Origin of the sequence: Pseudomonas putida, from assembly GCF_001976065.1 — a bacterium.
In the GTDB taxonomy this organism is placed as follows: domain Bacteria; phylum Pseudomonadota; class Gammaproteobacteria; order Pseudomonadales; family Pseudomonadaceae; genus Aquipseudomonas; species Aquipseudomonas serbica.
Genome location: NZ_MNAH01000006.1, coordinates 171703 through 228720, shown reverse-complemented (window position 1 = coordinate 228720; position 57018 = coordinate 171703). Strand labels below are relative to the sequence as shown.

The following is a 57018-nucleotide window of genomic DNA, read 5'->3' as shown; positions in this document are numbered from 1 at the left end:
TCTCAAGGACTTGCAGCTGTTGATGGCCGTGCCATTGCTGATCATCCTGATCGCGGCGTGGCAAGGCCTGGGCTCTTTCCTCGGCAACTATTACCTGGCGAAGGTTTCGCTGGGGCTGGTGCACGACCTGCGGGTCGAGTTGTTCAACAAATTGCTGGTTCTGCCAAACCGCTATTTCGATACCCATAATTCCGGGCATCTGATCTCGCGCATCACGTTCAACGTGACCATGGTGACCGGTGCCGCTACCGATGCTATCAAGGTGGTGATCCGCGAAGGCCTGACCGTGGTCTTCCTGTTTGCCTACCTGCTGTGGATGAACTGGAAACTGACCATCGTGATGCTGGCCATCCTTCCGCTGATTGCGCTCATGGTGGGTAATACCAGCAAGAAATTCCGCAAGCAGAGCAAGAAGATCCAGGTGGCCATGGGCGACGTGACCCATGTGGCGTCCGAAACCATCCAGGGGTATCGCGTAGTGCGCAGCTTCGGTGGCGAGAGCTACGAAGAACGGCGTTTCGCCGAGGCCAGCCAGGGCAATACCGACAAGCAACTGCGCATGACCAAGACCGGTGCGGTCTACACGCCGATGTTGCAGCTGGTGATCTACACCGCCATGGCCGTGTTGATGTTCCTGGTGCTGTTCCTGCGCGGCGATGCAACCGCCGGTGACCTGGTGGCCTACATCACTGCGGCGGGTCTGCTGCCCAAGCCGATCCGTCAGCTGTCGGAAGTCAGTTCGACCATTCAGAAAGGTGTCGCCGGTGCCGAAAGCATTTTCGAGCAACTGGACGTTGAGCCGGAAGTCGACCACGGTACCGTTGAGCGCGACCGCGTCAAAGGCTACCTGGAAGTGCGTAATCTGAGCTTTACCTATCCAGGCACAGAGCGTGAGGTGCTGAAGAACATCAGCTTCACCGCGGCGCCAGGCCAGATGATCGCGTTGGTTGGTCGCTCTGGCAGCGGCAAATCGACACTCGCCAGCCTGATACCGCGCTTCTACCATCATGAAGTCGGCGAAATCCTGCTCGATGATGTCGAAATCGAAGACTACCGTTTGCGCAATCTGCGTCGGCACGTAGCGCAAGTCACACAGCATGTGACCCTGTTCAACGACACCATTGCCAACAATATCGCCTACGGTGACCTGGCTGGCGCACCTCGCGCCGACATTGAGAAGGCTGCCGCGGACGCGTACGCAATGGACTTCATCGCGCAGATGCCGCAAGGCCTGGATACCCAGGTCGGGGAAAACGGCGTACTGCTGTCCGGCGGTCAGCGCCAGCGCCTGGCGATTGCCCGTGCCTTGCTGAAAAATGCTCCGTTGTTGATTCTCGACGAAGCCACCTCGGCGCTCGATACCGAGTCCGAGCGTCACATTCAAGCAGCGCTGGATCAGGTCATGAAGGGGCGTACCACGCTGGTCATCGCTCACCGGTTGTCGACCATCGAAAAGGCCGACCTGATTCTGGTAATGGATCAGGGCGAAATCGTCGAGCGTGGCACGCACACGCAATTGCTGGCACAAAATGGCTACTATTCGCGCCTGCATGCGATGGGGCTCGATACCCCGGCGGAAGACATCGCCTGATACCGACATCAGGGTGAGCCTGGCTCACCCTGATGCCCTGCCGGCGTGCAATGCGCCACGTGAGTGTATCCACGGTTTTTGCTCAATAATTGATCAAAAAGCCTTGCCGCAAGATCCCGTTGCAGCCGTCTCACAAGCCTGTGCCCACCCTGTGTTAATATCGCGCCCCTGTTCATTTTGTATGTGGGTTGCTCCATGAAGTTGTCCATGCCGCGATTCGATCAAGCCCCTGTCTTGGTGGTCGGCGATGTCATGCTCGACCGTTACTGGCATGGTGGTACCTCACGGATTTCCCCTGAGGCGCCAGTACCGGTAGTCAAGGTCGAACACATCGAGGACCGCCCGGGCGGTGCCGCCAACGTTGCGTTGAACATTGCCGCCCTCGGCGCCCCGGCCTCTCTGGTGGGTGTGACTGGCGACGATGAAGCCGCCGACAGCCTGGTCAATAGCCTCAAGGGTGCCGGTGTGCGTGCGTTGTTCCAGCGCATTGCCCACCAGCCGACCATCGTCAAGCTGCGGGTCATGAGTCGTCACCAGCAACTGCTGCGGATCGATTTCGAAGAACCGTTCGCCACTGATTCCCTGGCGTTGTCCGTGCAGGTCGACGAGCTGCTCGAAGGCATCAAGGTGCTGGTGCTGTCCGACTACGGCAAAGGCGCGCTGAAAAACCATCAGGTGTTGATCCAGGCCGCCCGTGCCCGTGGCATTCCGGTGCTTGCCGATCCCAAGGGCAAGGACTTCTCCATTTATCGCGGTGCGAGCCTGATCACGCCGAACCTCAGCGAATTCGAAACCATCGTCGGTGGTTGCGCCGATGAGCACGAATTGGTGAGCAAGGGCGCGCAGCTGATGCACGACCTGGACCTTGGCGCCTTGCTGGTGACCCGTGGTGAGCACGGCATGACCCTGCTGCGCCCGGATCATCCGGCATTGCACCTGCCGGCACGCGCCCGTGAAGTGTTCGACGTGACCGGTGCTGGCGATACGGTTATTTCCACCTTGGCAGCGGCGATTGCCGCGGGTGAGGAACTGCCGCATGCGGTGGGCCTGGCCAACCTGGCGGCCGGCATCGTGGTTGGCAAGCTTGGTACGGCGGCTATCAGTGCGCCGGAACTGCGTCGGGCTATCCAGCGTGAAGAAGGTTCCGAGCGCGGTGTGCTGGGCCTGGAACAGCTGTTGCTGGCAGTCGACGATGCGCGTGCGCATAACGAGAAAATCGTCTTCACCAACGGCTGCTTCGACATCCTGCATGCCGGGCATGTGACGTACCTGGAGCAGGCGCGGGCGCAAGGCGATCGCCTGATCGTTGCGGTCAACGACGATGCGTCGGTCAGCCGCCTGAAAGGGCCTGGCCGGCCGATCAACAGTGTCGACCGGCGAATGGCGGTGCTCGCAGGTCTGGGCGCAGTCGATTGGGTGATCAGCTTCGCTGAGGGCACACCGGAGAACCTGCTGCGTGAGGTCAAGCCGGACGTGCTGGTCAAAGGTGGAGACTACGGGATAGACCAAGTGGTTGGTGCCGACATCGTGACCGCCTACGGCGGGACCGTGAAAGTGCTGGGGTTGGTGGAAAACAGCTCCACGACCGCCATTGTCGAGAAGATCCGCAAGTCAGAATAAAGCCCTTGTAGGAGCGAGCTCGCTCGCGATGGACGTTAACGATAACGCGGGCTACCTGATTCAACGCGGTGCCCCTACTTCCATCGCGAGCAAGCTCGCTCCTACAGGGTACGCGGGACGATCTTCTTCAGCAGTTGCCGGGCCTTCCCTCGCAATCGCGCCAATCCAGAAGCCTTATCCGGTGGCGTCAAACCTTGCTGGCGCACCCAGTCCTTCCAGCGAATTCGCTCATCTTTCACCAGCCAGCCTTCCTGCCGGGCAAAGCTTTCCGCCAGGTACAATCCGCGCGTGCTTGCCGGGTGCAACTGATCCTTTTTCAAGGTGTAGAGCTCGGCCAAGGGGTGGCCGTCCTGTAATGGCATCAGGTACAGGTCGGGACGCTTGCGATCCAGGCGGGCCACCAGTTGATCGCCTTCCAGGCGTTCGTCGACGTGAAACAGGCTCAGGGACTTCGCTTCCTTGGGCACCTCCAGGCGCAAGTCATAGATCAATTGCAGCGAGGCGGTCGGCAAGTGCACGTAGGCCCGTGGCCGTTCGATCAATGGCAGGTTGGCGCAGCGCACCGGACGTGCCGAGCCGGACAGCGGCGACAGGCGAAATGGCAGGGCTTCGCGATAGTGCAGGGCGCTCGAGTAGGGCGCGGGTAGCCAGGTGTCGTTGAAGCGTCCGCCGAGCCAGCCTTCCGGGGTTTCCAGCAGGCATTCCTCGGCAATTTCCTGGATGGCCGTGTGCAGCGGCAGGTTCAGCTCATGGGCTGGCACGTAGCCGGAAATCAGCTTGAGCACCACGTCGCCGCGGTCCTGCCGCCGTTGGCGCACCAGCACCCAGTAATCGCGATTCTGCCAATGCAGTGTCAGGCGTACCGAAACCCCGAGATTGGCCAGTTCAACGGAAAACCGATCCTTGTCGGCGACGGTCACCGGACGCCGACGTTGGAGGATCTGGGAAAAATTCAACGGCCTCCCGACGCTCTGATAACTCAGGCCTTCGGGAGTCGCTTCGACGAATAACGGCAGGGTCTTGAAGTTGCTCGGGTTCTTTCTAATGAGCGTACGCGGCATGTCGGCTCCTGCTTTAGGCCGCGTGGGGCGGCATCAGTTGCTACGTAGGACCTGGGCAACGGTCGCCACGTTATGGGCGAGGTGCAGCGGATTGATCGTTCCGACAATAGCACTGGCCACGCCGGGATGTTCGAACAACAACTCGAAACTGGCGCGCACCGGGTCCACGCCTGGACTCAGGCACACATGACCGCTGGCGAGGGCTTTTTTGACCAGAATGGCTTTGCCGTGAGCAGCAGCATAGTCAATGACGGCCTTTTCGGTTTGCTCGTTCAGATTGTAGGTGACCATCGCGCAATCACCTTGCTCCAGCGCCTTCAAGCCGCCTTCAACGGTTTTACCGGAAAACCCGAAGCCGCGAATCTTGCCTTCGGCCTTGAGCGCGGCAAGCGTTGCATAGACTTCGCAGTCGTTGAGGATGGCCAGGTCGTTGCCGTCGGAGTGCACCAGCACCAGGTCGATAAAATCGGTTTCAAGACGTTGCAGGCTGCGTTCCACCGAGAGGCGGGTGTGCCCGGCACTGAAATCGTGCCGGGACAACCCGTCGGCAAACTCTTCGCCGACCTTGCTGACGATTACCCAATCCTGACGCTGACCCCGCAGCAGCGGGCCGAGGCGCTCTTCGCTGCGACCATAGGCCGGAGCGGTGTCGATCAGGTTGATGCCCATATCACGCGCGAGTTTGAGCAGCATGCGCGCTTCGTCATCATCGGGGATCTGGAAACCGTTAGGGTATTTCACCCCTTGATCGCGGCCGAGTTTTACCGTGCCCAGGCCCAGGGGCGACACCAGCAAGCCGGTGCTGCCCAGGGGCCGATGCAGGTCGTGCAAAGTGGGTTGGCTCATGGCAGCAGTTGCTCCCAGGCTGGCACGCCCATTGGCGGTTTTGGCAGCGCCGGCAACGCGCTGGCCGGACCCGGTTGAATACCATCGCGGGCGAGGCTGGCGAACACCCGGTCGGCGAAGTCCGGCGCCAGTGCCAGTTTGGTTGGCCAGCCCACCAACAGGCGACCTTCCTCGGCAACAAAGGCGTTGTCGGGACGGGTCAGCCCCGATTGCAATGGCTCCGCGCGGTCCACGCGCAAGGTTGCCCACTGCACGGTGCTGAGGTCGATCCATGGCAATAACTGACCCAGTTCTTTCTGTGCGGTGGCGATCTGTTCGGCGGGCTCGCGGGCCACGCCTTCGGCTTCGGCGATGTCGCCGCCCAGGTACCACACCCACTGGCCATCGGCCGCCGGGTGCGTGGTCACGGTAATCCGCGGTTTGGTTCCGCCACCCAGGCAATGGGCGTACAGCGGCTTGAGGCTCGGGCCCTTGGCGATGATCATGTGCAGCGGGCGGCGTTGCATGGCGGGCTGGGTCAACCCCAGCGCTTCGAGCAGCGCCGCGGTTCCGCCGCCAGCGCTCAAGACGATGCGTTGGGCGCGGATCTCGCGTTCGTCCACCTTCAGGCCAACCAGCACGCCGCCCTCCAGCAGCGGCTCGATCTTCTGTCCGGCGAGCAGACCGTCACCCGCGAGATCAGCCAGGCGCTGGATCAGGCTTGGCACATCGATCACCAGTTCCGCCAGGCGATAGACTTTGCCCTTGAAACGTTTGTCTTGCAGGGCCGGTGGCAATTGGTCGCCCTTGACCTGATCGACGCGACCGCGCACGGCTTTGCTGGCGAAGAAGCTGGTGAGGTTGCCGGCAATCGTCCCGGGGGACCAGAGGTAGTGGGCTTCGGAGAGTAGGCGCACACCCGACAGGTCCAGTTCGCCGTTCCCGGCCAGGGCTTCGCGCCAGCGACGGGGCATGTCGGCGATGGCTTCGGAGGCGCCGGTCAGGGCGCCATGCAGTGCGTACTTGGCGCCGCCATGGATGATGCCCTGGGACTTCACACTCTGCCCGCCGCCGAGGCTGGCGCTTTCCACCAGCACGGTCGAGAAACCCTGGCGGCGCAGGCGCGCGTTCAGCCAGAGGCCGGCGACACCAGCGCCGACAATGAGAACGTCGGTGGAAATAACGGATGGCATGCAGCGACCTCAGTGTTCAAGACGAAGGCGCAGTATACAGACTCGAAGAAGCGTGGATTTGTTGGTGATCAATTGTGGGAGCGGGCTTGCTCGCTCCCACAAAAGATTGTGCGCGTGTTTTAGTGCCCGGCAGTCTTGGAGAACAACTGGATGACCACAACCCCCAGCACGATCAGCGCCATCCCCAGCATCGCCGGTACGTCCAGCTTCTGCCCGTAGATAAACAGCGCCGCGACGCTGACCATCACGATGCCCATGCCGGCCCATACCGCGTAAGCCACGCCCACCGGCACGCTGCGCACCACCAGGGTCAGCATCCAGAAGGCGATGCCGTAGCCGACGATCACCAGCAACAGCGGCAACGGGGTGCTGAAGCCCTTGACCGCTTTCATCGAAACAGTGGCAATCACTTCGGCGCAGATGGCAATGGCCAGGTAGTAGTAAGCGGTCATGGGTCAATCCTCGTATGAAGTGTTGCTTGCTGAGTTCGGCATTCTAGAGGTTCTCCAGATGCGGTAAAGTCATTACCTATCTGTCCTGAAGATGGGTTTGCCAATGCAATGGGATCTGGAACAACTGCGCTTGTTTGTCGGTGTGGCGGAGCAGCGTTCGTTTTCTGCCGTGGCGCGGGACCAGCGCAAGGCCCAGTCGGCGGTCAGCAGTGCGATTGCCCTGCTGGAGGAAGATCTCGGCGTGAGCCTGTTCGACCGCAGCAGCGGCCGCCAGCCGAAACTCACCGAAGCTGGCAACGCCTTGTTGGAAGAGGCACGGGAAGTGCTGCGCCAATGCGAGCGCCTCAACGGCAGGGCGCTGGCAATGATGCGCGGCCAGGAGGCTCGCCTGCGTCTGGCCCAGGACGAGGCGATGCCTTACCAACCCGTCATTGAAAGCTTTGAAGCCCTGGCGGAAAAATTCCCCAGCCTTGAAGTGCAACTGACCAGCGCTGCCCAGGGCGATGTGGCGCGCAAGCTGGTGGAGCGTCGAGCCGATCTGGGCTTGCTGTTTTACCACGATCAAATTCCCGAAGCCCTTGAGCGGCGGGTGCTGGGCAGCGTCGAGATGGTCACGGTGTGCGGTGTCGGGCATCCGTTGGCGGTAAAGGCTGAAGTGAACTGCCAGGAACTGGCGCAGCATCGCCAGTTGCTGATGTCCACGCAGTCCAGCGTCTACCCCGGCAGCGAGCCGGCCAGCCCGCAAGTCTGGCGGGCCGACAGTTTTTACGTGATGGCCGAATGGCTGGTCCGTGGCCTCGGCTGGGCGTGGCTGCCGCGGCACGTCGTGCAGTACTCGGCGTACCAGGGTTTGATGGTCGAACTGGCCAGCGAATGGACTCCGCCAGCGCTGGTGGTGGAATTGGTCTGGCGCCGCGACGAACCCCTGGGCCCGGCCGCTCGCTGGCTGGCGGAACGTTTTGCCGTGCACTTGCAGGCGATCGGCGAAAAACCCGATAAACTCCGCCGCCATGAATAGAACTCTCTACACCGCGCTGTTTTACCTGGGGCTGCCATTGGTGGCGATTCGGCTGTGGCTGCGTTCGCGCAAGGCCCCGGCCTATGCCAAGCGCATCGGTGAGCGTTTTTCCTACGCGATGCCGACAATGAAGCCCGGTGGAATTTGGGTGCACGCGGTGTCTGTGGGCGAAAGCATTGCCGCCGCGCCGATGATTCGCGCCTTGCTGCAACGTTATCCACAGCTGCCGATCACCGTGACCTGCATGACTCCCACCGGTTCGGAGCGCATCCAGGCGTTGTTCGCCAATGAGCCGCGCATCCAGCACTGCTATTTGCCGTACGATTTGCCGTGCGCCGCCAAGCGTTTTCTTGATCGGGTCCAGCCGAGACTGGCGGTGATCATGGAAACCGAACTCTGGCCCAACCATATCCATCAATGTGCCAAGCGCGGGATTCCCGTGGCCCTGGCCAATGCGCGACTGTCCGAGCGTTCGGCCAGGGGCTACGGCCGCTTCGGTAAACTGACCGGGCCGATGCTCGCCGAGATGAGCCTGTTTGCGGTGCAGACCGAAGCCGAGGCCCAGCGTTTTCGTCAGTTGGGCGCGCGAACGGATACCGTCGAAGTCACCGGCTCGATCAAGTTCGACCTGACCATCGACCCGCAACTGTTGCAACGTGCCGCCGATTTGCGCGGGCAATGGCAGGCGCACGAACGCCCGGTGTGGATTGCCGCCAGCACCCATGATGGCGAAGACGAGGTGGTACTGGCAGCCCATCGCCAGCTGCTCGCGAGCCATCCAGATGCCTTGCTGATACTGGTGCCGCGCCACCCTGAGCGTTTCAATTCGGTATTCGAGTTGTGTCGCCAGCAGGGCTTTGCCACGGTTCGGCGCTCCAGCGCCGAAGCGGTCACCGCCGGCACGTCGGTGTTGTTGGGTGACACCATGGGCGAGTTGCTGTTTCTCTACGCCTTGGCCGATACCGCATTCGTCGGCGGCAGCCTGGTGCCAAATGGCGGGCATAACCTGCTTGAGCCGGCAGCGTTGGCCAAGCCGGTGCTCAGTGGCCCGCACCTGTTCAACTTCCTTGAAATCGCCGCGCAGTTGCGCAGCGCCGGGGCGTTGCAGGAAGTGGAAGATGCCCAAGGGCTGGCGTTGGCGGTGCAGCGCCTGTTCGAATTGCCGCGCGATGCGCAGCGGATGGCCGAGGCGGGGTTGAAGGTGATGCGGGCCAATCAGGGGGCGCTGCAGCGCTTGCTGGATGGGCTGGGGCGGTTGATCGACCGCTGACCTGTAGGAGCCGGCTTGCTGCGGGCGGCTCCTACAGGAACTGTGTCAAGGCCTGGCTTTGAGTTGTTCAGCCGCAGCCTTCGCCAGGTCCGGCGGCAGGAAGTCCTTGTCCGGGTTGTAGTTGGGATTGAGCCAACGCGCCAGGTCCTGCAAATCCCCCGGGTTCAACGTACCGGCCTGCTGCTTCAAGCGCAGGTTGTCGAGGATGTAGTCGTAGCGGGTGTTGTTGTAGTCGCGTACCGAGGTGTAGAGCGAGCGCTGCGCATCCAGCACGTCGACGATGTTTCGCGTACCCACCTGATAACCGATTTCGGTCGCTTCCACCGCACTCTGGTTGGAGATGATCGACTGCTTGCGCGCCTGTACCTGCTCGACATCGGTATTCACCGCACGGTGCAGGTCGCGGGTGTTTTCGACGATCTGCCGGCGCAGGGATTCGCGTTGCTGCTCGGTCTGGTCCAGTTGCGCATAGGATTGGCGCACCTGGGAGTTGATCAGGCCGCCGCTGTAGATCGGGATGTTGAGTTGCAGGCCCACAGTCGTTTGCTCGACGTTACCGCCATACGCCTGGGGAAAGCCGTTCGGGTTGCTGAAGCCCAACGCATCGTTGTCGCCTTTTTCGTATTGCGCCACGGCGTCGAGGGTCGGTGCATGGCCGGCCTTGCGCTGCTTGAGGGTTTGCTCGGCAGCGCTGACGGCGTAGTTGCTGGCCAGCAGGTTGAGGTTCTGCTTGGCCGCCGTTTCCACCCAGGCCTTGGCGTCGTTCGGCGCGGGGGGCAGGATCGGCAGGTTGTGGCTGATGCCCTGGATCGACTTGTACTGACGGTTGGTCAGGGTGATCAGGGCTTCGAAGGCATCGTCCACCTGGCGCTGGGCAACGATGCGATTGGCGCGTGCCGTGTCGTAGCTGGCTTGCGAGTTCAGCACGTCAGTCTTGTCCGAAAGGCCGACATCGAAGCGCTCGTTGGACTGATCCAGTTGACGCTTGAACGCGGCTTCCTCGGCCTTGGTCGAGGCCAGGTTATCCTGGCTGCGCAGTACGTTGAAGTAACTGTCGGCCGTCTGCAGGATCAGGTTTTGCTGGGTCGCGGAGAGCTGCAGCGCAGCCTGTTCGTTGACGTCCTTGGCGGCCTGGAACTGGAACCAGCGGTCGGCGCGGAACAGCGGTTGCGCCAGGGTCGCCTGGTACGAATGGGCATTGCGGTTGGTCGTGGCCGAAGGCTGGTCGATTGCCGTGCGCACGTTGGCAACATTGGCACCGCCCGACAGGTTGGGCAGCAACCCGGCGCGGGCCTGGGGTACGACTTCTTTCTGGGCGCCATATTGGGCGATGGCGGCGGCGAGGTCGGCGTTGTTGTTCACCGCTTCCTGATAAACGCTGACCAGGTCGGTCCTGGTCGATAAGGGCGCTTCTGCTGCCCAGGCCATTCCATTGGACGCACAAGACACGGCAAGGGCCAGTGAGAGTTTGCGCAGCATAGGCGTTCCCTAGTAAAAATATTACACAAGTAATTTGAGCGCCAAGGCTAAGGCGCTGCCTGTGCAACGTCAATGCGCAGCTTGGCGTAGCGAGTGTAGTTGTGCATTGGAGCGGCAACAATCCTGCCGCTCCCGGTAATTGCGCCATTCATCATGGTGTTTGCAACGGGGTTGGCGTTCTTTGCCAGTTGTGTCTAGACTGGCCGGGTTCTTGTCGGGGTGCCTTGCTATGAGGCTGAGATCGAATAATTTCGGATCCCGTTGAACCTGATCAGGTTAGCGCCTGCGTAGGGAACAAGATTTCTCGTCACCCGGCGAGTCCTCTTGTGCTTCGTCCGGGATGTTGTTCGACAATCGAACACCCCTCGAGCACTGAGCACAGCACCAACAGCGTTGTCATGGCTGATTGGTCGCGTCCATTCGTTACAGGTTCGCTCCGACAAAATTCCACTGCCTGGATGCTGTCTGGAGAGCCCGTGATGACTACAAAAGCAAAAATCGCCACCAACCTGAGTGACTCGGCCAAGGTCGATCAACAATCGGTGCAGCCGTTTACCCGCTCGCAAAAAATCTATGTCCAGGGCACTCGCCCGGACATCCTCGTGCCAATGCGTGAAATCAGCCTCGACGTGACGCCGACCGACTTCGGTGGTGAGGTCAACGCGCCGGTTGTGGTGTACGACACCTCGGGCCCGTACACCGACCCCAACGTCATCATCGACGTGCGCAAAGGCCTGGCCGATGTGCGTTCGCCATGGATCGAATCCCGTGGCGACACCGAGCGCCTGAGCGGCCTGAGCTCCAACTTCGGCCAGGAACGCCTTGCCGATCCGGAGCTGACCAAGCTGCGTTTTGCCCACGTGAACAACCCGCGTCGCGCCAAGCCGGGCGCCAACGTCAGCCAGATGCACTACGCGCGCAAAGGCATCATCACCGCCGAGATGGAATACGTCGCCATCCGCGAAAACATGAAGCTGGAAGTGGCCCGCGCCGCCGGCCTGCTGGACCAGCAACACGCCGGTCACAGCTTCGGCGCCAGCGTACCGAAAATCATCACCCCTGAATTTGTCCGTGACGAAATCGCCCGCGGTCGCGCGATCATTCCGGCCAACATCAACCACACCGAACTGGAACCGATGATCATCGGCCGTAACTTCCTGGTGAAGATCAACGGCAATATCGGCAACAGCGCCCTGGGTTCGTCCATCGAAGAAGAAGTGGCGAAATTGACCTGGGGCATTCGCTGGGGTTCGGACACGGTCATGGACCTGTCCACCGGTAAACACATTCACGAAACCCGCGAGTGGATCATCCGTAACTCGCCGGTACCGATCGGTACGGTGCCGATCTACCAGGCCCTGGAAAAAGTCGGCGGCGTGGCCGAAGACCTGACCTGGGAGCTGTTCCGTGACACGCTGATCGAGCAAGCTGAGCAGGGCGTCGACTACTTCACCATCCACGCCGGCGTATTGCTGCGCTACGTGCCGATGACCGCCAAGCGCGTGACCGGCATCGTTTCCCGTGGCGGTTCGATCATGGCCAAGTGGTGCCTGGCGCACCACAAGGAAAACTTCCTCTACACCCACTTCGAAGACATCTGCGAAATCATGAAGGCCTACGACGTCAGCTTCTCGCTGGGCGATGGCCTGCGTCCGGGCTCGATTGCCGACGCCAACGACGAAGCGCAGTTCGGCGAACTGGAAACCCTCGGCGAGCTGACCAAGATCGCCTGGAAACACGACGTGCAGTGCATGATCGAAGGCCCGGGCCACGTGCCGATGCAGTTGATCAAGGAGAACATGGACAAGCAGCTGGAGTGCTGCGACGAGGCGCCGTTCTACACCCTCGGCCCGCTGACCACCGACATCGCGCCGGGCTACGACCACATCACCTCCGGTATCGGTGCGGCGATGATCGGCTGGTTCGGTTGCGCCATGCTCTGCTACGTCACGCCCAAGGAACACCTGGGCCTGCCGAACAAGGATGACGTGAAGACCGGGATCATCACCTACAAGATCGCCGCTCACGCCGCCGATCTGGCGAAGGGGCACCCGGGCGCACAGATCCGTGACAACGCCTTGAGCAAGGCGCGTTTCGAGTTCCGCTGGGAAGATCAGTTCAACCTGGGCCTTGATCCGGACACCGCGCGTTCGTATCACGATGAGACGCTGCCGAAGGATTCGGCCAAGGTCGCGCACTTCTGCTCCATGTGCGGACCGAAATTCTGCTCGATGAAAATCACCCAGGAAGTCCGCGAGTATGCGGCCAACCAGCGGATCGAAGCGGTTGACGTGGATGTCGCCCAGGGCATGGCCGAACAGGCTGAGCGCTTCAAGCAGGAAGGCAGTCAGCTGTATCAGAAAGTTTGATCCCGCACTGATCGTTCCCACGCGGAGCGTGGGAACGATCACAACACAACAACAAATGTCCCTCTGAGATAACACCCCTTGAGCATTCAACCCAGCACTTACTCACCCGACATCGCGGTGCCAACCGACAGGCGTGTCTTCGGCGGCCGCGATCTGTTTTCCCTGTGGTTTTCCCTCGGCATCGGCCTGATGGTCCTGCAGACCGGCGCGCTGCTTGCGCCAGGCCTGGGCCTGTCCGGCTCGCTGCTGGCGATTTTCCTCGGCACACTGGTCGGTGTCCTGCTGCTGGCTGCGGTCGGCGTGATCGGCAGCGACACAGGCCTGTCATCGATGGCTGCGCTCAAGCTCAGCCTCGGCAGCAAAGGCGCGAGCCTGCCGGCGGTACTGAACCTGTTGCAACTGATCGGTTGGGGCTCATTCGAAATCATCGTCATGCGCGATGCCGCCAGCCTGTTGGGCGCCAAAGCCTTCAGCGATGGCAGCCTGATGTCCAATCCTGTGCTGTGGACCCTGTTCTTCGGCGCCCTGGCGACCCTGTTGGCCGTCAGTGGCCCGTTGACCTTTGTACGCCAGATCCTGCGCAAATGGGGCATCTGGCTGCTGCTGGCCGCGTGCATCTGGCTGACCTGGAACCTGTTCGCCAAAGCTGATCTGGCCGCCTTGTGGGCACAGGCAGGTGACGGTTCGATGCCGTTCGCGGTGGGCTTCGACATTGCTATCGCGATGCCGCTGTCATGGCTGCCACTGATTGCCGACTACTCGCGTTTCGGCAAGCGTGCGAAGAATGTCTTCGGCGGTACGGCGATCGGCTTCTTTATCGGTAATTTCTGGCTGATGAGCCTGGGCGTGGCCTACACCCTGGCATTCGCGCCGAGTGGCGAAGTCAATGCCTTGCTGTTGGCATTGGCAGGCGCGGGCCTCGGGATTCCGCTGCTGCTGATCCTGCTGGATGAATCGGAAAACGCCTTCGCCGATATTCACTCGGCAGCGGTTTCCAGCGGGATTCTGTTGCGCCTGAAAGTCGAGCACCTGGCCTTGGCCATCGGCGTGATCTGTACCCTGATCGCCTTGCTGGCGCCCCTGGCCCAGTACCAGAACTTCCTGCTGTTGATCGGTTCGGTGTTCGCGCCGCTGTTCGGCGTGGTGCTGGTGGATCACTTCATCCTGCGCAAACGCAGCGGCAAGGTGGCGTCAGCTGCATTGCGCTGGCCAGCGCTGCTCGCCTGGCTGGGTGGGGTCAGCACCTATCACTTGCTGGCCAATCTGTATCCGGACATCGGCGCAACCCTGCCGGCGTTGATCCTGGCAGGGCTGTTGCAGCTGGTGCTGGGCCGGGCCTTCAGTTACGGCCGGGAAACAGCTCGGGCTTGATGATGCCATTCAGGCGGGGGTAGGGGATCTTCAGTTCGACATGGCCCAGCGCGTAAGGCGCAATGCTGCTGGTTTCGTACTTGAGGATCACCCCGCCATAGGTCAGTGCCACGTTCTGGGTTTTCTGGAACGGCCAACTCTTGACGAACTCCGGTTCCTGATCGAGCTTGGTGCTGATCAACCAGCTGTTGTGGGCCACCTGTGCGGCTTTCCAGAACGCCTCTTCCTGCCCGGGTACCAGCATGTCCGACAGTGTCAGCACCTTTTGCTGCTGGCGCGAATAGTTGATGAAACCTCGACCCGGCGTGCCATGGGCACCGCCGGTGTCCAGGTAGCTGGACAACTCGATGATCACCAAGCCGTCATGCTGCTCACGTATCTTGGCCTGCAGGTAAATGCTGTTGCGCGGACCTGCAGTGCGCAAAAACTGTTCGCGATAGGCCGCCAGCGTCGGTGCCACCGGGGCGTCGGGCGAGGTGCGGGTCATTTGCAGCAGGCGTTTTTCGATGATGCCGTCCAGAGCAGGTTCGGCGGGGAAATGCAGGGTGTCGATGTTCACCAGCGGACAGTCCTGGTCCGTACAGCCTGGCTTGAGTTGCTCGGTGGCGTCGCGGGTGGTTTCCAGCGGCGCGCGATAATTGGGCTGGAACAGGCTCTGGCAAGCGCCCAGGATCAGGGCGAGAGCAGCCACGGAGGCAATTTTAAAAAGCGACATGGGCGTCCTTCATAAAACAGGGAAAGGCAAAAAGTTACCCGCTTCGACTATCAACGGAGCAGTCAGTTCGCCACTAAGCTAATTAGAGTGGGTTTCGACCTCACCGTCCATCCCGCTGAAGGTAAAGGGGCTGCATCAAACCTCATGGGCGCGTTAGGATGGCGCGAAGTCGAGGCTGGAGCCTCGGTGTCAGATACGAGGATTGTCATGACTGATTTTGCCAAAGCCATTCCGACCGCCGTGGATATCGTTCGGCGCGAAAAGTGCTTCGAGGGTTTCTACAAGCTCGATCGCGTGCACTTGCGCCACGAATTGTTCGCCGGCGGCATGAGCCGCGAAATCAGCCGTGAACTGTTCGTGCGCCACGATGCGGTGTGCATGCTGCCCTACGACCCCCTGCGCGATGAAGTGGTGCTGATCGAGCAGTTTCGTGTCGGTGCCCTGGGCAAGACCGACAATCCGTGGCTGGTCGAACTGGTCGCTGGTCTGATCGACAAGGATGAGCAACCGGAAGAAGTTGCTCACCGCGAAGCGCAGGAGGAAGCTGGGCTTGTCATCGGTGCACTGTGGCCGATGACCCGGTATTTTCCATCGCCGGGCGGCAGCAACGAATTCGTGCATTTGTACTTGGGACGTTGCGATAGTAGTGGGGTAGGCGGCCTGCATGGGCTGGAGGAAGAGGCTGAAGATATTCGCGTCACGGTGTGGGCTTTCGAAGATGCCCTGCAAGCCGTACGCGACGGACGTATTGCCAACGCGCCCAGCATCATTGCCTTGCAATGGCTGGCACTGAACCGCGTTGAAGTGAGGGGGCTATGGTCGTAAACAAGCTGCGCGATCGCTATCGGGTGGACCTCGTGGGGCTGCAGGCGTCCTGCGAGGCGAACTACGCGCGCCTGATGCGACTGTTGCCGGACATGCGCAATGAGCCCGCGGCGCGGCGTATCGCCGTGACCCATGGCGACCAGATGCTCGGCGTGCTGGCGCTGGAAGTGCTGCAGGTCTGTCCCTACACCACGACCCTGCAGGTGCGCCAGGAGCACAGCCTGCCCTGGCTGCCGGTGCCGCAACTGGAAGTGCAGGTCTACCACGACGCGTGTATGGCCGAAGTGGTCAGCGCCGAACATGCGCGGCGCTTTCGCGGCATCTATCCTTACCCGAACGCCTCGATGCACCAGCCCGACGAAAAGGCCCAGTTGAACATGTTCCTGGGCGAGTGGCTGAGCCATTGCCTGGCGTTGGGGCACGAGTACGAAGTGGTCCGTTGATGTTCTTGTGAACTGCGTCAGGTTCGCGGATTCCCCTTTTTCATCATCCCCCAGCATAATTGCGCCATTATCCAATCCCGCGATCACGCCCTGGGAGAACGCCTTGCCGAGCGTATCCAACTTGACCACAGCCGATACGGCGATGCTGGTGCAACTCTCCGACAGTCACCTGTTCGCCGAAGCGGACGGCTCGCTGCTGGGCATGAATACCCGAGACAGCCTGCAAAAAGTCATCGAATTGGTGCGCGTGCAGCAGCCTCGGATCGATCTGGTCCTGGCCACCGGCGATTTGTCCCAGGACGGCACGCTCGAGTCCTACCAGCAGTTTCGTGAGCTGAGCCGACAGCTCGACGCGTCGGCGCGCTGGATTCCCGGCAATCACGACGAGCCACGGATCATGGCCGAGGCGGCGGTGCAGAGTGCCTTGCTGGAGCCCGTAGTGGACATCGGCAACTGGCGGGTCACGCTGCTCGATTCGGCAGTGCCAGGCTCGGTGCCGGGGTATTTGCAGGACGAACAGTTGCAACTGCTGGCCCGCTCTGTGAGTGAAGCGCCAGAACGGCACCACCTGGTGTGCCTGCACCATCACCCCGTGTCGATCGGCTGTGCGTGGATGGAACCGATCGGGCTGCGCAATCCCGAAGCTTTTTTTGAAGTTCTGGATCGTTTTCCACAGGTGCGTGCCGTGCTGTGGGGGCATGTGCATCAGGAAATCGATCAATTGCGTAACGGCGTGCGTCTGATCGCCTCGCCATCGACCTGCATTCAGTTCGAGCCGGGCAGCGAAGACTTCAAGGTCGGGGAGCAGGCGCCGGGGTATCGCTGGTTGCGGCTGTTGCCGGATGGGCGGCTGGAAACCGGCGTGGAGCGCGTCACTGGCTTTGATTTTCAGCCCGACTACGGCTCCAACGGCTACTGACGCATCCCTTGTAGGAGCTGGCTTGCCAGCGAAGAGGCCGTCACGATCAATATCATTGTTGCTTGAGAATCCGCTTTCGCTGGCAAGCCAGCTCCTACAGGGATCGCATTTCATCGCCACCCAACGCGCCAAAGTCCCTGTAAACTGCGCCTCTTTACCCGACGCACAGGGAACTCGAATGTCCGGCTCGATCCTTTATATCCACGGCTTCAACAGCGCGCCTGCGTCGAAAAAGGCCACTCAGTTAAGTGAAGTGATGGAACGCCTGGGCTTGATCGACCAGTTGCGTGTGCCAGCCTTGCATCACCATCCCCGCGAGGCCATCGGTCAGCTGGAGCAGGCGATTGGAGCGCTCGGGCGGCCATTGCTGGTCGGCAGCTCGCTCGGCGGCTACTATGCGACGCACCTGGCCGAGCGCCATGGCTTGAAAGCCCTGTTGATCAACCCCGCTGTCAGTCCACACCGGATGTTCGATGGATTCCTGGGGACACAGAAGAACCTGTATACCGACGAGACCTGGGAAATGACCCACGACCACGTGACGGCCCTCGCCGAGCTGGAAGTGCCGGCACCCCAGGATCCGCAACGCTATCAGGTATGGTTGCAAACCGGTGACGAAACGCTGGACTATCGCCTCGCCCAGCAGTATTACCGGGCCTGTGCCTTGCGCATCCAGGCTGGTGGCGACCATGGTTTCCAGGGTTTTGCCGAGCAGCTTCCGGCGATGCTGAGTTTTGCCGGCATTGGCGCAGATTTGTATCAGGCGATTGATTTCACCGCGCTGTGAAACCTTGCCCCTATTTTCAATGAAAGACTGACGACGAGACCCCATGGCCACTCCCAGCGCTAGCTCTTATAACGCCGACGCCATCGAAGTCCTCTCGGGCCTCGACCCGGTGCGCAAACGCCCCGGCATGTACACCGACACCAGTCGGCCGAACCACCTCGCCCAGGAAGTCATCGACAACAGCGTCGACGAAGCCTTGGCCGGGCATGCCAAATCGGTGCAGGTCATCCTCCACGCCGATCACTCGCTGGAAGTCAGCGACGACGGCCGTGGCATGCCGGTGGACATTCACCCCGAAGAAGGTGTTTCCGGGGTCGAGCTGATCCTCACCAAGCTTCATGCGGGTGGCAAGTTTTCCAACAAGAACTACCAGTTCTCCGGCGGTCTGCACGGGGTGGGTATTTCGGTGGTCAACGCCTTGTCGACCGAAGTGCGGGTGCGTGTAAAGCGTGACGGCAACGAATACCAGATGACCTTCGCTGACGGTTTCAAGAAAACCGAGCTGGAAATCATCGGTACGGTCGGCAAGCGCAACACCGGGACCAGCGTGTTCTTCGCGCCGGACCCGAAATACTTCGACTCACCGAAGTTTTCCATCAGCCGCCTCAAGCACGTGCTCAAGGCCAAGGCCGTTCTGTGCCCGGGGCTGCTGGTCAGTTTTGAAGACAAGGCCACCGGCGAAAAAGTCGAATGGCATTACGAAGATGGCCTGCGTTCCTACCTGGTCGACGCGGTCAGCGAGTTCGAGCGCCTGCCGGACGAGCCGTTCTGCGGCAGCCTGGCCGGCAACAAGGAAGCCGTTGACTGGGCACTGCTGTGGCTGCCGGAAGGTGGCGACGCGGTGCAGGAAAGCTACGTCAATCTGATCCCGACTGCCCAGGGCGGTACCCACGTCAATGGCCTGCGCCAGGGCCTGCTCGACGCCATGCGCGAGTTCTGCGAGTTCCGCAGCCTGTTGCCACGCGGCGTGAAGCTGGCGCCGGAAGACGTCTGGGAGCGCATCGCTTTTGTGCTGTCGATGAAGATGCAGGAGCCGCAATTCTCCGGCCAGACCAAGGAGCGTCTGTCGTCCCGCGAAGCCGCGGCGTTCGTCTCCGGGGTGGTCAAGGACGCGTTCAGCCTGTGGCTTAATGCGCACCCGGAAACCGGTCTGGCGCTGGCGGAGCTGGCGATCAACAACGCCGGTCGTCGCCTGAAGGCCAGCAAGAAGGTCGAGCGCAAGCGCATCACCCAGGGGCCGGCGTTGCCGGGCAAGCTCGCTGACTGCGCCGGGCAGGACCCGATGCGGTCCGAGCTGTTCCTGGTGGAAGGTGACTCCGCCGGCGGTTCGGCCAAACAGGCGCGGGACAAAGAGTTCCAGGCGATTCTGCCGTTGCGCGGCAAGATCCTCAACACTTGGGAAGTCGACGGCAGCGAAGTGCTGGCCAGCCAGGAAGTGCACAACATCGCCGTGGCCATCGGTGTCGATCCGGGCGCCGCGGACATGAGCCAGCTGCGTTACGGCAAGATCTGCATCCTCGCCGACGCCGACTCCGACGGTCTGCACATTGCCACGTTGCTGTGTGCATTGTTCGTCCAGCATTTCCGCCCGTTGGTGGATGCCGGTCACGTCTATGTCGCCATGCCGCCGCTGTACCGCATCGACCTGGGCAAAGAGATCTACTACGCCCTCGACGAAGCCGAGCGCGATGGCATTCTCGATCGCCTGGTGGCCGAGAAGAAGCGCGGCAAGCCGCAGGTCACCCGATTCAAGGGCCTGGGCGAAATGAACCCGCCGCAGCTGCGCGAAACCACCATGGACCCGAACACCCGGCGCCTGGTGCAACTGACCTTGGGCGATAATTTCGACGCGACCTCGGAAATGATGGACATGCTGCTGGCGAAAAAACGCGCTGGCGATCGCAAGACCTGGCTGGAGTCCAAGGGCAACCTGGCGGAGGTGCTGGGCTGATGCGGCTGGGCTTTGCCCTGGCGTGTGCGTTGCTGCTGACCTCGATCACGGTGTCTGCCAAGCCGACACCGCAGCTGCGTCTGTTGTCCGAGCATGCCGTGGACGGCATGCGTGGCGGCAACCTGTCCGGGCTGGCCCAGTGCGGCACGGAGTTGTGGACGGTCTCCGACCGCGACGACGATCAGATCTATCGTCTCGAGACGGGCGACGGCGCCTGGCGTGCGGAAGCGGTAGGCATCGGCGTCCCGCCTGTGCCGGACAGCGGCTTGCCATGGGGTCTGCGGTCACGGGCCTGGGTGTCGTCGTTCGTGCGTGGCGGTGATCTGGATTTCGAAGGAATCACGTGCGACAGCGCCGGAAATCGCTATGTGGTCAGCGAGTCCCATGCGGCGGTGCTGCAAATTCCGCCAACCGGGCCGACCTCCTGGCTGAAGATTTCGCCGATCATGGTGCGCGAGGCGCGGGCCAGCGGTATGTTGCTGCGTTTCAATGCGTTGTTCGAAGGCCTGGCGATCAATCCGCAAGGTGACCAATTGTGGTTGGCTGCCGAGCGCGAGAGCCGCGGGTTGCTGCTGGTCAAGCGCAAGCAGACTGTCTGGGACTGCGACGGCGGCTGTGTGCTGCTGAGCGAAGGCGCAAAGGAAATGCAACCGGCACAATTTCCCAACGCCAGGGCGATGCCCCGGGATTTTGCCGATCTGTCATGGTTCGACGGCAAGCTGTTTACCCTCGAGCGCAACGCGTATGAGATTTGCCGTCGTGATGCGGTGACGGCCAAGGTCGAACGCTGCTGGTCGTTTGCCGATGAGGCGTTGCAGGAAAACCGTCGTTATCCCCAGGACTTTGCACTGACGGAGGCCTTGATCGTGGACGCCGAGGGTGCCTGGATCGGTATCGACAACAACACCGGTGCCCGCGCCGATGGCGAGGTCCGTCCGATCGTCTGGCGCTTCGCGGCGCCTGAAGGTGGCTGGAGCGCCCAGCCATGAGCCAGCAGCCCCCTGGCAAACGTGCCGGCCGGGTATTGATGGTACTGGCCTGGTGCGCCGCGCTGTTTCTGGCGACGCGGTTTTTCGGCCAGTGGGAAGAGCGCCAACAGAATCCGAATGTGGTCGTCAGTTCGGAGCGCGGTGAGGGATTCGTCGAAGTGAAACTGGTCAGCAACGGTCAGGGACATTTCGTTGCCAGCGGCCATATCAATGGCCAGCCGGTGAATTTCATGCTCGATACCGGGGCGACCGATGTGGCGATCCCGGCGCAAATGGCCGAACGGCTGAAACTGGAACAAGGCTTCGGGGTGACCCTGAGCACCGCCAACGGTCGCACCGAGGGTTATCGAACCCGCGTCGACCGCCTGCAACTGGGCGATATTGTGCTGCGTGATGTGCGCGCCATCGTCGTGCCGGGCCTGGATGGCGAACAAGTGCTGCTCGGTATGAGCGCGCTGAACAAACTTGAATTTACCCAGCGCGGTGGCACCATGCTGCTGCGCCAGACAACGAACCGATGAGGCCCGCATGAGCGACTCCCTTGATCTCAGCCTGGACGGTGTAGAACGCCGGTCACTGGCTGACTTCACCGAAAATGCCTACCTCAACTACTCCATGTACGTGATCATGGACCGTGCCTTGCCGCATATCGGCGACGGCCTGAAGCCGGTACAGCGGCGTATCATTTACGCCATGAGCGAGCTGGGGCTGGACGCCGATTCCAAGCACAAGAAATCGGCGCGTACCGTCGGTGACGTGCTCGGTAAATTCCACCCCCATGGTGACTCGGCCTGCTACGAAGCCATGGTCCTGATGGCTCAGCCGTTCAGCTATCGCTATACGCTGGTGGACGGCCAGGGCAACTGGGGTGCACCGGACGATCCCAAGTCCTTCGCCGCCATGCGCTACACCGAAGCACGGCTGTCGCGCTACTCCGAAGTGCTGCTCAGCGAACTGGGCCAGGGCACGGCGGACTGGGGCCCGAACTTCGACGGCACCCTCGACGAACCGCTGGTGTTGCCAGCACGGTTGCCTAATATCCTGCTCAACGGCACCACCGGTATCGCCGTGGGCATGGCCACCGACGTTCCGCCGCACAACCTGCGCGAAGTCGCCAGTGCCTGCGTGCGTTTGCTCGATGAGCCCAAGGCCACCGTCGAGCAGCTTTGCGAGCACATCCAGGGCCCGGACTACCCGACTGAGGCGGAGATCATCACGCCGCGTGCCGACCTGCTGAAAATCTACGAGACCGGGCGCGGTTCGGTGCGCATGCGCGCCGTTTACCACATTGAAGACGGCGACATCATCGTCACCGCGCTACCGCATCAGGTTTCTGGTGCCAAGGTGCTGGAACAGATTGCGGCCATGATGCAGGCCAAACCGTCGAAGGCCCCGCAAATCGCGGACTTGCGCGACGAGTCGGACCACGAGAACCCATGCCGGATCGTGATCATTCCTGGCGCCCGGAAAAACTTTGACCACGATGCGCTGATGCAGCATCTGTTCGCCAGCACCGAGCTGGAGTCGAGCTACCGGGTCAACATCAACATCATCGGGCTGGATGGCAAGCCGCAGCTGAAAAACCTGCGGGCCCTGCTGGTCGAGTGGCTGGAGTTCCGGGTTCGGACCGTACGTCGCCGCCTGCAATTCCGCCTGGACAAGGTCGAGCGTCGTCTGCACCTGTTGGATGGTTTGTTGATCGCCTACCTCAACCTGGATGAAGTGATCCACATCATCCGCACTGAGGAGCAGCCCAAAGCCGCGCTGATCGAGCGTTTCGCCCTGAGCGAAATCCAGGCCGACTACATTCTCGACACGCGCTTGCGTCAATTGGCGCGACTGGAAGAAATGAAGCTGCGTTCCGAGCAGGATGAACTGCTCAAGGAACAAGCCAAGCTGCAAGCCCTGCTGAGCAGCGAAGCCAAGCTGAAGAAGCTGGTGCGCACCGAGCTGATCAAGGACGCCGAGACCTATGGCGACGACCGTCGCTCGCCTATCGTCGAGCGCGCTGAAGCGAAGGCGCTGACCGAGCACGATCTGCTGCCGAACGAAAAAGTCACCGTCGTGCTGTCGGAAAAAGGCTGGGTGCGCTCCGCCAAAGGCCACGACATCGACGCCACCGGACTTTCCTACAAGGCCGGGGACGGTTTCAAGGCCTTGGCGGCGGGGCGTTCCAACCAGTTTGCGGTGTTCATCGATTCCACCGGGCGCAGTTATTCGGTGGCGGCACACACCTTGCCATCGGCCCGTGGCCAGGGCGAGCCGCTGACCGGTCGTCTGACACCGCCGCCAGGGGCGAGTTTCGAATGCGTGCTGATGCCTGAAGACGATGCGCTGTACGTCATTGCGTCGGACGCCGGTTACGGTTTCGTGGTCAAGGGTGAAGACCTGCAGGCCAAGAACAAGGCAGGCAAGGCCCTGTTGAGCCTGCCGAACAACGCCAAGGTGATCCTGCCGCGTCCAGTGGCCGATCGTGAGCACAACTGGCTGGCGTCGGTGACCACCGAAGGTCGCCTGCTGATCTTCAAGATCAGCGATCTGCCACAATTAGGTAAGGGCAAAGGCAACAAGATCATCGGGATTTCCGGTGAGCGTGTGGCCAGCCGCGAAGAATATGTCACGGACATCGCCGTTGTGCCGGACGGTGCCACTTTGGTGCTGCAGGCCGGAAAACGTACCTTGTCACTGAAAGCAGACGACCTCGAACACTACAAGGGTGAGCGTGGGCGTCGTGGTAACAAATTGCCACGTGGCTTCCAGAGGGTGGATGCGCTGCTCGTCGAAAACCTCAATTAAGCGTCCTAGAGCGCTCGATCTACGATTTAACGCGTAGATCGACGCTTTGGCGCTGGAGTCGGAACGCATATTCACGGATGATATGGCCTTTCAAGCGCCGGCGTGGCCGAGCGTTCTTCATATTTATTGAGTATTTTCACTGTGGTCAGCCTTGTGGCGGCCACCTGGATGGGACGATGACTGCTCTGCGCCTTCCTTTTATTTTGATGCTCGCCGGCGTTCTTGGCCTGGCGGGTTGCAGCGTTCACCAACCGGTGTCGCTGTATCAACTGGACAGCGGAAGTCCGGTTGCGCCTGCGCAAAGCGCGGGCATGGCGGTTTTGTTGGGCCCGGTCACCGTGGCGGACTACCTGCAGCGCGAAACCCTGTTGCAGCGTCAGCCTGATGGCAGCCTGCAAGCCTCGTCCGACGGACGTTGGGCTGGCAGCCTGTCTTCCGACATCGATCAGCTGTTGCTGCGTCAGGTGGCGGGTCATTTGGACAGCCAGCGTGTAGTGCTGGCGCCTGCGACAACAGGGTTCACACCGGATGTCCAGGTCCTGTTGACCATCACGCGCCTGGATTCGGGGAAGACGCAACCGGCGATCCTCGATGCCCAGTGGCGTTTGATCGACCGTCGTGGCCAGGTGCGCGATAACCGCATCATTCACCTGCAGGAACAGCACGCCGGTAATACGGCGGCTCAGGTTCAGGCACAGGGTGTGTTGCTGCAGAAGCTTGCTGAACAGCTGTCGGTAGCGCTCAAGCCGCTGGCCAACCAGCCTCCGATTGCCGAAGCACCGCGCAAGCCGGCAGCCAAGCCTGCAGCGCCTGCGGCGGAACAGGAAAAACAGCCGAAGATCCCGATGGCTGCACCGATTCGCACGGATATGGAAGTGTTTCGCTTCTAAAGCTCGATGGATTGGAAACAAGGCCCGCTTTGATGCGGGCCTTGTTGTTTCTGCAGGTTGGAGATCTCTAGTGCCTGTCCCGGCCTCTTCGCGGGCAAGCCCGCTCCTACAGAGTTAGTGGAATCCATACGAGCCCTGTAGGAGCTGGCTTGCCAGCGAAGGCCTCAGGACAGGCAACAAAAAAGCCCGCAGACGATCAACTCATCTGCGGGCTTCTTGATAACAGGGCTATTACGCCCGGCGTTCGTGCATCCGCGCCAGCTGGCGTTCCAGCATCGACGGATACGGCTCCATCAGCCGCTCCACGCAGCAGGCGCCTTCAGGGCTGGCTATCGGGCGGATCCGTGCGCGCTGGCGAATCAGGGCGTCGTCACTGATCTTGCGCTCAACCAGCAGCAGGTTGCGGCTGTGCTGCGACAGGGCCAGGGCATCCTGTGCGGCGTCGGTCAGCAACAGGTCGATCTGGCTCAGGCCAAACAGTTCCTCGCCCAGGGTCAGGCCAAGCTGCAATTGCAAGGTGATGCCACTGTCGGCGACTTCGATTTGCAGCTGATGACCCAACGCCCGCAGCAGCTCGCCGCAACAGATGGCGTTGGTCAGGTAATCGTCGCCGCTGTCTTCGGAGTGGAACAGCATCAGGGTGCTGCCATCGTTCAGGGTGTGCAGTTCGCTCTGGTAAAGCGAGGCCGCCTGGTCGAGGCAGTCGCGGTAGCGTTTGAGCAGATCTTCCAGGCGTGTCCGGGGCAGGCGTCGCAGCTGTTCCTGTGAGCCCAGCTGTACGGCCAGCACGGCGCTGTGCTGCGGTACATTGGAGGCTACAGGTTTGGCCGACGGTTTCACCACACTGTCTGGTGCATCATCGAGCAAGTCGGCGAACGCATCGTCGTCATCGTCTTCAACAGTGCTGACGACACGCCGTGGCGCGGCTTTCATCGCGGCCATGGGGCGACTTTCATCGAATCTCGGATCACGCAGGTTACGCACTTCGAAATCCGGCTCGCCGTCCTCGTCATCGTTGTCTTCGAATTCGGGTTCCGGCTCAGGTTCCGGTTCGACGGGTTCTGGCGCAAAGTCGGCGTGCAGCTGGCGCGCCAGGTCGCCGATCTCGTCATTGCGTTCGGTGGCCGGGGTGTGTTCGTCGATATTGCGCAGCCAGACCCGCAATTGCAGCAACGGCGTGGAGAGGTATCGCCCCATGCGCAGGCTCAAGGCCAGCGACAGGGCCAGCAGGATCGCACTCAAGATGCCCATGCTTTGCAGGCTGATGGTCATCGGCTGCTGGAACTGGTCCATGTCCAGGCTGATGCGCAGCTGACCGGCGGTCACGTCCTGGAACGTGATCTTGCTCTGGTACATGCCCTCGGCTTCGCCCAACAGGCCATGCTTGGGACGCTGGCCGGCTTCGGCGAGGATGCGGTTGTCCACGCTGTAGATGGCGGCGTGGGCCACCAGCTTGTTCTTGGTCAGGTTGTTGAGCAGGACGTTGAGGCTGAGGATGTCGTTGGACACCAGCAGCTCAGTAGCCGAGGTGGCCGTCTGCATGGTCAGGCTTTCACCCAGCGCATCCGCTTGCTCGTGCATGGCCTGCTTGAACTGCAAACCCATCACGCAGGCGTAGATCACCAGGGCCAGAGCGACCAGGATCACGTTATGGCTGGCAATGCGTAATGCAATCGGTACACGGCGGTGGCGCAGTGCACGGAAGATCAGCAGGAAGAAGTTATCGGTTTTTACTGGCGTAGGCCGGTTCACTTGAGCTCGGCTCTTTTGTCCGTGAAGTTGACGCGCAGTATAGCGACAGGCCCTAGGCCGTCAAAGCGCTCACGGTGCCCGATGGTCACTGAATGTGGGTAGAATGCGGTTTTTTTCCACCTGCGGGGGTGCGCCTTGCGCGAAATCGTCCTGATAAACATCACGGGAGTCGACCGTCCGGGTCTGACTGCGGCCATTACCGGCGTTCTGGCCCAGGGTGGTGTGAACATTCTCGACATCGGTCAGGCGGTGATCCACGACACCCTGTCGTTCGGCATCCTGGTTGAAATTCCTGATACCGAACAAGGCAAGTCGGTGCTCAAGGACATCCTGTTCAAGGGCTATGAGCTTGATCAACAGGTGCGTTTCACGCCGGTATCCGAAGAGGATTACCAGCAGTGGGTCGGCAACCAGGGCAAAAAACGCCACATCGTGACCCTGCTGACACGCAAGGTCACCGCCGGGCAATTGCAGGCCGTGAGTTCGATCACCGCCAAATATGGCCTGAACATCGACCATATCGATCGCCTGTCCGGGCGCATGCCGCTGGACACCCCGGCTGATAAAGGCAAGGGTTGCATCGAGTTTTCCGTGCGCGGCGAAGCGGCTGATCCGCAGTCACTGCGGGCGGAATTCCTCAGCGTCGCCCAGGAGCTGAACGTCGACATCGCCTTCCAGGAAGATTCGCTGTTCCGTCGCAACCGCCGCCTGGCGGTGTTCGACATGGACTCGACCCTGATCGAGGCCGAAGTCATCGACGAGTTGGCCAAGGCGGCCGGCGTGGGCGACAAGGTGTCGGAAATTACCGAGCGGGCGATGGCCGGTGAACTGGACTTCCGCGCCAGCTTCAAGGAACGCCTGGCGTTGCTCAAGGGGCTGGACGTTGGCGTGCTGGACTCGATCGGCGCCTCTCTTCGCCTGACCGAAGGTGCTGAAACCCTGTTCGCCGAACTCAAGCGCCTGGGTTACAAGACCGCCATCCTGTCGGGCGGGTTTACCTACTTCGCCAAGCAATTACAGGCCAAGCTGGGTATCGACTACGTGTTCGCCAACGAACTGGAAGTGGTTGATGGCAAGGTGACGGGCGTGGCGATCGAGCCGATTGTCGATGCCCAGCGCAAAGCGGATCTGCTGAAAGAACTGGCACACAAGGAAGGCTTGCGACTGGAGCAGACCATTGCGGTCGGCGACGGTGCCAATGACCTGCCGATGCTGGCAATTGCCGGATTGGGCGTGGCGTTCCGGGCCAAGCCGCTGGTCAAGCAGTCGGCTAGACAGGCGATTTCCACCCTTGGGCTGGATGGCGTGCTGTATCTGCTGGGCTTCCGCGATCGCGACGGCCAGCTCTGATACACCCGAAACAAATGTGGGAGCGGGCTTGCTCGCGAAGGCGTCATCACATTCAACGTTAATGTTGACTGTAAGTCCGCTTTCGCGAGCAAGCCCGCTCCCACAGGAATGCAGCTCGGTCTTTAGGCTTTCGGTGAGCCCATACCCTGACCCATCCGCACTGGCGAACCGGCCAGCAGCTCCGCATCCCACTGCACTTGGTCCGGCCCGAACAGCACGACAGCGGTCGAACCCAGTTTGAAGCGACCCAGCTCCGCACCTTTTTCCAGGTGGATCGGCGCGCGCGCGGCTTCGTCGTAGCGGAAAGTTTTCAGTTCGCGCTTTGGCGGCGTTACCAGCCCGGCCCACACGGTTTCGATCGATGCCACGATCATCGCGCCCACCAGCACCACGGCCATCGGCCCGCGCTCGGTGTCGAAAATGCACGCCACGCGCTCGTTGCGGGCAAACAGCTCCGGCACGTTTTCAGCGGTGGTCTGGTTGACCGAGAACAGGCGACCCGGGATGTAGACCATCTCGCGCAGGGTGCCGGCCAGTGGCATGTGCACGCGGTGATAGTCCTTCGGCGACAGGTAGATGGTCGCGAAGTCACCGCCCATGAACGGCGCGGCATTCGCCGCATCGCCACCCAGCAGTTCCAGCACGCTGAAGCTGTGGCCCTTGGCCTGGAACACACGGCCGTGCTCGATCGGGCCAAGTTGGCTGACCGCGCCGTCGGCCGGGCTGAGGATGGCGCCCGGGGTTTCGTCGAGAGGGCGGGCACCCTCTTTCAGTGCGCGGGTAAAGAATGCGTTGAAGTGCTCGTAGGCGGTCAGGTCTTCGACCAGTGCCTCGGACATGTTCACCTGGTAACGCTTGGCGAACCAGGCGGTAAAGGCATTCTTGAACCAGCGCACACGGCATTCGGCAATGCAGCCGGCCAGTCGCGAGAGCAGATTGTGGGGCAGCAGGTATTGGCTGACGATAAACAGACGCTTGTTCATTAACTGTCCTTAAAAACCTTAAATCTCTACGGGCGTGTCGGGATGGTTACCCCATTCGCCCCAGGAGCCAGCGTAGCCCTTGACCCGCGGATAACCGAGAGCCTTGGCCACCAGATAGGTGAAGCCAGATCGATGGTGCGTCTGGCAGTGGGTAATGACTTCTTTGTCTTTGGTGATGCCGAGTTGTTCCAGGATTTTCGGCATGTCGGTGCGGATGCGCAGGTGGCGCGCCCGATCCATGCCCGCGGTCCACTCGAAATTGACTGCGCCTGGGATGTGGCCGCCCTTGGCCGCCAGCACTTTCTCCCCGGAATACTCCAGCGGCCCGCGCGCATCCCAGATAGCCAGGTCAGCAGCGCCGAGGCGGCTTTGCAGGTACTCGCGCGTGGCTGTGGGTTCGTCGTGCAGGGTCAGCGCAACCGGGCCACCTGCGGGAGGGGGAACCTGGATTGACATGGGCATGCCTTCTGCCAGCCAGGCCGTCAGGCCGCCATCGAGATAGTGGTACTTGTTGTGGCCAATGACATCCAGAAGCCAGATAAAGCGCCCGGCCCAGCCACCACCTTCGTCGTCGTAGACGACATAAACGGCATCGGGGTTGTGCCCCAGCTCACCGAACAATGCTTCGAGCGCCGCTTGCGGCGGCATGAGCCCTGGCGCGGGTGCCTGGCCGAGTTGTGTGCGTTTGGGGTCGACGAAGCGCGCACCGGGAATATGCCCTTCGGTGTAGCGGACGTTGCTGGTCAGGTCCACCAGGATCAGTTGGCGGGCTTCGAGGCGAGGGAGCAAGTCGCTCGACTCGATCACCAGCGGCAAGCCAGAGAAGTCAGACATGTGAGGTCTCCAGGGCACAAAAAGGGAGGATTGTAGCGCAGCCTTATTGGCCGCGCTGACTAAAGCTGTGCAGCGCTTTTTCGATGCATTGCGCGGTTTTGCCGAAGGCTTGCACGGTGATGTCCGAGAATGGCCCACCACCCTGGTCTGCCACGATAATCATGATTACCCGCCCATTGTTGAGCAGCGAACGCAGCAACAGGTGTTCACCGCTGAACTGGCTGCGCAGGTTGTTGGGCAACAAGGCGGAAAACTGCGCGTTGTTGAGCGGCGTCAGGCGTACCTGGGCCTGTTGCGAGAGCAGGCGTTGCAGTACCGCGCTTTGACTGACGACAAAATTCAAGCCGGCCACTTCGTCGGGCAGGCCGGCCGTCTGGTGCACACGCAGAGTGGTGTGGGTGCGGTCGGCCATCAGGATCATCACCCGACGCATGCCGCAGGCAACCAGCGCGTCACGGGCAGAGGTGGTGAGGTGGATGGCGTTGGTGAAGCGACTCGGCTCCACCAGCAACTCGGCGCATTGTTTGCGCCACTTTGCCAGGTCTTCGGCGGTGGGTGCCGGGGCTGGCTGCAAACCGGCAGGCACAGGGTTCATGCCCCATGGCCAGATCAGCGCGACCGCGGGATGCCAGAGGTCGGGCATGGCGTGATAGCGCGCGCTGTTGGCGGCTTGCTGGTGCAATTGCTGTTGCACCTCGTCCATCGGTATTTGCAGGTAAAGGCTGGTCAGGTACTGCCAGCGCTCACTGTGCGGACTGTCCCAAGCCTGCTGCGCCGAGAGTGCCAGGCCATTGGCCAGCAGCACCGTGTTGGCCGGTTGGTTGAGCCAGCGGCGCAGGGTCGGGTCGTCGTCCAGACGATTCTGCTGGCGTAGCGGATGTTCGCTGTCGCGGGCAATGCGCAGGACTTTCACCAGTTCCCGTTGCTCGGTGAGCAGCAGTCGATAGCCCTGTTGCACCCAGATCGGCAGGTGCCAGAGATCCACCAGGGCCTGGCCGATTTCCAGCAGGCGCGCGCCAAACAGTTGCTGTTCGACGGTGCGCGCCGACTCGCCTTTATGAATCACCCGCTGCTCCCATGCTTCGAGCAGGTGCGAATGGGTCAGGGCCAGCGGCCACAGCGGTGACAGGAACAGCAGGCTACCCCAATGGATGTCCTGCCACAGGCGCGCCAGGCGGCTGGCAAAAAAGCCATTGGCCTGTTGGCTGGCGTGTTGGCTGATCATCTGCAGCTGGCGCAGGGCTTTCGGAATCTCGACCTCGGGCATGACAGGCAGGCGTGCGAGCAGTTCCTCGGTGCGCTTCAAGCCGAGGCGGTTGATGGCCACCTCAAGGTTTTCCGCAGGCTCGCTCATGGCGCCATGGCTGTGCCGGTTGGCCTCGCGAATTACGCTCAAGGCCAGGGCCGGACTGCCTTGCATCAGGTCGGCGATATTGCGCAGCGAGCTGCGACTGTCGCGCAGTGCCCGGCAGACACGGTCGTGACTGGCCTGCGGAACCGGCAGGCGCACGCCGTCGAGAAGCTTGACCCAGCCTTCGAGCGTGGTTGGTGTTGGCGTCGTGGCGTTCGTTTGTCTAGCCATGTCTGGAGGCGATCATCGTCAACAATACCTGGGCCCGGAGGGGGTCAAATTGGCTTTTCGCCTGAACTGGCTATAGTCTGGCGCAGTTTTGCCGATAAGTAGAAGAAGAGATTTTTTAACTTCCGAATATGACCTTGAACCCGACTCAGTAAGTGCTCTCCTACCTATGGCTAAAATTATCGGCATCATCGTCGTATTCGCGAGCGTGCTCGGCGGATACGTGCTCTCCCATGGCAAGATTGCCGCCCTGATCCAGCCTTTCGAGGTCATGATCATCGGTGGTGCGGCCCTCGGTGCGTTCCTGCAGGCCAACCCTGGTTATATGACCATGCACGTGCTCAAGAAGTCCCTGAGCATGTTCGGGTCGCGTTTCAGCCATGCCTTCTACCTGGAAGTGCTGGGCCTGATCTACGAGATTCTCAACAAGAGCCGCCGCGAAGGCATGATGGCCATCGAAGCGGACATCGAAGATGCCGCGGCGAGCCCGATCTTCGCCAAGTACCCGACGGTCCTCAAGGATGAGCGCATGACCGCGTTTATCTGTGATTACCTGCGCATCATGTCCTCCGGCAACATGGCGCCCCATGAGCTGGAGGGCCTGTTCGACATGGAGCTCTACAGCCTCAAGGAAGACCTGGAGCACCCGTCCCACGCAGTGAACGGTATCGCCGACGCCATGCCCGGTTTCGGTATCGTCGCGGCGGTCCTGGGTATCGTGGTGACCATGGCCTCGCTGGGTGAGGGCGATCAGAAATCCATCGGCCTGCACGTCGGTGCGGCACTGGTCGGTACCTTCTTCGGTATTCTCGCCGCCTATGGTTTCTTCGGCCCGCTGGCGCACTCCCTGGCCCACGATGCCAAGGAAGAGTTGAATGTCTACGAAGCCATCAAGGCCTCGCTGGTTGCTTCCGCCTCGGGCATGCCGCCATCGCTGGCCGTGGAGTTCGGGCGCAAGGTCCTGTACCCGGCGCACCGTCCAAGCTTCGCTGAGCTGGAACAAGCGGTTCGCGGTCGTTAAGCCATGGAGAACAATCAGCCGATAATCATCAAGCGCGTCAAGCGCATCGCCGGCGGGCATCACGGGGGCGCCTGGAAAATCGCCTTCGCCGACTTCGCCACGGCGATGATGGCGTTCTTTCTGGTGTTGTGGCTGTTGTCCACCGCCACCCCGGAACAGAAAATCGCCATCGCCGGCTACTTCAAGGACCCCATCGGCTTTTCCGAAAGTGGCACGCCATACATCATCGACCTGGGCGGCACGCCAACCATGGCGCCGGAAAATACCCTCAACCCCGAGATAAAGACCCAGCCGCAGCCGGACAAGGTAACCGTCGATGTCGATCAGGTTGAAGGCATGGCCGAGATGGTTGAGAAAGAACGCCTGGAACTGCTGCTGCAAGAACTGCAGAACAAGGTCGAAGAGAATCCGCAACTGCAGAAATTCAAAGACCAGATCCTGTTCGAGATCACCCCGGACGGTTTGCGTATCCAGATCGTGGACGCCGAGAACCGGCCGATGTTCGATTCAGGCTCGGCGCGCCTGAAACCCTATTTCGAAGACATCCTGCTGGCCATGGCCGACACCATCAAGGCCGTGCCGAACAAGATCAGCATCAGCGGCCACACCGATGCCAAGCCATACACCGGCAGCGGTGATTTCGGTAACTGGGAACTCTCGGCCAACCGTGCCAACGCCGCACGGCGTGCGCTGGTGGCGGGCAGCTATCCGGATGCCCAGGTGGCGCGTGTGGTCGGTTACGCCTCGTCGGCCCTGTTCGACCGCGAGCATCCGTTCAACCCGGTGAACCGTCGTATCGACATTGTCGTGCTGACGAAAAAAGCCCAGCGTGCGATCGAAGGGGCGCAGGGCGCAGAGCCGGCACCTGATGCGCCGCAAGGTTCGACCGCGCCGGGCACCGCACCGGTTGCACCGGTCGACCCGAACGCGTTGCCAGCGGACAAGCAACCGCTGCCGGCCCACGAGCTGCGCGAGCGTCTGAACCTGTTCGATGATCCGGCACCGGCGCCGGGCGAACCACCCAAGCAATGAGCCACAAAAAAGCCGACAGATGTCGGCTTTTTTGTGGGTGCTTCCGGCCTTAAAACCCACGGATGATTCTGGATTTAAGATCCGTGTGGAATCGATCGGCGTTACTCCTGTTGACGCTGCGTGCCGATTCGTTGCCATTCACGGATTCCAGTGACATGGAACGCTTGAGCGTCGACTCGTTGCGATACGCATCGATAAAGAACTCGATATCCCGCTCGCTGGTCAGCTTCGGCCATTTGTCCAGATACAGCGGCAGCGCTGTCGGGCCGGTCTTGAACGAGCAGATACGCCGATTGGTGATGGTCGCCTCGCCGATTTCGAACGGTACCCACCAGGACAGCGCGGTTTTCTCTGACACCACTGCCAGCAGATGTGTGCATTCGCTGATGTTGCGGGTGATCACCCCGGTGATGTCATCGGTGGTCTGGGATTCGGCATCCAGTACATCAAGGTAAGTCTTGATATTGGCTTGCATCAGGCGCGTGTTGATATTGATCGCATAGGCACGATCCATGTGGCGGTAGCTGATAAATACAGGCATCAGAAATGTCCCTTGATCGCGAGTTCGCGGTAGTAGGCGCCGAGGGCGGTGAGGCGGCAGCCGGTGGCATGGATGGCGGCGTAGTACATGTGTTCGGCGTCCACCGGTTCGATAAGACTGTGGCGGTTGCACTTTTGCAGTTGGGCAAAGACTTCGCCCTGTTCCGGGTTGAACTCAGCTTCGGTGGGCTCAAAGCTTGGGGCGAGGGGGTACACCGACTCCGCTTCGGCAAACCATTCGGGGAGTTTGCGCAGGATTTCCTTGGGGATCAGCGGCGAAACTTCGCGCAGGGAAATGAACTGCGACACGTTGGTCTTGAACACCGGACGCTGCTCCCAGGCATCCAGGGCGTTGTCGACAAACGAATAAAGGCTGCCGGGGGTGATCTTGCCCAGGATGTTCGCCGCGCCGCCGTGCAGGGCCTGGAGCAACAGTCCGGTGAACACACCGTGCTGTGCGCCCTCCATCGCCGGCTCAGCTTTTTTGCAGGCGGTCAGAATGGTCATGCCTTCGCCGATCACGGCGCACTCGCTGCGCAAGGCGCGCAGTTCGCCGGCCGAGCCGCTCTGGCAGCAATCGAGAATGATCACTTTGTTCTTGATCTTGGTGGCCTTGGTGGCCCAGTTGAGGATGTCGCTCAGGCGAATCCCGTCCTTGGCGCTCTTGTAATCCTGCGGGATCAACATGCCTTCGTCGGTGTCGGTGTCGAAGCTGCCGTGGCCGGCGAAGTACAGCAGGGCGACATTGCAGTCCCCGGAAAACAGCTCGCGGATCTGGTCTTCGAGTTTTTCCCGGCAGAGGTAGTCCTCGGCGGAGGTCAGGACGATGTTCTTGAAGTTCGGATCGCCGTTGGCGTCGGTCTTCAGCACGGAGGCCATGGCCATGGCGTCATTGCAGCAGCCGCTCAGGCGCGAAACGTGGGTGTAGTCGTTGATGCCGATAAACAGTCCCTTGCGCATGGTTACACCGCCGTGTGCTGGCGAATGGCGCTGATGATGCTGTTGGTGTTCCACGCACATTCGCTGTGCGCCGCGTCACGCACCACCTTGGAAATGCGTTCGGCGCCGAACGGCTTGATCGCAATGATGACCTTGCCCATGCGTTTGGCGATCTCGATTTCCTTGTTGATCCACTTGCTGTAGGTGGAATACATCCCGGCCATGATCAACACCGCCGAGCACGGGCGGATCTTGTCTTCGATGGCCTCCTCAAGTTGTTTGTCGGTTTTCGCGCCCACAATCGGCTTGTCGGGTGGCACCGAAAAGTTCTTGTACGTGAAATCGGGCCGCGCGTTGAGCAAGCGCACGAGATTGTCGTGGGCGTGGGGGTAATTCCACGAGTGGCTGATGAATAGATGATAGGTCTGCATGGGTATCCCTCGGTCTCGCTTTAGTGCGAAGAGGGTTTGAACCTAGGCGATTGCCGAGCGGCCACAAGGGACTGACGCGAAAAGAGAAATGCCCTACAAGCGAGCGTGCGCAGGCCTTACAGAAAAGTCTGACGTTTAAATCGAGGGGAAAGATCCAGCTGCCGACCGCCCCGCTGAAGTCAGGGCGGCCGGCACGTCTGTTTAGTAGCCGTTTTCCGGCAGGCTGGCGATGATCGAGCGGTAGCTGTTCATCCGTTGTTGCTGCACGCGGCCATCTTCCAGGGCCTTGAGCAGGGCGCAGCCCGGTTCGCGGTCGTGCTTGCAGTCGCGGAAGCGGCAAGTGCCGAGCAAGTCGTTGAACTCGATGAAACCGGCTTCGACGTCGGCACGGCTGACGTGGCCCAGGCCGAATTCGCGGATACCCGGGGAGTCGATCAACTCACCGCCGCCGGGGAAGTGGAACAGGCGCGCGGTGGTGGTGGTATGGGTGCCCTGGCCGGACAGCTCGGACAGCGGGCCGACACGGGTTTCGACCTCTGGCAGCAAGCTGTTGACCAACGACGACTTGCCGACGCCGGACTGGCCGACGAACACGCTGATGCGCCCGTCCAGTTGCTTCTGAAGTTGTTCCATGCCGTTGCCGTGGTGGGCCGACACTTCCAGCACCGGGTAACCCAGGGTACGGTAGACCGCCAGCAAGGCATTCAGCGCCGGGGCGTTGTGTTCGTCAATCAGGTCGAACTTGTTCAGCAACAGCAGCGGCTTGATGCCCGCGTGTTCGGCGGCCACGAGGTAGCGGTCGATCAGGTTGGCATGGGGCTCAGGCAGCGGCGCAAACACGATGACAATCATGTCGACGTTCGCCGCTACAGGCTTGAGCTGGCCACGGCTGTCCGGGCGGCAGAGTTCGGTGTTGCGTGGCAGTTGCGCCACGATCACGCCAATGCCCTGGTTGCCGGCACGCCAGACCACCTGGTCGCCGGTCACCAGCGCGGGCAGGTTGGCGCGCAGGTGGCAACGGAACACCTGGCCGGCCAGTTCGCCGTCGCGGGCCTCGACTTCGACCTGCACCCCGAAGTGGGCGATCACCAGGCCGTGCTGTTCCGGGCCCAGGTCGCCACCCTCAAGTGCCTCGACAGCCGAGGACTCGCGTTTGGCGGCGCGGGCAGCGCGTTCGCCCTGAATCTTTTCGATGCGCCAGTTTTGACGACGATTGAGTTGGCGTTTGGCCATGGGTGTTCCGTATCAAGAATGCAGCGATTAGGTAAAACGGCCGCGAGTTTAGCACGCCCAGCCACCGGCCTAGGCTAAACTGCGCAGCATTGCCTAGGAGCCGACACATGCAAAACTCGCAGAACCTGATCTGGATCGACCTGGAAATGACCGGTCTGAACCCGGATACCGATGTCATCATCGAAATGGCCACCATTGTCACCGATAGCGACCTGAACACCCTGGCCGAAGGTCCGGTGATCGCGATTCACCATAGCGACGAGATCCTTGCCGGCATGGACGAGTGGAACACCCGTCAACACGGCGGTTCGGGCCTGACCCAGCGCGTGCGCGACAGTCGCATCAGCATGGCTGAAGCCGAAGCCCAAACCATCGCCTTCCTGGAGAAGTGGGTGCCAAAGGGCAAATCGCCGATCTGCGGCAACAGCATCTGCCAGGATCGTCGCTTCCTTTATACGCACATGAAATCCCTGGAAAGCTATTTCCACTACCGCAACCTCGACGTTTCGACCCTCAAGGAACTGGCCGCTCGGTGGGCACCGGACGTACGCGACAGTTTCAAGAAGGGCAGCACTCACCTGGCACTGGACGACATCCGCGAGTCGATCGCCGAGCTGCAGCATTACCGCCAGCACTTCATCAAGGCCTGACAGGGTAGCGTCTGTTCCGGCCCCTTCGCTGGCAAGCCAGCTCCTACAGATGGCGGCGCCCTCTTTTGGTGCCTGGGCGAAGTGCGTAGACTGCGCGCCTTTTTGCAAGGATCGCCACCATGCTGTTGATGCTCTACCTGATCGCCATCACCGCCGAGGCCATGACCGGCGCCCTGTCTGCGGGTCGTCGCGGCATGGACTGGTTCGGCGTGGTGCTGATCGCGTGCGTTACGGCGCTGGGCGGCGGTTCGGTGCGCGACGTGCTACTCGGCCACTACCCGCTCACCTGGGTCAAACACCCGGAATACCTGGTGCTGACCAGCATTGCAGCGATGTTCACGGTGTTCACTGCGCGCTGGATGCGCCATTTGCGGTCATTGTTTCTGGTGCTGGACGCCGTCGGCCTGGTGGCGTTCACGCTGATTGGCTGCATGACCGCTCTGGAAATGGGACATGGCATGTTGGTCGCGTCGGTCAGCGGCGTGATCACTGGCGTTTTCGGTGGAATCCTGCGCGATATCTTCTGCAACGATATTCCGCTGATCTTTCGGCGCGAGTTGTACGCCAGCGTCTCGTTCGCGGCGGCGTGGTGCTACATGTTTTGCCTTTACCTGAACTTGCCGGGAGAGCAGGCGATCTTGATCACCCTGTTCGGCGGCTTCCTGCTGCGGCTGTTGGCGATCCGCTTCCATTGGGAAATGCCCAAGTTCGTCTACAACGACGAAGCCTGACGTTCGGCGTGCTGCTGCAATGCCCATTCGACGTGTTCGCGGACCAATTCGGACGGGTGTTCCCGTCGCGCCTTCAATGCCTCCAGCACTGGAATGGTTGAAGGCGCATTGCCGAGGCCGACGGCCAGGTTGCGCAGCCAGTTTTCGTACCCGGTCCGGCGGAGCGGCGAGCCTTCGGTGCTGCTCAAGAACTTGTCCTCGTCCCACATGAACAGCTCGGCCAGTCCGGCGTTGTCCAGGTTGTGCCGTGGCTTGAAGTCGCTTTCGCCGGATGGGCGGGCGAAGCGGTTCCACGGGCAGACGATCTGGCAGTCGTCGCAACCGAACACCCGATTGCCGATCAGCGGGCGCAGATCTTCAGGGATGGCGCCCTTGAGTTCGATGGTCAGGTAGGAAATACAGCGCCGGGCGTCCAGTACATAGGGGCCAACGAAGGCATTGGTCGGGCAGATGTCGAGACAGGCAGTGCAGCGGCCGCAGTGTTCGCTGGCATGGGGCGGGTCCACTGGCAGCGGCAGGTCGACGAACAGTTCGGCGAGAAAGAAATAACTGCCGGCCTTGCGATTCAAGACCAGGGTGTTTTTACCGATCCAGCCCAGGCCCGCTTGCTCTGCAATGGCTTTTTCCAGGACGGGAGCGCTGTCGACGAACGCGCGATAGCCGAACGGGCCAATTTCGGCCTGAATTTTTTCCGCCAGGTGTTGCACGCGTTTACGGATCAATTTGTGGTAATCGCGGCCCAAGGCATAACGCGAGACGTAGGCTTTTTCCGGTTGGGCAAGCAGTTGCGCCATTCTGGTATCGCCCGACAGGTAGTCCATGCGCAACGACACCACGCGCAAAGTGCCCGGCACCAGTTCTTCGGGGTGTGAGCGTTTGCTGCCATGTGCGCCCATGTATTCCATTTCGCCGTGGTAGCCGGCGGCGAGCCAGCGCTCCAGGTGCTGCTCATGCTCGGCCAGATCGAGGCCGCTGATGCCGACTTGCTGGAAACCCAGCTCGCGGCCCCAGTCCTTGATGGATTGGGCGAGGGCGGGCAGATCTGTGGTAATTGCGGGCATGAGGCGAGAGAAACCGGAGCTGAGGTGCGTATAATTCTGCCAGACATCGGAGCCTATAGACGCATGCCGCACGCTAAAGATGATTTACCCGACGCGCTGTACAGCGCCGCACAGGTCCGAGGACTCGATGCGAGCCTGATCGCGGCCGGCACCCCGGGCTTCGAACTGATGCAGCGCGCCGCACGGGCCACCTGGCGGGCGCTGGTCCGGCAATGGCCGGCGGGCAGCGAGCTGACCGTGGTCACCGGTCACGGCAATAACGCTGGCGACGGTTACCTGGTTGCCGTGCTGGCCAAGCGTGGCGGGTGGACGGTACGGGTGCTGGCGGCCGGCGATCCGCAGCAGCTGCGCGGTGATGCGGCTACGGCCCATGCCGAAGCCATGTCAGAAAACGTTGTGATCGAAGCGTGGAGCGCGCCATCGGACTTGCGTGGCATCGTTGTCGATGCCTTGCTCGGTACAGGCCTGACCGGTGAGGTGCGCGAGCCGTACGCCAGTGTCATCGCCGCAATCAACGCCAGCGGCCTTGCCGTGGCGGCAGTGGATATCCCCTCGGGGCTGTGCGCCGATACCGGGCGCATCCTCGGTTGCGCGGTGCGCGCCGATCTGACGGTGACCTTTATCGGGCTGAAACTGGGCTTGTTCACCGGTGATGCGGCGGATGTCGTGGGTGAGCTGGTGTTCAACGACCTGCACGCCGATCCGCAGCTGCTGGAGGGCGCGCCGGCGACTGCTCGCCGCCTCATGGCTGGCAATCTGCCGCCTCTGAACCCGCGAGCCCTTGCTTCCCATAAAGGCCGCTTCGGCCATGTCCTGCTGATCGGTGGCGATCGCGGGCTGGGCGGGGCGATCCTGTTGAGCGCGCAAAGTGCGCTGCGCAGCGGGGCGGGCATGGTGTCGGTAGCGACCCGCCCCGAACATGTGCCCGCGGCGCTGGCACGGATCCCCGAGGCGATGGTGTTGGGCACTGTGTCAGCCAATCAGTTGATGGATTTGCTTCAGAAGGTGTCCGTATTGGTGATCGGCCCTGGACTGGGTAAGGGCGCCTGGGGGCGAAGCCTGTTATCGGCGGCCGCCAACGCACCCCAGCCGCAAGTCTGGGACGCCGATGCGCTGAACCTGCTGGCGGAGGGCCGTGTGAGCTTGCCCCAAAGGAGTGTGATCACGCCGCACCCGGGGGAGGCCGCGCGGTTGCTGGGGCTCAGTACGGCCGAGGTTCAGGCGGATCGGCCGGCGGCGGTTCACGCGCTGAGCAAAAAATACAACGCCGTCGCCGTGCTCAAGGGCGCCGGTAGCCTGATCGCCAGTCCTGACGGGCGGCTTGCCGTGTGTCATCAGGGCCATCCGGCAATGGCCACCGCGGGTCTGGGTGACGTACTGGCGGGGCTGGTCGGTGCATTGCTGGCTCAGGGCATGGCGACGTTCGACGCGACTTGCCTGGCGGTCTGGCTGCACGCCAATGCCGGTGAGCGCCAGGGTAAATTCGGCCGCGGGCTGGCGGCCAGTGATCTGATACCAGCCATTCGTCAGTTGTTGGAGGAGCAAGCACCGTGTCTGAAGTAACCCTGTACCTGGCCGACGAGCAGGCCATGAGCGACTTTGGCGCACGTATCGCCCGTATCACCGGGGGGCATGGCCTGATCTTCCTTGAAGGTAATCTTGGAATGGGAAAAACCACGTTGTCTCGGGGTATCATCCGTGGCCTTGGGCATGTCGGTGCGGTCAAAAGCCCGACCTTCACCCTGGTCGAGCCCTACGAGATCGGCGACATCCGCGCCTTCCATTTCGACCTGTATCGCCTGGTCGATCCGGAGGAGCTGGAGTTTCTCGGCATTCGCGACTACTTCGAAGACGATGCCCTGTGCCTGATCGAGTGGCCCGATAAAGGTGCAGGCTTTTTGCCAAAGCCCGACCTGACCATTACCATTAGCCCGCAAGACAGCGGGCGTTCGCTGAAAATTTTATCCCAGGGCTCGCGTGGCGAGGCCTGGTGTGCCGCTTTGGCATTGGAATCCAAATAGATGATGGGGTTAGGTATGCGCTTTCGCGCGTTGGTTGCTGCCGTAGGGGTGTTGTTTCTGGCGGTAACCGTCGACGCTGTGGCCGAGACGAAGGTCAACAGTGTTCGCCTGTGGCGGGCGCCGGATAACACGCGGCTGGTGTTTGACCTGACTGGCCCCGTGCAGCACAGCGTCTTTACGCTGACGTCCCCGGATCGCCTGGTCATCGACATCAATGGCGCGACCCTTGGTGCGCCGTTGAACGTCAATAGCGCGAACACCCCGATCACCGCCATGCGTTCGGCCCAGCGTACGCCGACCGACCTGCGGGTGGTCATCGACCTGAAAAAGGCCGTGACGCCGAAAAGCTTCTCCCTGGCGCCCAACGCCCAGTATGGCAATCGCCTGGTGGTCGATCTGTTCGATAACCCGGCCGATGCCGCGCCGCCGCCAGCGCCGACTCCTTCGGTGGCCACAGTACCGGCCGTGCCGGTCACGCCTTCGGAGCCGGCGATCAAGTTGCCGCCAGCACCGGCTGGCAAGCGCGACATCATTGTGGTGATCGATGCCGGTCACGGCGGTGAAGACCCGGGCGCCTCCGGCTCTCGCGGTCAGCGCGAGAAAGACGTGGTACTGGCGATCGCCCGTGAACTGCAGCGCCAGGTCAGTGGCATGAAGGGTTTCCGCGCTGAACTGACTCGCACCGGCGACTATTTCATTCCGTTGCGTGGCCGTACGGAAATTGCCCGCAAGAAAGGCGCCGACCTGTTCGTCTCGATTCACGCCGACGCCGCGCCTTCCGCCGCAGCCTTCGGTGCCTCGGTGTTTGCCCTGTCCGATCGCGGCGCCACTTCGGAGACCGCGCGCTGGCTGGCCGACAGCGAAAACCGTTCTGACCTGATCGGTGGTGCAGGCAACGTCAGCCTCGACGACAAGGACCGTATGCTTGCCGGTGTGTTGCTCGACCTGTCGATGACCGCGTCCCTGACTTCCAGCCTGAACGTCGGCCAGAAAGTCCTGAGCAACATCGGCCGGGTCACGCCCCTGCACAAGCAGCGGGTCGAGCAGGCCGGGTTCATGGTGCTGAAGTCGCCGGACATCCCGTCGATCCTGGTCGAAACCGGGTTCATTTCCAACGCCAACGAAGCCTCGAAACTCGCAGCCGCGAGCCATCAGCAGGCGCTGGCTCGCTCCATCAGCAGCGGCGTGCGCCAGTTCTTCCAGCAGAACCCGCCACCGGGCACTTACATTGCCTGGCTGCGTGATTCCGGAAAAATCGCCCAAGGCCCTCGTGATCATCGGGTAAACCCGGGCGAGACGCTGGCGATGATCGCGGTACGCTATCAGGTGTCGCCGGCTACCCTGCGCAGCGCCAACAACCTGTCGAGCGATGAGCTCAAGATCGGTCAGCACCTGACCATCCCGGGCACCGAACTGGCGGCCAAGGAATGAATCAGGTCGTGAACAACGGCGCTCGTATCGAGCTGCTCAGCCCGCGACTGGCGAACCAGATTGCTGCGGGTGAGGTGGTCGAGCGCCCGGCCTCGGTGATCAAGGAGCTGCTGGAAAACAGCCTCGACTCCGGCGCCAGGCGCATCGACGTCGACGTGGAGCAGGGCGGCGTCAAGTTGCTGCGGGTGCGCGACGATGGCAGCGGCATTTCTGCCGATGACCTGCCGCTGGCCCTGGCGCGACATGCCACCAGCAAGATCCGCAATCTTGAGGATCTTGAACAGGTCATGAGCCTGGGCTTTCGTGGCGAGGCCCTGGCATCGATCAGTTCGGTGGCGCGCCTGACCCTGACTTCCCGCACCCGTGACGCCGATCAGGCCTGGCAGGTCGAAACCGAAGGCCGTGACATGGCGCCCCGGGTACAGCCCGCAGCCCACCCGGTGGGCACTTCGGTTGAAGTGCGCGACCTGTTCTTCAATACCCCGGCGCGGCGTAAATTTCTCAAGACCGAAAAAACCGAATTCGATCACCTGCAGGAGGTGATCAGGCGCCTGGCCCTGGCGCGCTTCGACGTGGCCTTTCATCTGCGCCACAACGGCAAGACCATCCTCAGCCTGCATGAGGCCCACGATGATGCGGCCCGTGCCCGGCGCGTGGCGGCGATCTGCGGCCCAGGTTTCCTGGAACAGGCGCTGCCGATCGAAATAGAACGCAACGGCCTGCATCTCTGGGGCTGGGTCGGCTTGCCGACCTTCAACCGCAGCCAGGCCGATTTGCAGTACTTCTTCGTCAATGGCCGTGCCGTGCGCGACAAACTGGTGGCGCACGCCGTGCGCCAGGCTTATCGCGACGTGCTGTTCAATGGCCGGCATCCGACCTTCGTGCTGTTTTTCGAAGTCGATCCAACGGGCGTCGACGTCAACGTGCACCCCACCAAGCACGAAGTGCGCTTCCGTGAAGGGCGCATGGTTCACGATTTCCTCTATGGCACCTTGCACCGTGCCTTGGGCGATGTGCGGCCGGAAGATCATCTGGCGGCACCAGTTGCGACAGCCGTAGTGCGGCCTACCGGCCTTGAAGCCGGTGAGTTTGGCCCGCAGGGGGAAATGCGCCTGGCCGCCAACGCGCTGCTGGAGCAGCCTCAGGCCCAGCCTTCGTTCAATGCGCCAGCCGGTTCGGGTTCTGGCGCCGGGTATCAGTATCAATACACCCCGCGCCCGCAGTCAGCGGTTCCGGTTGCAGAAGCGCAGGCCGCCTATCGCGAGTTCTTCGCGCCGTTGCCCGAGGCCAACGCGGTCGCGCTGCCAGCCGGTCAGGATGACATTCCGCCGCTGGGCTATGCGCTGGCGCAGCTCAAAGGCATCTACATCCTTTCGGAAAACGCCCAGGGGCTGGTGCTGGTGGACATGCATGCCGCTCACGAGCGGATCATGTACGAACGCCTGAAAGTCGCCATGGCCAGTGAAGGCTTGAGCGGGCAACCATTGCTGGTGCCGGAAACCCTGGCGGTCAGTCAGCGTGAAGCCGATTGCGCCGAAGAGCACTCTGCCTGGTTCCAGCGCCTGGGCTTCGAACTGCAGCGCCTCGGCCCGGAAACCCTGGCCATTCGGCAGATACCGGCCTTGCTCAAGCAGGCCGAGGCCAATCGACTGGTGGGTGACGTACTGGCCGACCTGATGGAATATGGCACCAGCGACCGGATTCAGGCGCACCTGAACGAACTGCTCGGGACCATGGCCTGCCACGGCGCGGTCCGCGCCAATCGGCGCCTGGCCCTGCCGGAAATGAACGGTCTGCTGCGCGACATGGAAAACACCGAGCGCAGCGGTCAATGCAACCATGGCCGACCGACCTGGACCCAACTGGGGCTGGACGATCTGGACAAACTGTTCTTGCGCGGTCGTTGATGAGCCAGCTCCCTCCTGCGATTTTCCTGATGGGTCCAACCGCCGCCGGCAAGACCGACCTGGCCATCGAACTCACCAAAGTCCTGCCCTGCGAACTGATCAGCGTCGATTCGGCACTGGTCTACCGTGGCATGGACATTGGTACCGCCAAGCCATCGAAAGAGCTGTTGGCCGAATTTCCGCACCGCTTGATCGATATTCTCGACCCGGCCGAGGCTTATTCGGCAGCGGATTTTCGTCGCGATGCCCTGCAAGCCATGGCCGAGATTACCGCGCGGGGTAAAATTCCGCTGTTGGTGGGCGGAACGATGCTCTATTACAAGGCGTTGGTCGAAGGGCTCGCGGATATGCCGGCCGCCGATCCGGAAATCCGCGCGCAGATCGAAGAAGAGGCCGCCCGCCTTGGGTGGCAGGCGTTGCACGAGCAGTTGGCGGTCATTGACCCGGTTTCCGCGGCACGTATTCATCCGAACGATCCTCAGCGCCTGAGTCGAGCATTGGAAGTTTTTCGTGTCAGTGGTCAGAGCATGACTGAGCTGCGCTTGCAACAATCTGCGCAAAGTACTGAAGCAGCCGCTTCAGGACGGCAACAATTGCCCTATACTGTCGCGAACTTGGCCATTGCTCCGGCGAATCGCCAGGTATTGCACGAGCGAATTAAACAAAGATTCACTTTAATGTTGGAACAGGGATTCATCGACGAGGTCGTAGCCCTGCGTAATAGAAGTGACCTGCATACCGGGTTGCCGTCTATACGTGCGGTAGGCTACCGCCAAGTCTGGGATTACCTGGATGGCAAGCTGACGTCAGCCGAGATGCAGGAGCGTGGAATCATTGCCACGCGCCAATTGGCGAAACGCCAGTTCACCTGGCTTCGCAGTTGGGCTGATTTACACTGGCTGGACAGCCTCGATTGCGACAATCTGCCGCGCGCCTTGAAATACCTTGGGACCATCTCCATATTGAGCTGAGTCCTTGCAATTGCCGTCTATCCTTGGGGGTGGGGCGGCCAAAGCCATCTGTTTACCTATTTTTTTATTTTGAATCCTTAAAGGAGTGCGGCACATGTCAAAAGGGCATTCGCTACAAGACCCTTACTTGAATACTTTACGTAAAGAGAAAGTTGGGGTGTCCATCTACCTGGTCAACGGTATCAAACTGCAAGGTACGATCGAGTCTTTCGACCAGTTCGTTATCCTGCTGAAAAACACCGTCAGCCAAATGGTCTACAAACACGCTATCTCTACAGTAGTGCCGGTTCGTCCAATTCGTCTGCCTAGCGCAACCGAATCGGAAGCGGGTGATGCTGAGCCAGGTAACGCCTGATAGGAGTCTCCTTTGTTCTTTGAGCGCCACGGTGGTGGTGAGCGAGTCATACTCGTTCACTTGGATGGACAGGACCCTGAGGCGCGCGAAGACCCGCAGGAGTTTCAGGAACTGGCTAATTCGGCTGGCGCCGAGACCGTTGCGTTTTTTAACGTGCCGCGTCATCGGCCAACCGCCAAATTCCTGATTGGCAGCGGCAAGGTCGAGGAACTGCGCGACCTGGTCAAAGCCGAAGAAGCCGATCTGGTGATTTTCAATCACGTCCTCACGCCCAGTCAGGAACGTAACCTCGAACGTGTTTTCGAGTGTCGCGTGATCGACCGTACCGGCCTGATCCTCGATATTTTCGCCCAGCGCGCCCGTACCCATGAAGGCAAGCTCCAGGTAGAACTGGCCCAGCTTGACCACATGAGCACCCGGCTGGTTCGCGGGTGGACTCACCTTGAGCGCCAGGGTGGCGGTATTGGCATGCGTGGCCCTGGTGAAACCCAGCTGGAAACTGACCGCCGCTTGCTGCGGGTTCGCCTGCGCCAGATCAAGGGCCGGCTGGAGAAAGTGCGCAGCCAGCGCGAGCAGTCGCGACGTGGCCGTTCACGTGCGGATATCCCTACCGTGTCGCTGGTGGGATATACCAACGCCGGTAAATCCACGCTGTTCAATAATGTGACGAAATCCGACGTCTACGCGGCTGACCAATTGTTTGCCACACTGGACCCGACCCTTCGCCGTCTGGATCTGGACGATCTTGGGCCGATTGTCCTGGCGGACACGGTAGGTTTCATTCGCCACTTGCCCCACAAGCTGGTCGAGGCATTTCGGTCTACCCTCGAAGAGTCGAGCAACTCCGACCTGTTGTTGCACGTGATCGATGCGGCGGAACCGGATCGCATGTTGCAGATCGAGCAGGTGATGGTGGTGCTGGGCGAGATTGGTGCCCAGGACTTGCCGATCCTCGAGGTCTATAACAAACTCGATTTGCTTGAAGGCGTTGAGCCACAAATCCAGCGCGACGAAAACGGCAAGCCCCAGCGGGTCTGGCTGTCGGCGCGTGATGGCACTGGTCTGGAATTGCTTGAGCAAGCCATTGCCGAATTACTTGGCAGTGATTTGTTTATCGGTACTCTGCGCTTGCCGCAACGATTCGCCCGACTGCGTGCGCAGTTTTTCGAACTCGGTGCGGTGCAAAAAGAAGAACACGACGAAGAAGGCATCAGTTTGCTGGCCGTTCGTTTGCCCCGGGTCGAGTTGAATCGACTGGTAAGCCGCGAAGGATTGCAGCCGATGGAATTCATCGAGCAACACACTTTGCAATAAAAGCCTGAGAAAGCGGTTGTGCCGTGGTGACAGGCATTCTGTAGCATTGGTCGGCGCGCCGTGGGTGCGTCTTTGCTTTATCAGATGGAGAGCGCTATGGCTTGGAATGAGCCGGGTGGCAACTCGAATAATCAGGATCCTTGGGGTGGCAAGCGTCGCAATAACGGCGACCGCAAGGGACCGCCAGATCTCGACGAGGCCTTCCGAAAGCTGCAGGAAAGCCTGAACGGGTTGTTCGGTGGTGGTAAGAAACGTGGTGATGACGGCGGTGGTTCGGGCAAGAGTGGCGGCTTCGGCGGTCTGCTCGGCATCGGCCTGGTCGTGTTGGCGGCCGTATGGCTGTACAGCGCGGTCTATGTCGTCGACGAGCAGGAGCAAGCCGTGGTGCTGCGCTTCGGCAAGTACTACGAAACCGTCGGACCTGGCCTGAATATCTACTTCCCGCCAATCGACAAGAAGTACATGGAAAACGTCACGCGTGAGCGGGCGTATACCAAGCAAGGTCAAATGCTGACTGAAGACGAAAACATCGTCGAAGTGCCGCTGACCGTGCAGTACAAGATCAGCAACCTGCAGGACTTCGTGCTGAGCGTCGATCAGCCGGAAATCAGCCTGCAGCACGCGACCGACAGCGCCCTGCGTCATGTGGTGGGTTCCACTGCAATGGACCAGGTGCTGACCGAAGGTCGTGAATTGATGGCCAGCGAAATCAAGGAGCGCCTGCAACGCTTCATGGATACCTATCGCACCGGTATCACCGTCACCCAGGTCAACGTACAGAGCGCAGCTGCACCGCGTGAAGTGCAAGAAGCCTTCGATGACGTGATCCGCGCCCGTGAAGACGAGCAGCGTTCGCGCAACCAGGCTGAAACCTATGCCAACGGCGTCGTGCCGGAAGCCCGTGGCCAGGCCCAGCGTATCCTTGAAGATGCCAATGGCTACCGTGACGAAACCGTCTCGCGCGCCAAGGGTGAGGCCGATCGTTTCACCAAGCTGGTTGCCGAGTATCGCAAGGCACCTGAAGTCACCCGCCAGCGTCTGTACCTGGACACCATGCAGGAAGTCTTCAGCAACACCAGCAAGGTTCTCGTGACCGGCAACAAGAATGGCCAGAGCAACCTGCTGTACCTGCCTCTGGACAAGATGGTCGAAAGTGGTCGCGGCACCAGCACCCAGGTGACCGGCGCGGCAGCCACCAGCAATGAAGCGAATGCGCGTGCGGCAGCTGATCTGCAGCAACAGCAAGCACGTACCAGGGAGAGTCGCTGATGAGCAATAAATCGCTGATCGCCCTTATTGTCGGCGTCGTCGTGGCGATCGCTGCCTGGAACTGCTTCTACATCGTGGCTCAGACCGAGCGCGCGGTGTTGCTGCAGTTCGGTCGCGTGGTCCAGACCGATGTTCAGCCAGGCCTGCATGTGAAAGTGCCCTACGTTAACCAGGTGCGTAAATTTGACGCACGCCTGATGACGCTGGATGCACCGACACAACGCTTCCTGACACTGGAAAAGAAAGCCGTGATGGTCGATGCCTACGCCAAGTGGCGGGTGAAGGATGCCGAGCGTTTCTACACCGCGACTTCCGGACTGAAGCAGATTGCCGACGAGCGTCTGTCCCGTCGTCTCGAGTCTGGCCTGCGTGACCAGTTCGGTAAGCGCACCTTGCACGAAGTGGTGTCCGGTGAGCGCGATGCGCTGATGGCGGATATCACCGCTTCGCTGAACAAGATGGCCGAAAAAGAGCTGGGCATCGAGGTTGTCGATGTTCGGGTCAAGACCATCGACCTGCCGAAGGAAGTGAACCGCAGCGTGTTCGAACGTATGAGCACCGAGCGTGAGCGTGAAGCTCGCGAGCACCGCGCCAAGGGTAACGAGCTGGCTGAAGGCATCCGTGCCGACGCCGATCGTCAACGCCGCGTGCTGCTGGCCGAAGCCTATCGTGAATCTGAAGAGATTCGCGGTGACGGTGACGCACAGGCCGCTTCGATCTACTCCAAGGCATACGGTCAGGATCAGGAGTTCTACGCGTTCTACCGTAGCCTGCGTGCCTACCGTGAAAGCTTCGCGAACAAATCCGACGTCCTGGTCCTGGACCCAAGCAGTGACTTCTTCCACTACCTGGAAAAAGCCAAGCCTTGATACGACGTTGACCTGATGCATCCCGCCGGGCGGCTAATACCTCTGGCGGGGTGATCCTTTGGGAAAACGAGTGTATGATGCGGCAGCCGGGAAATTCCCGGCTTTTTTGCGTCTGCACGTTTGATTGCTGTTTTGTGCAGGTGCCCGAGCTGAATGCTCGACAGGTTTTTCGAGGAAAGTGATTGGCGAAGCCGGTAACAGGCGTTTCGCTTCGTTGCTCCTGCGCCTGATTTATGCACATGGGCTGATCATTTTCTGCTTCACTCAAGGCTCGGCCAAAGGCTGACCGCCCGGATACAGGGGAAGGCGTAATGGCAACGGTAGACCGCTGGCTTCTGCCAGATGGCATCGAAGAAGTACTGCCACCTGAAGCGGCGCGCATTGAAGTCGCGCGTCGCCAGGTGTTGGATCTGTTCCAGAGCTGGGGTTACGAGTTTGTCGTGACTCCCCATATCGAGTACCTGGAATCCCTGCTGACCGGCGCGGGCCAGGACCTGGACCTGCGGACCTTCAAGGTCATCGACCCGCAATCGGGCCGGCAGATGGGTTTCCGTGCCGACATCACGCCGCAAGTAGCGCGCATCGATGCGCATACCTTGCGTCGCGAAGGTCCGAGCCGCCTGTGTTATGCCGGTAGCGTGCTGCATGCCCAGCCGCGTGCCTTGTCGTCCTCGCGCAGCCCGATCCAGCTAGGCGCCGAGTTGTATGGCGATGCCAGTCCCGGCAGCGACGTGGAAGTCATCAGCCTGATGCTCGCCATGCTGCAACTGGCCGATGTGCCGGATGTGCACATGGACCTGGGGCATGTCGGTATCTACCGCGGCCTGGCTCGTGCCGCCGGTTTGTCCGGGGAAGTTGAACAACAGTTGTTCGACGCGTTGCAACGTAAGGCCATCGACGAGGTCATTACCTTGACCGAAGGCTTGCCGGCTGACTTGTCGGGCATGCTGCGCGCGTTGGTCGACCTGTGTGGCGGCCGTGAAGTGCTGGCGGCTGCGCGTGAGCGCCTGGCCAAGGCCCCGGCCCCGGTACTGGCGGCGCTGGATGACCTGCTGGCGATTGCCGAGCGTCTGTCCGTGCGGTTCCCGGAGTTGCCGCTGTACTTCGACCTGGGCGAGCTGCGTGGTTACCACTATCACACCGGTGTGGTGTTCGCCGTGTTCGTGCCGGGTGTTGGCCAGTCCATCGCCCAGGGCGGTCGCTACGACGACATCGGTGCCGACTTCGGTCGTGCCCGTCCGGCCACCGGCTTCTCCACTGATTTGAAAACCCTGGTGACCCTGGGGCGTGCTGAGATCGAGCTACCGTCTGGCGGTATCTGGATGCCTGACAGTACGGATGCGGCACTCTGGCAGACGGTTTGCCAGTTGCGCAGTGAGGGTCAGCGTGTCGTCCAGGCTTTGCCTGGGCAGCCATTGGCCGCCGCCCGTGAAGCGGACTGCGACCGGCAATTGATCCAGCAGAACGGGCTTTGGCAAGTATCGCCACTGGCTTCTTGAGTTTTCCCGCCGGCTGCCGCCGGCACCAAGTTTGCGCGAATGAGGACAAGTGTTATGGGTAAGAATGTCGTAGTCCTGGGCACCCAGTGGGGTGATGAGGGCAAAGGCAAGATCGTTGATCTGCTAACCGAACATGCTGCCGCCGTAGTGCGCTACCAGGGTGGCCACAACGCTGGCCACACCCTGGTGATCGACGGTGAAAAGACCGTCTTGCACCTGATCCCCTCGGGCGTGCTGCGCGAAGGCGTGCAGTGCCTGATCGGCAACGGCGTGGTCGTTGCACCTGACGCCCTGCTGCGCGAGATCACCAAGCTGGAAGAAAAAGGCGTACCGGTGCGTGAGCGCCTGCGTATCAGCCCGTCCTGCCCACTGATCCTGTCCTTCCACGTAGCGCTGGACCAGGCCCGTGAAAAGGCCCGCGGCGAGCTGAAGATCGGCACCACCGGTCGCGGCATCGGCCCGGCCTACGAAGACAAGGTTGCACGTCGTGGCCTGCGTGTGGGCGACCTGCTCAACATGCCGCGCTTTGAAGACAAACTGCGTGAACTGGTGGATTACCACAACTTCATGCTGGTGGGTTACTACAAAGAGCCAGCCATCGAATTCGACAAGACCCTGGCAGAATGCAAGGAATACGCGGAGCTGCTCAAGCCGCTGATGCTGGACGTGACTGCCGAGTTGCACGACCTGCGTCGCGCTGGCAAAGACATCATGTTCGAAGGCGCCCAAGGCTCCCTGCTGGACATCGACCACGGTACCTACCCGTACGTGACCAGCTCTAACACCACCGCTGGCGGCGTAGCTACCGGTTCGGGTGTTGGCCCTATGTTCCTGGACTACATCCTCGGTATCACCAAGGCTTACACCACGCGTGTAGGTTCGGGCCCATTCCCGACTGAGCTGTTCGACGAAGTCGGTGCGCACCTGGCTAAACAAGGTCACGAGTTCGGCGCGACTACCGGCCGTGCTCGTCGTTGCGGCTGGTTCGACGCCGTTATCCTGCGTCGCGCTATCGATGTGAACAGCATCTCGGGCATCTGCCTGACCAAGCTGGACGTGCTCGACGGTCTGGAAACCATCAACATCTGCGTCGGTTATAAAGATGCAGAAGGCAACGCCGTTGCCCCGACTGATGCAGACAGCTACGTGGGCTTGCAGCCTGTGTACGAAGAAGTGCCGGGCTGGACCGAGTCAACCGTGGGTGCCAAGACCCTGGAAGAGCTGCCAGCTAACGCCCGTGCTTACATCAAACGCGTCGAAGAGCTGATCGGTGCGCCGATCGACATTATTTCGACGGGTCCGGACCGTAACGAAACCATCGTTCTGCGCCATCCGTTCGCTTGATAAGCTGTTGATGTAAAACACAAAGGCCCCTTTATAGGGGCCTTTGTCGTTTATGCCTGTCGAACGGCATGACCTTTGCTATTAGCTTTGCCTGAAGCGTCATTTCGGGCGTGCCATCAATTTAATGGCGCTCATGCAGAGGGATTTCAAGTGTCGGCCGTTCTCTCATTGTTACAAAGCCGTTTGTTGCGGCCCGTATTCGTTACCCTCGGTATCGCCCTTTTGGTGCAGGTACTGGTGGCGGTCGCGCTGACCCGGAGCACCGTGACCGCGCTGGAAGCCGATCTCGGTCAGCGCCTGGGCGCGGACAGTCAAAAACTCTCCGGTGAACTTGAGCAGGCTGGGCGTGAAGTCACGTCGAGCCTCGACAGCCTGTCCGCCAGTACGCGTCAGCGCCTTACCGCTGGCTTGTCTGCGCGGCTGAAGGACGAGCAGGCACAGTTGCGTTCGACCCTGGAAAAAGACCTGAAGGACTCTGCCAGCGACATGGCGCAGCTCCTGGCCTCGGTGGCTCCGCGCGCCATGTGGGACAACGACGTTCCGACCTTGTCCGAATTTGCCCGTCGGGCCCAGCGCAACCCCAACGTCCTGTTTGTGGTGTACGACGACGCCACGGGCCAGCATCTGACGCGCTACCTCAACCGGGAAAACCCGATCAACAAGGCCCTGCTGGAAAAAGGCCAGGGCGACCGCGCGCTGGACAAGGTGCTGGACGCCGCGAAGAACGATCCGTCGGTCTTCTACATCGAGGCCACGATCAACCCTAATGGCGTGGAAATCGGCAAGGTCCTGATGGGCGTTTCGACGGCCTCGGTGGAGGCCGATCTGGCGGCGCTGGACAAGCGCTTTGCGGCCTTGATCGCCAGTGGCGACCAACTGGTAGGCGACAGCCTGAAAGGCGCAGCGGCCGACAGCGCTGCCGCCATGCGTGCGCGTCTGCAATCGGCCCAGTCCACGGCCGCTGAAATGAAAGCCAACACCACCGGCACCGTGCAGGAGGCCGCGGCAACCTTGCGCTGGCGTATCGGCTTGAGCCTGGCGGTGGTGGGTTTTGGTGTCCTGCTGTTGCTGGCGGTCGTGCTCGGGCGTCGAGTGGTCAATCGCCTGAAGATGTTGATTGTCGCCATGGACGACCTGGCGGCGGGCGAGGGCGATCTGACCAAGCGCGTGCAGATCAGCAGCAAGGATGAAATCGGTGACATGGCTTCGGCGGTCAATCGTTTTGTCGACAAGTTGCAGCCGATCGTGCGCGAGGCGGGTGATGTCGCTCAGCGTACCGGTGTGGAAATCGGCGCCATGACGCTGCGTAACGCGGGGGCCGATGCGGCGGCAGGCATGCAGCGCGATGAGGTAGCTGAAAGCCTGCGGGCCTTGTCGCGCATGGCGGATGAGGCGCAGTCCGAAAGCCAGGCCATGCAAGCGGCGCTGAAGCAGGTGGTGGATATTCGTCAGGCCACCGACGAAAACACCCGGACCTCGGCGAAAGTCGGCAACCTGATTGAAGCGTTGGCCGGCCAGGTCGAAACCGGGGCGCAAGTGATCGAGCGCCTGGCGCAGCAGAGTGAGCAGATCGAAGTGGTACTGACGGTGATCCACGGTATTGCCGAGCAGACCAACCTGCTGGCGCTGAACGCGGCCATTGAGGCGGCGCGTGCGGGCGAAACCGGGCGCGGGTTTGCGGTGGTGGCTGATGAGGTGCGTGCGTTGGCGAGCAAGACGCAAAGCTCCACCGGCGATATCCAGGCGCATATCGTGGCGTTGCAGCAAGGCGCACGTGAAGCCGTGGCGGCCATCGGCCAGGCCGGGCGTCAGGCCAGTGAGGGCCTTCTGGTCCTGCGTGACAGTGCGCGGTTGCAGCAATCGGTGCAGGCTTCGGTCGAGCAGGTGCACACGGCGATCGGTCTGGCGACCCAGGCCGCCGAGCACCAGGCCCGCGGAGCCCAGGCGGTACGCGGTCGGGTCGAGACCATTCATGTGCAGGCCGAGAAGGCGGCCCAGGCGGTGGTGGAAACCACGGCCAGCGGCAAGGTGCTCGATGGCCTGGCGGCGCAGTTGAAAGCGAGCCTGGGGCAGTTCAGGGCTTGATGGGTTGTCCGGGCGGGCCTCATCGCGAGCAGGCTCGCTCCCACTGTTGATCTACCGAGACCTGTGGCAGCGATCCTGCTCGCGATGACGGACTCAACGACTCAAATACATCCGGGTCGTAAGCAAATAAACCGGCAACCCCGATACCAGAATCAACAACGCCGCATAAGGCGCCGCCGCCGCAAACTCCACATTCGCGGTATGCGCCCAGACCTCCGTGGCCAGGGTATTGAGCCCGGTCGGGCTCAACAGCAAGGTCGCCGTCAGCTCCTTCATCGCATCCAGGAACACCAGTGCAAACGCCGCTCCCAGCGCCGGAAAGATGATCGGCAACGTCACCCGGCAAAACGCACTGAACGAAGATGCGCCCAAGGTGCGTGCCGCTTCTTCCAGTTGCGGAGCGGCCTTGTTCAGTGCTGTGCGTATTGGCGCCTGGGCCAGCGGCAAGAACAGTAGCGCGTAAGCGATCAGCAACAGCATCGACGTCTGGTACAGCGCTGGCACATAGTGCAACGCGAAGTACACCAGGGTCAGCGCGATCACCAGTCCTGGTAGCGCGTGCAGCAGATAGGGCAGGCGTTCGGCCCAAATCGCCAACGGGCCTTTGTAGCGCACCACCAGCAGTCCCACCGGCAACGCCAGAACAAGGCATAGCCCCGCGCCGCCCAACGACAGTGCCAGGGATGAAAGCAGCGCCTCGCCGATGGCCGCCACCGGAAATGCCGCCGACGAGCCCACGGCCAGCCAGTACGCCAGCATCCCCAGTGGAATGCCACTGCCGATGATCGCCAGCAACAGGCAATACAGTTGCCCGGCCACCATCCAGGGGCCCAACCGAACCTGTTCCGCCTGGCGCGCCGCACCCTGGCCTGTGCGCACGTGCCGGCCCTTGCCGCGAACGCGAAGCTCCAGCCACAGCAACATCAGGCACAGCGCCAGCAGCACCGCCGAGAGCATCGCGGCGTTGGCGTTACTGAACTCCAGTTCGAACTGTTGATAGATCGCGGTGGTGAAGGTCTGCAGGCCAATAATCGACAGCGCGCCGAATTCCACCAGCATGTGCAGGGCAATCAGCAGCGACCCCGCCAGCAGCGAAGGCCAGAGCAGCGGCAGGGTGACACGGAAAAATACCCCCCAGCGATTCTGCCCCAGGGTGCGGGCCGACTCTTCCAGGGAGGGGTCGAGATTGCGCAGGGTGGCTGCGACCGGCAGAAAAATCAGCGGGTATTTGGACAGGCTCATCACCAGGATCGCCCCGCCAAGCCCTTCGAAATGAGCGCTCAGCGACACCCAGGTAAAACTGCTGACAAACGCCGGCACGGCGAACGGCAAGCACAGGATCACGCCCCACAAGCGCCGCCCCGGCAAATTGCTGCGTTCCAGCAGCCAGGCCAGCGACAGGCCGATCACGCCGCAGGCCAGCGTAACGCCAACCATCAGCGCCAAGGTATTGCGCAACAGGCCGAACACATATGGCCGCCACAGCAGGTGCAGCGCTTCGGCCCAGCCCGCTTGCCAGGCCTTCAGGCCGACGTAAGCCAGGGGCAGCAAGCTGAGCACGACCAGTAGCAGAACCGGCAGTACCAGCCAGATGGACGGCCGCTTGCGCCTTGGCACGTACTGGCCATAAGAGGCAGGGGCGGTTAGCGATGCGCTCATCAGTTCAGGCCAACCTCGCGTTCAAGGTCCAGGGCTTCTTCGGCATTGCCGAGGTCGGCAGGTGTGACTTTCGGTGCTTGCAGTTCGCTGAACGGCTTGAGGCCACGATCCGATTGCATGCCTTTATGCAGCGGGTATTCGGCGGTGGTCTGGGTGATCACGCGCTGGCCTTCTTCGCTGGCCATGTAGGCGAGCAGTTGCTGGGCTTCTTTTGGATGTTTGCTGGATTTCAGCACGGCCGCACTCGATACGGTAATCAGGCCGCCGACGTCGCCGCCGGTGAAGTAATGCAGTTTCGAATCGAGCTGGCCTTTTTCACGTTGCAAGGCGAACCAGTAGTAGTTGTTCACCAGTACCGTCGCCACTTCGCCGTTTTCCACGGCTTTGAGTGCAACCATGTTGTTACTGTAGGTCTTGCCGAAGGCGCGCAGGCCGGTCAGCCATTCTTCGGCCGCCTCCATGCCATGCACCTTGATGATTGCCACGGCTTGTTCCTGGAACGCACCGCTGGTGGGTACGAAGCCGACCTTGCCTTGCCATTTTGGATCGGAGAATTCCATCACTGACTTCGGCAGGTCTTTCTCGTCGATCAGTTTCGGGTTGAACGCGACGACGCGCACCCGGGCAGTGACGCCAATCCAGGTGCCGTTGCCGGCAACATAGTCCTTGGGCAGCACTGCCAGCGTGGCGTCATCGGCCTTGGCCAGCAGGCCTTGCTCGCCGAGCTTGTTCAGCGGCGGCGACTCTTCGGTGTAGATCACGTCGGCAGGGGAGCGATCACCTTCTTCGACCACCTGGCTGGCGAGCTGGTTGCTGCTGCCCTTGCGCACATTGACGTGAATGCCGGTCTTGGCTTCGAAGGCTTTGGCGACAGCATCGCCGACTTCCTTGTGCTGGCCGTTATAGAGCGTCAGGGAAACAGGATCGGCGGCCTGAATGAGGGGAGTGGCGAGCGCCAGGCCGAGCAGGGTGGTGGTCAAGCCGCGGCGCAGGGTATTTCGAAACATCATTCGCAGGGTTCCTCACTGTCGCATTGCAAAAACTTGCAACAATGATAAACGATATTGTTTCTCAAATGGGCTCTGTGCGGGCAGGTTTTCAAACCCCGGAAACGCAAAAACCCGCTGTCGCGGGTTTCTGTGAAATTCAAGGCCGTAACCTTGAATTTGAATTGGTGCCCAGAAGAAGACTCGAACTTCCACGACCTTGCGGTCACCAGCACCTGAAGCTGGCGTGTCTACCAATTTCACCATCTGGGCATTTCATCACTAGCGTTGCCGCTGTTGATGTGGCGCACTATACGGAGAGCAATTTGATCTGTAAACCCCTGATTTAAAATTATTAAATCAGATCTCCAAAATGCAAAAACCCGCTTTCGCGGGTTTTTGTGTGAGCCTTGAAATTGAACTAATCTCAAGCTCGAAATTGGTGCCCAGAAGAAGACTCGAACTTCCACGACCTTGCGGTCACCAGCACCTGAAGCTGGCGTGTCTACCAATTTCACCATCTGGGCAGTATCGGCAACGTTGTCCGTCGTCGATGGCGCGCACTATACGGAGCGTCTTTTTAACTGTAAACCCCCGACACCAAAAAA

Annotated in this window: 49 protein-coding genes, 2 tRNA genes and 1 riboswitch (1 of these 52 only partly in view); of the genes, 32 read left to right on the top strand and 19 right to left on the bottom strand. The window is 61.2% G+C overall.

The features are described from left to right. Together msbA and hldE are read left to right on the top strand one after the other, a co-directional pair. Positions 1–1591, top strand: partial view of a lipid A export permease/ATP-binding protein MsbA gene (gene msbA, locus BKX96_RS21310; protein WP_046819874.1) — the 3' portion only. The gene continues 215 nt to the left of window position 1, outside the view; 1591 of the gene's 1806 nt are visible here — the last part of the coding sequence; its start codon lies beyond the left edge, outside the window; its stop codon occupies positions 1589–1591. 195 nt (positions 1592–1786) lie between these two features. Next, positions 1787–3211, top strand: a complete 1425-nt coding sequence (hldE, locus tag BKX96_RS21305; RefSeq protein WP_046819873.1) for a bifunctional D-glycero-beta-D-manno-heptose-7-phosphate kinase/D-glycero-beta-D-manno-heptose 1-phosphate adenylyltransferase HldE — start codon at positions 1787–1789, stop codon at positions 3209–3211. 101 nt (positions 3212–3312) lie between these two features. On the opposite strand, the gene BKX96_RS21300 is transcribed toward hldE, so the two are convergent. From BKX96_RS21300 to BKX96_RS21285, 4 genes are all read right to left on the bottom strand, one after another. Then, positions 3313–4272 carry a hypothetical protein gene (locus BKX96_RS21300; protein ID WP_046819872.1) on the bottom strand — a complete coding sequence of 320 codons (960 nt, stop codon included), beginning with the start codon at positions 4270–4272 and terminating at the stop codon, positions 3313–3315. Positions 4273–4305: 33 nt separating this feature from the next. Next, entirely contained in the window at positions 4306–5118 is an 813-nt protein-coding gene (locus tag BKX96_RS21295) for an aldo/keto reductase (RefSeq protein ID WP_077185411.1), read from the bottom strand. Beyond that, entirely contained in the window at positions 5115–6290 is a 1176-nt protein-coding gene (locus BKX96_RS21290) for an NAD(P)/FAD-dependent oxidoreductase (protein ID WP_077185410.1), read from the bottom strand. The genes BKX96_RS21295 and BKX96_RS21290 overlap by 4 nt, the downstream gene beginning before the upstream one ends. 119 nt (positions 6291–6409) lie before the next feature. Then, the gene (locus BKX96_RS21285; protein ID WP_008004867.1) at positions 6410–6742 is read right to left on the bottom strand and encodes a DMT family transporter; all 333 of its coding nucleotides are present in this window, start codon (positions 6740–6742) and stop codon (positions 6410–6412) included. 103 nt (positions 6743–6845) lie between these two features. On the opposite strand from BKX96_RS21285, the gene BKX96_RS21280 reads away from it, so the two are divergent. Next, positions 6846–7760, top strand: coding sequence for a LysR family transcriptional regulator (locus BKX96_RS21280; protein ID WP_046819869.1), 915 nt, complete (start codon positions 6846–6848; stop codon positions 7758–7760). Next, a complete protein-coding gene (gene waaA / locus BKX96_RS21275; protein ID WP_077185409.1) occupies positions 7753–9030 on the top strand; it encodes a lipid IV(A) 3-deoxy-D-manno-octulosonic acid transferase in 1278 nt (425 codons plus the stop codon). The genes BKX96_RS21280 and waaA overlap by 8 nt, the downstream gene beginning before the upstream one ends. Before the next feature lie 45 nt (positions 9031–9075). On the opposite strand, the gene BKX96_RS21270 is transcribed toward waaA, so the two are convergent. Beyond that, complete coding sequence (locus tag BKX96_RS21270; protein ID WP_046819867.1) at positions 9076–10509, bottom strand: TolC family outer membrane protein; 1434 nt, start codon at positions 10507–10509, stop codon at positions 9076–9078. Between the two features lie 205 nt (positions 10510–10714). Continuing rightward, a riboswitch (TPP riboswitch) is annotated at positions 10715–10820 on the top strand. Between the two features lie 168 nt (positions 10821–10988). On the opposite strand from BKX96_RS21270, the gene thiC reads away from it, so the two are divergent. Together thiC and cytX are read left to right on the top strand one after the other, a co-directional pair. Beyond that, positions 10989–12878 (top strand): phosphomethylpyrimidine synthase ThiC, encoded by a 1890-nt coding sequence (thiC, locus tag BKX96_RS21265; protein ID WP_008063536.1) that lies wholly within the window; start codon positions 10989–10991, stop codon positions 12876–12878. A gap of 78 nt (positions 12879–12956) precedes the next feature. Next, positions 12957–14249 carry a putative hydroxymethylpyrimidine transporter CytX gene (gene cytX / locus BKX96_RS21260; RefSeq protein ID WP_046819866.1) on the top strand — a complete coding sequence of 431 codons (1293 nt, stop codon included), beginning with the start codon at positions 12957–12959 and terminating at the stop codon, positions 14247–14249. Here the strand turns inward: cytX and BKX96_RS21255 are convergent. Further along, the gene (locus BKX96_RS21255) at positions 14218–14964 is read right to left on the bottom strand and encodes an RsiV family protein (protein ID WP_077185408.1); all 747 of its coding nucleotides are present in this window, start codon (positions 14962–14964) and stop codon (positions 14218–14220) included. The genes cytX and BKX96_RS21255 overlap by 32 nt on opposite strands. 207 nt (positions 14965–15171) lie before the next feature. Here BKX96_RS21255 and BKX96_RS21250 point away from each other — a divergent pair, with 207 nt between their 5' ends. The 9 genes from BKX96_RS21250 to BKX96_RS21210 all read left to right on the top strand — a co-directional run bounded on the left by BKX96_RS21250 (position 15172) and on the right by BKX96_RS21210 (position 24564). Beyond that, positions 15172–15789: an NUDIX domain-containing protein gene (locus tag BKX96_RS21250; RefSeq protein ID WP_046819864.1), complete on the top strand. Its 618-nt coding sequence runs from the start codon at positions 15172–15174 to the stop codon at positions 15787–15789. Beyond that, complete coding sequence (locus tag BKX96_RS21245) at positions 15780–16232, top strand: DUF1249 domain-containing protein (protein WP_046819863.1); 453 nt, start codon at positions 15780–15782, stop codon at positions 16230–16232. The genes BKX96_RS21250 and BKX96_RS21245 overlap by 10 nt, the downstream gene beginning before the upstream one ends. Before the next feature lie 103 nt (positions 16233–16335). Further along, entirely contained in the window at positions 16336–17151 is an 816-nt protein-coding gene (gene cpdA, locus BKX96_RS21240; protein ID WP_046819862.1) for a 3',5'-cyclic-AMP phosphodiesterase, read from the top strand. A gap of 178 nt (positions 17152–17329) precedes the next feature. Then, positions 17330–17938, top strand: coding sequence for a YqiA/YcfP family alpha/beta fold hydrolase (locus BKX96_RS21235; protein ID WP_046819861.1), 609 nt, complete (start codon positions 17330–17332; stop codon positions 17936–17938). 43 nt (positions 17939–17981) lie between these two features. Continuing rightward, positions 17982–19889 carry a DNA topoisomerase IV subunit B gene (gene parE, locus BKX96_RS21230; RefSeq protein WP_046819860.1) on the top strand — a complete coding sequence of 636 codons (1908 nt, stop codon included), beginning with the start codon at positions 17982–17984 and terminating at the stop codon, positions 19887–19889. After that, positions 19889–20878 (top strand): esterase-like activity of phytase family protein, encoded by a 990-nt coding sequence (locus BKX96_RS21225; RefSeq protein WP_077185407.1) that lies wholly within the window; start codon positions 19889–19891, stop codon positions 20876–20878. The genes parE and BKX96_RS21225 overlap by 1 nt, the downstream gene beginning before the upstream one ends. Next, positions 20875–21399, top strand: coding sequence for a retropepsin-like aspartic protease family protein (locus BKX96_RS21220; RefSeq protein WP_077185406.1), 525 nt, complete (start codon positions 20875–20877; stop codon positions 21397–21399). Before BKX96_RS21225 ends, BKX96_RS21220 begins: the two co-directional genes overlap by 4 nt. A gap of 7 nt (positions 21400–21406) precedes the next feature. Continuing rightward, the gene (gene parC / locus BKX96_RS21215) at positions 21407–23674 is read left to right on the top strand and encodes a DNA topoisomerase IV subunit A (RefSeq protein ID WP_046819857.1); all 2268 of its coding nucleotides are present in this window, start codon (positions 21407–21409) and stop codon (positions 23672–23674) included. Positions 23675–23850: 176 nt separating this feature from the next. Continuing rightward, entirely contained in the window at positions 23851–24564 is a 714-nt protein-coding gene (locus BKX96_RS21210; RefSeq protein WP_046819856.1) for a PqiC family protein, read from the top strand. 231 nt (positions 24565–24795) lie between these two features. On the opposite strand, the gene BKX96_RS21205 is transcribed toward BKX96_RS21210, so the two are convergent. Continuing rightward, positions 24796–26316 (bottom strand): AhpA/YtjB family protein, encoded by a 1521-nt coding sequence (locus BKX96_RS21205; protein ID WP_046819855.1) that lies wholly within the window; start codon positions 26314–26316, stop codon positions 24796–24798. Between the two features lie 135 nt (positions 26317–26451). On the opposite strand from BKX96_RS21205, the gene serB reads away from it, so the two are divergent. Further along, positions 26452–27666 carry a phosphoserine phosphatase SerB gene (gene serB / locus BKX96_RS21200; RefSeq protein WP_046819854.1) on the top strand — a complete coding sequence of 405 codons (1215 nt, stop codon included), beginning with the start codon at positions 26452–26454 and terminating at the stop codon, positions 27664–27666. A gap of 122 nt (positions 27667–27788) precedes the next feature. Here the strand turns inward: serB and asd are convergent, their stop codons facing one another. The 3 genes from asd to BKX96_RS21185 are packed head-to-tail and all read right to left on the bottom strand — an operon-like array spanning position 27789 to position 31065. Beyond that, the gene (asd, locus tag BKX96_RS21195) at positions 27789–28649 is read right to left on the bottom strand and encodes an archaetidylserine decarboxylase (RefSeq protein ID WP_046819853.1); all 861 of its coding nucleotides are present in this window, start codon (positions 28647–28649) and stop codon (positions 27789–27791) included. A gap of 18 nt (positions 28650–28667) precedes the next feature. Then, positions 28668–29483, bottom strand: coding sequence for a rhodanese-like domain-containing protein (locus BKX96_RS21190; protein WP_077185405.1), 816 nt, complete (start codon positions 29481–29483; stop codon positions 28668–28670). A gap of 43 nt (positions 29484–29526) precedes the next feature. Then, entirely contained in the window at positions 29527–31065 is a 1539-nt protein-coding gene (locus BKX96_RS21185) for an HDOD domain-containing protein (RefSeq protein WP_077185404.1), read from the bottom strand. Positions 31066–31231: 166 nt separating this feature from the next. On the opposite strand from BKX96_RS21185, the gene motA reads away from it, so the two are divergent. Together motA and motB are read left to right on the top strand one after the other, a co-directional pair. Then, entirely contained in the window at positions 31232–32083 is an 852-nt protein-coding gene (gene motA / locus BKX96_RS21180) for a flagellar motor stator protein MotA (RefSeq protein ID WP_008063575.1), read from the top strand. A gap of 3 nt (positions 32084–32086) precedes the next feature. Then, positions 32087–33115 carry a flagellar motor protein MotB gene (gene motB, locus BKX96_RS21175; protein ID WP_046819850.1) on the top strand — a complete coding sequence of 343 codons (1029 nt, stop codon included), beginning with the start codon at positions 32087–32089 and terminating at the stop codon, positions 33113–33115. A gap of 49 nt (positions 33116–33164) precedes the next feature. On the opposite strand, the gene BKX96_RS21170 is transcribed toward motB, so the two are convergent. The 4 genes from BKX96_RS21170 to rsgA all read right to left on the bottom strand — a co-directional run bounded on the left by BKX96_RS21170 (position 33165) and on the right by rsgA (position 36258). After that, positions 33165–33656 (bottom strand): toll/interleukin-1 receptor domain-containing protein, encoded by a 492-nt coding sequence (locus BKX96_RS21170; RefSeq protein WP_046819849.1) that lies wholly within the window; start codon positions 33654–33656, stop codon positions 33165–33167. Then, the gene (locus BKX96_RS21165; protein ID WP_077185403.1) at positions 33656–34615 is read right to left on the bottom strand and encodes a caspase family protein; all 960 of its coding nucleotides are present in this window, start codon (positions 34613–34615) and stop codon (positions 33656–33658) included. Before BKX96_RS21165 ends, BKX96_RS21170 begins: the two co-directional genes overlap by 1 nt. A gap of 2 nt (positions 34616–34617) precedes the next feature. Then, on the bottom strand, positions 34618–35025 hold the full coding sequence (locus tag BKX96_RS21160; RefSeq protein ID WP_046819847.1) for a TIR domain-containing protein: 408 nt from the start codon (positions 35023–35025) through the stop codon (positions 34618–34620). A 201-nt stretch (positions 35026–35226) separates the two neighbouring features. After that, on the bottom strand, positions 35227–36258 hold the full coding sequence (rsgA, locus tag BKX96_RS21155) for a small ribosomal subunit biogenesis GTPase RsgA (protein WP_008064125.1): 1032 nt from the start codon (positions 36256–36258) through the stop codon (positions 35227–35229). A 107-nt stretch (positions 36259–36365) separates the two neighbouring features. Between rsgA and orn the strand changes: the two genes are divergently transcribed. After that, positions 36366–36908 carry an oligoribonuclease gene (gene orn, locus BKX96_RS21150; RefSeq protein ID WP_046819846.1) on the top strand — a complete coding sequence of 181 codons (543 nt, stop codon included), beginning with the start codon at positions 36366–36368 and terminating at the stop codon, positions 36906–36908. A 119-nt stretch (positions 36909–37027) separates the two neighbouring features. After that, the gene (locus BKX96_RS21145; RefSeq protein WP_046819845.1) at positions 37028–37639 is read left to right on the top strand and encodes a trimeric intracellular cation channel family protein; all 612 of its coding nucleotides are present in this window, start codon (positions 37028–37030) and stop codon (positions 37637–37639) included. On the opposite strand, the gene queG is transcribed toward BKX96_RS21145, so the two are convergent. Further along, positions 37621–38700, bottom strand: a complete 1080-nt coding sequence (gene queG / locus BKX96_RS21140) for a tRNA epoxyqueuosine(34) reductase QueG (protein ID WP_077185402.1) — start codon at positions 38698–38700, stop codon at positions 37621–37623. The two genes, BKX96_RS21145 and queG, sit on opposite strands and share 19 nt — an antisense overlap. Before the next feature lie 63 nt (positions 38701–38763). Between queG and BKX96_RS21135 the strand changes: the two genes are divergently transcribed. The 12 genes from BKX96_RS21135 to BKX96_RS21080 all read left to right on the top strand — a co-directional run bounded on the left by BKX96_RS21135 (position 38764) and on the right by BKX96_RS21080 (position 53765). Then, on the top strand, positions 38764–40263 hold the full coding sequence (locus BKX96_RS21135; protein ID WP_077185401.1) for an NAD(P)H-hydrate dehydratase: 1500 nt from the start codon (positions 38764–38766) through the stop codon (positions 40261–40263). Continuing rightward, positions 40251–40721: a tRNA (adenosine(37)-N6)-threonylcarbamoyltransferase complex ATPase subunit type 1 TsaE gene (tsaE, locus tag BKX96_RS21130; RefSeq protein WP_046819842.1), complete on the top strand. Its 471-nt coding sequence runs from the start codon at positions 40251–40253 to the stop codon at positions 40719–40721. The genes BKX96_RS21135 and tsaE overlap by 13 nt, the downstream gene beginning before the upstream one ends. Further along, entirely contained in the window at positions 40722–42152 is a 1431-nt protein-coding gene (locus tag BKX96_RS21125; RefSeq protein ID WP_046819841.1) for an N-acetylmuramoyl-L-alanine amidase, read from the top strand. Beyond that, entirely contained in the window at positions 42149–44059 is a 1911-nt protein-coding gene (gene mutL, locus BKX96_RS21120; RefSeq protein ID WP_077185400.1) for a DNA mismatch repair endonuclease MutL, read from the top strand. The genes BKX96_RS21125 and mutL overlap by 4 nt, the downstream gene beginning before the upstream one ends. Beyond that, entirely contained in the window at positions 44059–45030 is a 972-nt protein-coding gene (gene miaA / locus BKX96_RS21115) for a tRNA (adenosine(37)-N6)-dimethylallyltransferase MiaA (protein ID WP_046819839.1), read from the top strand. The genes mutL and miaA overlap by 1 nt, the downstream gene beginning before the upstream one ends. A gap of 94 nt (positions 45031–45124) precedes the next feature. Further along, a complete protein-coding gene (gene hfq / locus BKX96_RS21110) occupies positions 45125–45385 on the top strand; it encodes an RNA chaperone Hfq (RefSeq protein WP_007902656.1) in 261 nt (86 codons plus the stop codon). Positions 45386–45397: 12 nt separating this feature from the next. Then, on the top strand, positions 45398–46699 hold the full coding sequence (gene hflX, locus BKX96_RS21105) for a ribosome rescue GTPase HflX (protein ID WP_046819838.1): 1302 nt from the start codon (positions 45398–45400) through the stop codon (positions 46697–46699). 96 nt (positions 46700–46795) lie between these two features. Then, complete coding sequence (gene hflK / locus BKX96_RS21100; RefSeq protein ID WP_046819837.1) at positions 46796–47968, top strand: FtsH protease activity modulator HflK; 1173 nt, start codon at positions 46796–46798, stop codon at positions 47966–47968. Next, entirely contained in the window at positions 47968–48837 is an 870-nt protein-coding gene (gene hflC, locus BKX96_RS21095; RefSeq protein WP_077185399.1) for a protease modulator HflC, read from the top strand. The genes hflK and hflC overlap by 1 nt, the downstream gene beginning before the upstream one ends. Before the next feature lie 311 nt (positions 48838–49148). Next, the gene (locus BKX96_RS21090) at positions 49149–50336 is read left to right on the top strand and encodes an ATP phosphoribosyltransferase regulatory subunit (protein ID WP_077185398.1); all 1188 of its coding nucleotides are present in this window, start codon (positions 49149–49151) and stop codon (positions 50334–50336) included. Positions 50337–50390: 54 nt separating this feature from the next. Continuing rightward, a complete protein-coding gene (locus tag BKX96_RS21085; protein ID WP_046819834.1) occupies positions 50391–51680 on the top strand; it encodes an adenylosuccinate synthase in 1290 nt (429 codons plus the stop codon). Positions 51681–51830: 150 nt separating this feature from the next. After that, positions 51831–53765, top strand: a complete 1935-nt coding sequence (locus BKX96_RS21080; RefSeq protein ID WP_077185397.1) for a methyl-accepting chemotaxis protein — start codon at positions 51831–51833, stop codon at positions 53763–53765. 93 nt (positions 53766–53858) lie between these two features. Here the strand turns inward: BKX96_RS21080 and BKX96_RS21075 are convergent, their stop codons facing one another. From BKX96_RS21075 to BKX96_RS21060, 4 genes are all read right to left on the bottom strand, one after another. After that, on the bottom strand, positions 53859–55424 hold the full coding sequence (locus BKX96_RS21075; protein ID WP_046819832.1) for an ABC transporter permease: 1566 nt from the start codon (positions 55422–55424) through the stop codon (positions 53859–53861). Then, positions 55424–56434 (bottom strand): extracellular solute-binding protein, encoded by a 1011-nt coding sequence (locus tag BKX96_RS21070; RefSeq protein WP_046819831.1) that lies wholly within the window; start codon positions 56432–56434, stop codon positions 55424–55426. The genes BKX96_RS21075 and BKX96_RS21070 overlap by 1 nt, the downstream gene beginning before the upstream one ends. 162 nt (positions 56435–56596) lie before the next feature. Continuing rightward, positions 56597–56683 (bottom strand) — tRNA-Leu (locus tag BKX96_RS21065). Between the two features lie 167 nt (positions 56684–56850). Further along, positions 56851–56937 (bottom strand) — tRNA-Leu (locus tag BKX96_RS21060). Positions 56938–57018 lie beyond the last annotated feature (81 nt).

Excerpts from the sequence above, each read along its gene's own strand:
- hldE (WP_046819873.1), top strand. The coding sequence starts at position 1,787 with ATGAAGTTGTCCATGCCGCGATTCGATCAAGCCCCTGTCTTGGTGGTC.
- BKX96_RS21300 (WP_046819872.1), bottom strand. The coding sequence starts at position 4,272 with ATGCCGCGTACGCTCATTAGAAAGAACCCGAGCAACTTCAAGACCCTG.
- BKX96_RS21295 (WP_077185411.1), bottom strand. The coding sequence starts at position 5,118 with ATGAGCCAACCCACTTTGCACGACCTGCATCGGCCCCTGGGCAGCACC.
- BKX96_RS21290 (WP_077185410.1), bottom strand. The coding sequence starts at position 6,290 with ATGCCATCCGTTATTTCCACCGACGTTCTCATTGTCGGCGCTGGTGTC.
- BKX96_RS21285 (WP_008004867.1), bottom strand. The coding sequence starts at position 6,742 with ATGACCGCTTACTACTACCTGGCCATTGCCATCTGCGCCGAAGTGATT.
- BKX96_RS21280 (WP_046819869.1), top strand. The coding sequence starts at position 6,846 with ATGCAATGGGATCTGGAACAACTGCGCTTGTTTGTCGGTGTGGCGGAG.
- waaA (WP_077185409.1), top strand. The coding sequence starts at position 7,753 with ATGAATAGAACTCTCTACACCGCGCTGTTTTACCTGGGGCTGCCATTG.
- BKX96_RS21270 (WP_046819867.1), bottom strand. The coding sequence starts at position 10,509 with ATGCTGCGCAAACTCTCACTGGCCCTTGCCGTGTCTTGTGCGTCCAAT.
- thiC (WP_008063536.1), top strand. The coding sequence starts at position 10,989 with ATGACTACAAAAGCAAAAATCGCCACCAACCTGAGTGACTCGGCCAAG.
- BKX96_RS21255 (WP_077185408.1), bottom strand. The coding sequence starts at position 14,964 with ATGTCGCTTTTTAAAATTGCCTCCGTGGCTGCTCTCGCCCTGATCCTG.
- BKX96_RS21250 (WP_046819864.1), top strand. The coding sequence starts at position 15,172 with ATGACTGATTTTGCCAAAGCCATTCCGACCGCCGTGGATATCGTTCGG.
- BKX96_RS21245 (WP_046819863.1), top strand. The coding sequence starts at position 15,780 with ATGGTCGTAAACAAGCTGCGCGATCGCTATCGGGTGGACCTCGTGGGG.
- BKX96_RS21235 (WP_046819861.1), top strand. The coding sequence starts at position 17,330 with ATGTCCGGCTCGATCCTTTATATCCACGGCTTCAACAGCGCGCCTGCG.
- parE (WP_046819860.1), top strand. The coding sequence starts at position 17,982 with ATGGCCACTCCCAGCGCTAGCTCTTATAACGCCGACGCCATCGAAGTC.
- BKX96_RS21225 (WP_077185407.1), top strand. The coding sequence starts at position 19,889 with ATGCGGCTGGGCTTTGCCCTGGCGTGTGCGTTGCTGCTGACCTCGATC.
- BKX96_RS21220 (WP_077185406.1), top strand. The coding sequence starts at position 20,875 with ATGAGCCAGCAGCCCCCTGGCAAACGTGCCGGCCGGGTATTGATGGTA.
- parC (WP_046819857.1), top strand. The coding sequence starts at position 21,407 with ATGAGCGACTCCCTTGATCTCAGCCTGGACGGTGTAGAACGCCGGTCA.
- BKX96_RS21210 (WP_046819856.1), top strand. The coding sequence starts at position 23,851 with ATGACTGCTCTGCGCCTTCCTTTTATTTTGATGCTCGCCGGCGTTCTT.
- asd (WP_046819853.1), bottom strand. The coding sequence starts at position 28,649 with ATGAACAAGCGTCTGTTTATCGTCAGCCAATACCTGCTGCCCCACAAT.
- BKX96_RS21190 (WP_077185405.1), bottom strand. The coding sequence starts at position 29,483 with ATGTCTGACTTCTCTGGCTTGCCGCTGGTGATCGAGTCGAGCGACTTG.
- BKX96_RS21185 (WP_077185404.1), bottom strand. The coding sequence starts at position 31,065 with ATGGCTAGACAAACGAACGCCACGACGCCAACACCAACCACGCTCGAA.
- motA (WP_008063575.1), top strand. The coding sequence starts at position 31,232 with ATGGCTAAAATTATCGGCATCATCGTCGTATTCGCGAGCGTGCTCGGC.
- motB (WP_046819850.1), top strand. The coding sequence starts at position 32,087 with ATGGAGAACAATCAGCCGATAATCATCAAGCGCGTCAAGCGCATCGCC.
- BKX96_RS21170 (WP_046819849.1), bottom strand. The coding sequence starts at position 33,656 with ATGCCTGTATTTATCAGCTACCGCCACATGGATCGTGCCTATGCGATC.
- BKX96_RS21165 (WP_077185403.1), bottom strand. The coding sequence starts at position 34,615 with ATGCGCAAGGGACTGTTTATCGGCATCAACGACTACACCCACGTTTCG.
- BKX96_RS21160 (WP_046819847.1), bottom strand. The coding sequence starts at position 35,025 with ATGCAGACCTATCATCTATTCATCAGCCACTCGTGGAATTACCCCCAC.
- rsgA (WP_008064125.1), bottom strand. The coding sequence starts at position 36,258 with ATGGCCAAACGCCAACTCAATCGTCGTCAAAACTGGCGCATCGAAAAG.
- orn (WP_046819846.1), top strand. The coding sequence starts at position 36,366 with ATGCAAAACTCGCAGAACCTGATCTGGATCGACCTGGAAATGACCGGT.
- BKX96_RS21145 (WP_046819845.1), top strand. The coding sequence starts at position 37,028 with ATGCTGTTGATGCTCTACCTGATCGCCATCACCGCCGAGGCCATGACC.
- queG (WP_077185402.1), bottom strand. The coding sequence starts at position 38,700 with ATGCCCGCAATTACCACAGATCTGCCCGCCCTCGCCCAATCCATCAAG.
- BKX96_RS21135 (WP_077185401.1), top strand. The coding sequence starts at position 38,764 with ATGCCGCACGCTAAAGATGATTTACCCGACGCGCTGTACAGCGCCGCA.
- BKX96_RS21125 (WP_046819841.1), top strand. The coding sequence starts at position 40,722 with ATGATGGGGTTAGGTATGCGCTTTCGCGCGTTGGTTGCTGCCGTAGGG.
- mutL (WP_077185400.1), top strand. The coding sequence starts at position 42,149 with ATGAATCAGGTCGTGAACAACGGCGCTCGTATCGAGCTGCTCAGCCCG.
- miaA (WP_046819839.1), top strand. The coding sequence starts at position 44,059 with ATGAGCCAGCTCCCTCCTGCGATTTTCCTGATGGGTCCAACCGCCGCC.
- hfq (WP_007902656.1), top strand. The coding sequence starts at position 45,125 with ATGTCAAAAGGGCATTCGCTACAAGACCCTTACTTGAATACTTTACGT.
- hflK (WP_046819837.1), top strand. The coding sequence starts at position 46,796 with ATGGCTTGGAATGAGCCGGGTGGCAACTCGAATAATCAGGATCCTTGG.
- hflC (WP_077185399.1), top strand. The coding sequence starts at position 47,968 with ATGAGCAATAAATCGCTGATCGCCCTTATTGTCGGCGTCGTCGTGGCG.
- BKX96_RS21090 (WP_077185398.1), top strand. The coding sequence starts at position 49,149 with ATGGCAACGGTAGACCGCTGGCTTCTGCCAGATGGCATCGAAGAAGTA.
- BKX96_RS21085 (WP_046819834.1), top strand. The coding sequence starts at position 50,391 with ATGGGTAAGAATGTCGTAGTCCTGGGCACCCAGTGGGGTGATGAGGGC.
- BKX96_RS21075 (WP_046819832.1), bottom strand. The coding sequence starts at position 55,424 with ATGAGCGCATCGCTAACCGCCCCTGCCTCTTATGGCCAGTACGTGCCA.
- BKX96_RS21070 (WP_046819831.1), bottom strand. The coding sequence starts at position 56,434 with ATGATGTTTCGAAATACCCTGCGCCGCGGCTTGACCACCACCCTGCTC.